Below are 57,671 nucleotides of genomic sequence, written 5' to 3' on the forward strand. Positions count from 1 at the left end.
TGTTGCTCTGCTTAATGAGATGGATATGGAACGGATTAACCCGACTAGTCTATCTTTGTCTGCCGGCGGAATCTCCAGCAGCAAGGTGACGCTCAGCAGGTCATCCAGCAGATTTTGCAAGTTACCTGCCAGATTAATCAAAGCAACAGGAACAACCTCAGAAGAGGCAATGGTCAGCTCTAGTACAGCTTGAAGCTCCGCTTTCACACCCGCTCGGAACTCAGATTGATTCACAAATGTAAGTAATTGACGGAGCCCATTCTGTAATGCAAGTATATTAGCCGCGGTAGGCTGACTAACTGTAGCTGGAATCGTCACGGCAAGAGAACGAAGAATAGATTCATATTGCTCAAGTTCACTCGCATTTATTGGAATAAACGGTGATCCCGCTCGAAATGATCTGCCTTCCAAAAATGCTTTGATGTTTACTCTTTTTCGTCCATCGGACATGTTTGATTCAATCCTCCTTTAGCATGTTGTTTTTCAAGCTTATGAAGGAGATGTACAAAAATTATCTTGGACATTTTTTTCACAGCAAAAAAATAATGTTATCTTTGTTCCACGATGAACAAGATTAAACGGAAGACTTCAACAAAAAACACCCTCCATCAGAGGGTGTTTCGGCATTTTTTGTTTGCTATTTCGAAGAATCCAGAGGAAATTGTAAAATAAACTCTGTGCCTTCACCAAGTACACTATTGACTTGAATCGTACCTTGATGAGCGTCTACAATATTTTTTACGATAGCGAGGCCCAGACCGGTTCCTACGCTTTCTCCCCGGACGCGAGCTTTGTCTGCCTTGTAAAAACGCTCAAATATAAACGGTACGTCTGATGAGGGAATACCCACACCCTGATCCTTTACACACACTCTGACGAAAGGAGCACGCATATGTGTGACCAGTTCAGCAGAAATCACTACACTTTTACCCTCAGGCGTGTGCCTGAACGCATTATCCAGTAAATTCGTAAACACCTGCTCAAGCCGATCCTCATCAGCCTGCTGAAGAGAAATCTCCTGCTTGCATTCATACTGAAGCTGAATTCCCTGCTCCTTCGAGCGTACCATAAATTTTCGATAAATGCGTTCGAGCAATTCCCCGAGTTCAACTTCCCTCATGTTCATATCTGTATGTCCTGCATCCATACGTGCAAGATCTAACAAATCTTTCACCAGCCTGCCCATCCGCAGCGATTCATCATGAATGACCTGAATCAGTTCTTCACTCTCTTCCGGCGATGTTGCCATTCCGTCCAGGAGCGCTTCGCTGTATCCCTGCATCATAGACAAGGGAGTGCGAATCTCATGAGATACGTTGGCCACGAAATCACGGCGCATTTTTTCCATTTTCACTTCTTCCGTAACATCCCGCAAGACAGCAACCGCTCCGCGGACAACACTATCCGCATACAGAGGAGCCATCTGAACAGACCAGACCCCCTGCTGCACATGCACGTTGGAACTCTGATCCCCGCCCTGCTCCATCACCAATCTGAATAACGGAACAAGCGGCTCCGGTACATCCCGCGACGGCTTGACAGCAGAATGACCATCCAGACCTTCATGCTCCTGAGCCCAGTCAAGGGCACACCATGCCTGCATGATTTTCTCCCCAGGCGGATTCGTCAGAATCACCTTGCCTTCACCATCAAACGTAATCACGGCATCGGTCATACTCCGAAGCACACTTGCCAAATGCTCCTTCTCATGATTCAAATTCCGGATTGTATCCTCCAGTTGTATAGCCATGTGATTAAACGTGTTCGCCAATTCACCAATTTCGTCATTGGTTCGAAGTGAAAGCCGGGTACCGTAATTGCCTTTACGGATCGCATTGGCAGCCTGAATCAACTGCTGCATAGGCTGCGTAATTTTGGTGAACAGAAACAATGCAAAAAAGGTCGTTAAACTAAAACCGACGATACATATATACGTAAACAGCCTCTTGATGTCTCTGGACTCCGTCTCGGCAAAGTTGGTATCAATATAGGGCAACAGAAATAAACCCAGCGCTATAAGTACACAACCCACAAGGCATATAATTGTAATCCATAACTTTCCAACCAGTGATCTCCAGAAAGCAAAACTATTTCGGTACTTCCAGTTTATAACCGACACCCCACACGGTTGTAATCATCGCTGCCGATTCAGGAGATACCTTGTTCAGCTTCTCGCGAAGACGCTTCACATGGGTATCCACGGTACGAAGATCACCGAAAAATTCGTAATTCCATACATCTTTAAGCAGTTCTTCTCTGGAGAAAACTTTGTCCGGTGACGTTGCCAAATAATGCAACAATTCATACTCTTTCGGAGTTAAGCTGATCTCTTCGCCGCCCGCAGTCACCCGGTGTGCATCATGCTCAATGACCAGATGGGGAAATACAATATTGTTGCTTGAATTGCTCTCTTTAGACAAATATGCAGTTGCCGAAGAGCGGCGCAGAATCGCTTTCACACGATAAATAACCTCACGCGGACTAAACGGTTTCACGACGTAGTCATCCGCGCCGACCTCAAACCCTTGTACTCGGTTAATCTCTTCCCCTTTTGCAGTAAGCATCAAAACAGGGGTTGATTTGACTTGACGCAGCCGAGTGCACACTTCAACACCATCCATGCCTGGAAGCATAACATCCAGCAGAATAAGGCCGTAATCACCTGCGGTTGCTTTGCGAAGTGCTGTTTCTCCATCCTCCGCTTCGTCAATTTCATAGCCTTCTTTTTCAAGATACATTTTTAAGAGTCTGCGGATTCTTTCTTCATCATCCACGACCAGTATACGATTCTCATGTTCCGACATGCCACTCCAGCCCCTTTGCAATAACTCCTCAATCACTTCTATTATGTTCGATCCTGCGAACAATATTTGAACACCCTGTTTAACCCACAGGGTACATCATGAAATTTACCGTTGGTATGTCCCTCATGTAACAGACTCTATTAGTCTGCTCCAGCATAGGAATGCAATCCCGCGATAATCAGATTTACGCCAACCAGCGTAAACATCACGACCAGAAAACCGAGCACGGCAAGCCAAGCAGACTTCTGCCCCTGCCATCCTTTGGATAAACGCAAATGCAGATACACACTATAATACAGCCACGTAATTAATGCCCACACTTCTTTCGGGTCCCAGCCCCAGAAGCGGCTCCAGGCAATCTGTGCCCAGATCATGGCAAATATTAAAGCTCCCAGAGTAAAAATCGGGAATCCGATGGCTATGGCACGATAACTGATCTCATCAAGGTCATCAGCATCAATTCCATTCATCATGGGTTGCAGCGCTTGTCCAAGTGGTCTGCGTACAATTAAACGAATAATACCATATAGAATCAAACCTACAACAATAGACCAGACCACCGTGTTCAGCTTACGTCCTGCATTAACTCCATTCATCCAGGAAGGCGTTTCAAGTAATGGCTTCTTCATCCCGAGAAACGGTTCCATGCTCTCCACTTCGCTATTATATGGAGCAAAAACAGGAGGCATGCGATAAATCACTTTCTCTATTGTACTATTTCCCTCTACCTCTGTGTCAATGCCGACTGTTTTTTGCACAAAAACAGCCTCATATCCAGCTGAGCGGAAGGCAAACACTGTCCCGATAAATCCAATAACAACAACAATTGTAATCAGCGTAAACTCCACCCAGCCGCGTTGACGGCGGGAGGTCTTGTCCTTCCCGCTAAAATCAACCGTACGAAGCAGATACATAAAGCCGGCGGCAAAACCCACTGCGAAAAACGCCTCACCAAGCGCTGCAAGCGTAACATGTATTTTCAGCCAGATGGACTGTAATGCCGGGATCAAGGGCTGAACTTCCTGTGGAAATACAGCGGCATAGGCCATTATAATAATCGTCAGCGGAAGTGCAAACAAACCCAGCAAAGACTTGCGATAAATAGCGTAGACCACGATAAAAGCAACCATAATCATCATGGATAAAAAGGACATAAATTCGTACATATTACTTACCGGTATGTGACCTGCTCCAATCCAACGGGTTACGAAGAAAACAAGATGTGCTGTCAACGCTACCGTCGATGCAATAAATGCACGTTTGCCCCAGCGATTCATATGAGCCAGCGGATCACGATTACTCCATTTCTTGCCCATGACCGCAACGGCATACAACAAAAATGCAGCACAATATAGGAAAAAAGATACGATAAATGCGTCGCTGCTGAAATCCAGTATACTCATGCTTGGTTCCCCCCGTTATCCAACGACTTCTCATCCACTTCCAGCTTCATTTGTTTCAAAATCCCGGCAACTTCCCGCCGGAACCCAAACCAGTTCTTGTTGGTATGTCCGCCAAGCGTAATCCGCTCATCATCAAATCGAATCCATATCCGGCGATGATGCCAGTAAAAGCCCATTACAAGCCCCAGCATGACTATACCTGCGCCCACCCAAACAAACGGCATCGCTTTATCTACACGTATATTCAGGTAACTTACCGATTGGATAAGATCCACCTTATCCATGCTGTCTACCTCCAGCTCCAATGGAAGCTCGCCCCCTACAAGCTGACGATTGATTGCATCCTGCTGGAAGCGCTGCTTGTCGATTTGTTTGACAAAATACAAGTATTGCATGCCCTTCTCTGGCAAATCCGGCCCTTCAATGTGGAAAAGAAATGCAGGTGCGTTTGGAGAAGGAGACTTGGATTTGGGCACACCTTTATCGTCCAGTGCAAAATCCATATATTTCTCTTTAACCGTCAAAGTATAAGGTCCGACCTCGAAATTACGCTGTGTATCCGTCATATCAACCTTTAAAGAGCCGTATACCTCACCGGTTTTGGTATTAACCAGATCGGGCGTGACCGAGCGTATCGTTGGCGTCAGATCATAATCAAACTGGTACGCCTTCAGGCCATGGTAATTGAGTGGATGATTGACACGTACATCGTGCCTTGCAACCTCAGCGAGCTGAGGTTTTTTGGACGGATCAGAGCAATCTGCTGTACATTCATACAAAACGACCTTCGTTTCAAACAATTTGGGGACCGTTTTATTCAAATTTTTGAACTGCTCCGGCACCTCATCATCACTATAAAATTCCACATTAAACTTCTCATTTTTCAGATACATCGAAGTATTTGGAATCTTTTTGATCTCCCCTTCCGGAAAAGCCACATGCTCATCCAGATTCAGGCCAGGAAGCCCGCGTGCGAGTACAGCTAGCAGGAAGATGATAAGTCCGATATGGATAACATATGGACCCCAGCGACTGAAACGCTGCTTCTCCGCAAGCAATGCGTCTCCCTGAGTGTGCACACGATATCCTTTCTTGCGCAGCGGAGTAACCGCTTTCTTAATCCACTCTTCAGGGGCCTCTTCAACAGAACCTTGGTACACCAGTCGCTGTCTTGTCAGAAATTGCAGATGCTTGCGAATTCGCTGCTTGTTCAGCGCTTTGTATAGTGGAAGTACACGATCCAGGCTGCAGATGACAAGCGAAGCTCCGATCATAACCAGCAGTAAAATAAACCACCAGGATTCATATGTATGAGACAAGCCCAGCAGATAATAAATATGACCTAACTGACCATAGGTCTCTTTGTAATAAACTGAAGGGTCCATGTTCAGAAACGTGCTCTCCTGCGGATAGATTGTGCCCAGCATGGAGCCAACCAGTGTGAGAACGATCATATACACTGCAATTTTAACGGATGAAAAAAAGTTCCATATGCGATCGATAATATTGGGATTACTGCGCTGTGAACGCCGTGCCATCCCGTCATAACGCATCTCCAGCACTTCATTGGTTTGGGCTTCAGCCTCCAGCAGCGGTTTGCCACAGGCTTCACATAGTACTGTGCCTACCGGATTCTGATGTCCACACTCACATTTCGTATTTTGGAACACGAATAGACCTCCTGTCAGGGCTGCTTCGCCAGTTGTGAAATTTGAGCGTCAAGTGTACCCAGGTCCAATTGTCCGATGTGAATAGTGGAGATTTTGCCCGTTTCAGATACAAAAAACGTTGTCGGCATGGGAGAAATTCCGAAATCCCGAACTGAATTTTTGTCCCGGTCCAGCATAATCGGGAAATCCACACCCACCTGCTGCACAAAATTTTCTACAGTCATCTGATCTTCTCCAACGTTGATTCCGACAAATTGCACACCTTTATCTTTCCACTTGTCGGCCTGAGCTTGCAGCGCAGGCATCTCCTTCACACAAGGCTCACACCATGTGCCCCAGAAATTGATGACCATCGCTTTCCCTTGATATTCATCAGACGTATGAACTTGACCATCCAGGCCCAGCAGTTCAAAAGAAGGGGCTTGATCCCCTTCTTTTGGCTTGCCGTTCGAGCCAGATACCGATGTCGTAATCGCGTACCCGCCCAACACCAGGATCAAGCACAAAATAACGATTTGCACCGTTCTTCTTGATTTCCCCATGTGCTGACTCCCCTTTTTAATGACGATTTCATTCGCTCGTCTGTTTCGCACAGACAACTGTGAACATCCTATGAACAATTATAGCGAATTTCGTCACAAAACTGCGGCGGTTTTATGAAAATTATGTGTCCTCACATTACCTTTTTTTCATTTTTTTGGCGGGTTCGGACTTGGCGAGCGTAATCAAGTTGTTAACTTCCTCTTTCGTCAGCTTACGTGTCAGCCCGCGTTTCAGATTTTGCAGCAGAATACCACCAAAGGAAATCCGTTTCAGACGAATGACCGGATGGTTGATGGCCTCAAACATGCGTCTAACCTGACGATTTCGTCCTTCATAGATCGTAATGGAGATGACAGCCTCATTCGCCGCCGTATCTACATCCTTGTATTCTACTTCCGCTGGCGCTGTCATGCCATCCTCCAGCATAATTCCGTTTTTGAGCTTGTCCAGCGCAGAACCATGCGGTACACCTTTAACCGTTGCGAGATAAGTTTTGGGCACGTGATGTTTCGGGTGGGTCAGCAGATGTGCAAATTCTCCATCATTCGTAAGAATAAGCAGCCCTTCCGTGTCATAATCCAGACGACCTACCGGATAGACACGCTCCTTAACCCCTTTCAGATAGTCAGATACAATTTTACGTCCTTCCGGATCTGATGCACTTGTAATGACACCCTTCGGTTTGTTCAGCATCAAATATACTTTGTTCTCACTGCGGATCGGCTTGCCATTAACCGTAATCATATCCTCTTCGGGGTTCGCTTTCGTACCCAGCTCGGTTACGACCTCCCCGTTAACTTCCACTTTGCCGGACAGGATCAGTTCCTCACTCTTGCGGCGGGATGCAATGCCTGCCTGTGCAATAATTTTTTGTAATCTTTCCATGTTTGTCATGTCACCTCACACTAATGATACCCATCCAACCGGGAAATCACAAGGATTATCGTTTGCACACAAAAAAAGCCTACCTTCGCTCGACCGCTTTCGCTGCATCACGCAAAGGTAAACCTCCTTCATATTCAATCCTTACGAACCTGAAACTTTACCTGCAGCCACTACAGGATTTTTGGCCGGAGCCGCAGCTTCTTTAATAAACGACTGTAGTGTCTTTGAGGTGATAAAATATGTCCGACCGCCATAAACAAATGCCATCATGCCAATAACCTGATTATTCTGGTTCAGCACCGGCCCACCGGAATTACCTTGGGCCATCGCTTTAACGATGCTGCCAATGCCTGCTTTTCCTGGCACATCGGTCGCCTGCGAGCTGAACACTCGACTTTTGGCAATCGTGTTGTAGGTCTTAGGGAACTCATCATCGAGGAGCACTAGATCACCAGCAGCATTTTTAGGGAAACCGATGGTATACACCAGTTGATTGTCTTTGGCACTCGCAAACGTTACGGGTTCAGCATCAATTTCTTTATCCAGCTTGAGCAGAGCCATATCTGTTACGGGATCGGTTTTTATAATTTTTGCATGAACAGACTGATTCAGCGCACCCGGACTCGCTACAGTCAGCGTTCCCTCATCTCCAGCGGATAGCTCGGCATAGTCCTGCACAACATGGTAATTGGTCAGCACAACGTCTTTGGATATCAGAATTGAGGTGCCTACATCGTAATAAACCATGTCGGGCTCATCTGCTTTAATCAAGCGAACATTCACCACCGGAAAAGAATCGGCAGTTATAGCCATTTTAGCTCGCAATGATTTGTCGAAGTAACCGTTAAATTGTATCGTTTGCTCGGCTTGGGCAGCCGCTAGTCCTGCGGGACCTGCAAACAAACCTATGGCGAGCATACTGGTCATCCCTATATGAAGCATTCTTTTCCAACTCTTCTGCATGTCTCACTCTCCTCCGTTATCATTCTAGCATAACTAGTATATCGGAAGGAAAGGAGCGCTAGATTAACCAAAAACGATTAAACATATGACAAGAGCTGCAATAAATCCAACAACGTCCGAAAACAATCCAACTTTAAGTGCGTAACGGCCGTTCCGTATGCCCACCGCTCCGAAATAAACCGTCAATACATACAATGTCGTATCTGTACTGCCTTGAATGGTGGATGCCATCCGGCCAATCATGGAGTCAGGTCCATACGTTTTGATCAGATCGGTTGTAAAAGCCAGTGAGCCTGTCCCGGTTAGCGGTCGTAATATGCCGAGAGGTAACACTTCGCCGGGCACACCCATCCAGGACACAAGTGGTGTAAACAGACTAATGACATAATCGAGTGCCCCCGAGGCCCGGAAGACACTGATCGCTATCATCATGCCTACCAGATGAGGAATGATGCTGATCGCCGTCGAGAAGCCATCCTTGGCCCCATCAACAAAGGATTCGTAAACCGGGACCTTTTTGGTAAACGCATATAATGGAACAAACGCGATAATAACCGGAATGGCCCAGACGGAAATCCAGTTAATGAAGGTCAACAAGGCTGCTCATCCTTTCATGCCGGGATTACCGCTTGAAGTTACACGCGGCGGTCTGCGCAACGTCCTGTTTCGATACCAGCGGTCAGCCATTATGGCAGCCAGCGTGGCAATGATCGTAGCCATCAAGGTCGTGCCTACAATCTCTGTTGCATTGGCTGAATGATAGTTCAGCCGAATCGCAATCAAGGTCGTCGGTATGATCGTAATACTCGCTGTATTCAGAGCCAGAAGTGTACACATGGCCGGGGAAGCCGTTTGTTTGTCTGGATTAAGTTCCTGAAGCTGCTGCATGGCCTTGATGCCCATCGGTGTAGCTGCATTGCCAAGTCCGAGCAGATTGGCGCTCATGTTGGATAAGATGTAACCCATTGCCGGGTGGTCTTTCGGAACATCAGGAAACAGAAATCGAACAGCAGGTCCAAGCAGCTTCGCGATTCGATCAAGAAGACCGGCATCCTCTGCCATTTTCATCATACCCATCCAGAATACGAGCACACTGATCAGGCCGAAACATACGGTGACTCCTGTTGCCGCACCATCGAATGCTGCCTGAGTGACAACCTCGATCTTCCCGTTTACGGCTGCAAAAACAAAACCGATTAATATCATCATAAGCCAGATCAGATTAATCACTGCATCATGCCTCCCCTTCACAGCAAACTGCAAGCTATCCTTTAGGTTTTATTTTTATCAAGGCGATAACAACCTGCCCAGCACGGCTTTCCATGCAGATAACCATGTTGTGACATCCATGGCACTGCCGAGTGCCGCATCTTCCACTTTGGGCTCTGGCGGGATGTAGCTGCCTTTGCGATAAACCGGGATGGAGCCGATAACTTCACCATGCAGCTGCATGTCGATCCGCCCCGCCAATCCAAAGGAAGGACCGGTTGTTGAATTGCTCCCGGCTGTCTCAGCCTGTGAACGTTGATCAAGCAAAACCAGCTTTTTGGTTAATGCCTCCTGTTCTCCTTCAGCCAGCGGATATTTAAAGCCGCGTCCCGTGACAAGCTCCATATTTTGCACCGGCTGCTCATGCTTTGCGATTTCAACGAGCGGAAAATGTTCGAAACCAAAGTCCAGCATCTTGGCATGGTCATTCCAGTCGTCTCCATCGTTCAGCGTAACTGCGGCAAGCTGTTGTCCATCCCGAGTAGCCGAGCTGACCAGACAGCGGAATGCTTTTTTGGTATACCCTGTTTTCACCCCGTCGGCACCGTCATACAAACGAAGCATTTTGTTTTTGTTATGCCAGGAATATTCCCAGCTTTCATTCGGATTTGGCGCGGATTTGTTCTCTGTTGCCACGATGCGCTTGAACACCGGGTTATGTAGCGCATAAGCCGTTAATCTGGCCAGATCATTCGCTGTAGAATAGTGTCCCTCTGCATCAAGTCCATGCGGATTCATAAAATGAGAATGGGTTAGTCCGATTTGCTCTGCCTTTTTGTTCATCAGCAGTACAAAACCTTCCTCCGACCCACCCACATGTTCTGCAATCGCAGAAGCCGCGTCATTCCCAGACCGAAGCATGAGACCATATAACATGTTCTCGAGTGTCATCTCCTCGCCAAGCTTGAGGAAGAGCGAGGAGCCTTCCTTGGCAAAGGCGGAGGGCGAAACCTTAACCTTGTCATCCAGCTTTCCTTCTTCAATCGCAACGATGGCCGTCATAATTTTGGTCAAACTGGCAATACGAAGTTCCTTGTCCCCATCCTTGCTGTACAGAATCCGTCCAGAGGTGACATCAATCAGCGCTGCACTCTGCGCGTGGGTTGAGGGGGGAGTAACCATGGCCTGTACTGGCGATGCTCCTATCGTTGAAAACAGCAACACAGGCATTAGCATACCGACAACAGCCTTCATTAATTTTCGCATCCACATTCCTCCGGGTCGCTTGGAATCTTGTACTATCCTATGTTCGGACAACCTGGAGTATGTCCCGAACAGATGAAATCAGCAAAAATCCCTCTTCCACCAAGGGGGAGAGGGAACGGAGAGGCACTTCAGCATCTACAATGCAAAATCTATATTCAAATGTATTTTAAATCTGCTTTTTATCCGACTGATTCAGCATTTTGGCTACTTTTCTCATAATTCTGGACACTTTCATCTGACTGATGTCTTCCATATCAGCCGTTTGTGTCTGGTTAAATCCATCTACACGGTGCTTCAATACCGCTGCCTCTTGCTCACTTAATTTACGTTTCACTGATTCGAGCACAGCATCAACATACATTTTATCCAAAATATCTTCTTCAATATTTTCTCCACTATAGATCGTATCCATCAAAGTAACGGATTGAGGATGCTGATCATCTGCTCCCACAGGTTCATCCAGATATTTGACACCCTTGCCTATCTGGAGCGCCTTGTTCACTTTTTCTTCTTCTTCATCGAGCAAAATAGCAATTTCATGTGCTGCTGGAAGATACCCCATATCATGCTCCAGACGATTAATCCGATGAATTAATTCAGTGGCTGTGCGTGTCGGACGAATGATATTGGCGCTATCCCTCAGAAAACAACGAATTTCTCTGACGATAGCGGTAACTGCAAATGAACTGAATTTTACACCACGAGAGGTATCAAAAGCTTTGACAGCTTTCAAAAATCCCAAACGACCCAGCTGAAGAATGTCATCCTTTTCGACACAATGATTTTTAGTTAATATTTCGGGCTTGCCTATGTATTTATGAACGGAGTGCCAGATTAAGTTTTCATTAACGACGACGCAATCTCCAAGAAAGTGTTCGTCGGCTTGACAGCGTTCAATATTATGTATTTCGTCCATACTGTAATATTTCTTATTTCTTTCAAGATTACTATGAATATGTTCAGCATATTTCCCCATGTGGATCTCCCTATTACAAATCTATAAATTTAAAATTCACTATCTTTTCAGCTTTTTATATGGATTAGCTATCTAGGCTCCTCAAGCAGCTTTTTCATTTTTGAATAGTGCTTATTAACCTGATTATAATACCAACTGCGTGCTTTACCCCGGTCCACATTACCTTCACCCTGATTGTAAGCTATGGTAGCCTTTCGAAGATTACCGTTGTATTTATTCATCAGGTATTGCATGTAACGCAAGCCGGTTTTAATGTTCGTTTCCGGCTCATATAATGCGCTCTTGCTGACTCCAAGCCATTTGGCTGTACTCGGTATAATTTGGAGCAAACCAATTGCCCCGTCAGAAGATACACTGTTTTCAATCATACGACTCTCTTGCCACATCATAGCGATTATCCATAATGGTTCTATTTTAGAATCTTTCGTATACTGATCTATCCAATTCACATAACGCTTCAAATCAGCTTCGCTGATCGTTTTCTCATGATGTGCTTTTATGTATTCTTGTATCATCTGAAGGAGATCTGACTGTGTATCTTTTACAGCTCCTATATCTGAAGAACGATTAGAATGATTGGTATTCTTATTCTCTGCGACGTTAACCATATTCAGTGGCTTTGCTTGTATTTGTTGGTTTAACTTGTCTGGCATCGGTTGCTGGTATCGTTCAACCATGCTTAGCATTTTTACGTTTTCCTCGGTCGGCGGCTGATCCTGCCATATCATATAACATATTAATAAGCCCCATACACTAATAACTCTGTTCCAACTAAGCAAAGGAAGGTCCACCTCCTTTCTGAACACTACAGGATAGTGTTAATTGCATGTGTTGCATTACCTCTCTGCATTTTGTTCACTTGGTTGATAAACAATGATGGCGGTATATCGAAACTCATTAGTGCCTGGATGAATACCAGTGCTCATTTCAACCCCGGCTACAAACATCAACGGGTAAGTGTTTAACCATGTATTCATTAACTGTTCCAGATCAGTCGATGTAGCGGACTCAAACAGCTTTACAGCCAAATCTGAAGCATAGTTGTTTACATGCATGTCATGTCATCCAGTTTGGTAAGTCCGACTGCGTCTGCATCATCTGATAAAGGTAATTCTCTTGCTTCTCCATTATTGTCTGCAACCAATGCCTCTTCTTCCTTCTTCTCTTCAATGAGCTTGTTAAATTCTTCTTTGCTTAATTCAAGTATTTCCAGTTCAAATGCAGTTGTAAGAATATAACCCATACCATCGGTTAAATGAACATTATAGAACGTTTGTGGTTGTTCACTAAACTCTCCTTCTTCATAGTTGAAGCCAATGACGGCTTTTTCATAGCCGGCTACAATGCCTGCAAACCAAACATTAGCTTTGGTCGTTGCTCCAGTAGGTGTTTGAACCTCGTGAATATTCGTAGGTGCATGAACGTACTTGCCAATCATACTTGCCACAATATCTTCAGTTAATGGTTCTGATTTTGCTTTAATCATCTGTGTCATGAGTACATTCCTCTCTTATCTTATTGGCGGTTCTGTGGATTATAAGCTCTATACGTGGTATTTCTAACAAGGTTAAGGGCGGAACTAGTGACTGAGACTGAATCTGAATCTAGCTCTGACTGATCAGCTTATAATGTGTCTGCATATGCTCAACGGCGATATTCAATTCTTGTATTTGATGCGAAATAAACGATTCCATTAATGGTTCACATGCTTGAATTCCCACACCCAGAATGAATTTTTGTTGTTTAAATGCTTGATGCATCAAAACCACATCAGTACAAGAGAATCCAGGCCGCTGAAGATTAACCAGGATAACATCCGCCTGATCGACCATCTTATCGATAATTAAGGCATGCTCCCGGCCACTCAAGCCTGAAGAAGCTGAAGTATCAGGAATTGCCCAAGCAATATCGGGAATATTTACAACGTCTTCCATCTGAAAACCCAATACAATAACACTAAGCATGCTCTATCACTCCAATCTTTGCACAATGATAAGTCCTCTATACGAATAAAAAAACACCCTGTTAAGGGTGCTGCTTGCTCATTTGAAATATATGTAAGTGTTCAATCTAAGGTTATCATTCCGTAACGCTATAATATCTAGGCTATAAATTGCCACTATGTAATTAAAGTGCTTCGTATTTGACCCGGATGCCCTTCCATATTTGTGATATTCTTGCCTTGGATACCCCCATGATTGCTGCAATTTCTACAAATTCATAGCCTGACGTTCGAAGTTTGAAAATTTCTTTTTCCCGATCATTCATGCCCATATTTTCCATGATATCGGTAAGAAACTCAAAGTTCTCATAAGCAAATCCGGTATGCCCCAGCACCAAGGACATATCTCCCCCATCACCTTCATCCCCGCCATGATCCGTAGTTATAATCTGTGCTGCATTAACAACACTGAGGTTTTTCTCAGATGTACATTTACGATACATATCCTTGATTTTATTATCAATTAAATGATCTACAAATGTTGACATTTTCGCTTTATCCGCATCATACTTCTCTAACGAATTCACCAGTTTGATCAAAATTTCTTGAGTGACATCTTCTTTCTCCATTCCAGCGAACGTTTTCCCTCGCAGCTTGTGACGACATTTCTCCTGTGCTTTGTTCAGGAACATATCAATATCTCCGATTTCAAATAAAGCATCAAAACCCATAGCAGTTGTAGCTGACATTATATTTTCTCCTCCAGTAACAAAATAATGATCAGGATATAAACTCATTTTTAAATTTTCCTTTGGCAACCTAAAAAAGATCATTTCTACTTCTTCTAAACATATGTAGTTATTTGGATTCCTTAAAGCCAGGCTATATCTACTTGCATACACCTTTGTTTGATCCGCCTCCCTCTTCCATTAGATTACATTAAGGATATCAAATACGAACTAATGTTCGCAACCTATTTTTAACTTGTTCATCTCTCTGTCTCTTTTACACTCTATATACGAAATATGACGTGTATGGTAAAGAGCTTTAAAATAAAACTAAAAAGACCAACACAGAGCGCACCACTGGAAAATACCAAAATGGTGGAATGTGTCGGTCTTGGTCTGACTTCATATTTCGTTCCAATTACCGAGAGTATGGTCTTCGTAGCATAAAATGAATATAGGCTTCATCAAGATTATTAATCTATCCAATCGCCATAAGGGTAGTATAAGGAAATATGTAGGATAATGTCAACAAAAAAATGGTTCCCTAGTACCTGACAGTGGTTATTTGAGCAACCTTGTAGTTCTCAAGGCATGTTTATCTCATCGTTTTTCAGCAAAACCTCAATATCCTTATTCATTTTGAAAACCGTCACTTGCTCCGTAAACTCATGACCAAAGAAGGTCGTTTCAACATCCTCAATGTTCAATCCCATATGAATATAGGAAAAGACAGGATTGAAATTTTCCTTCATCATGAGTGCAAGCTTCAATTTATAATCAGCAAAAACTTGGCTTTCATGTGAATGCATATGCTCCAGCATGAAGGCCTCAGGCTTGGTGAATTTTGCTGTAAACTTTAAGACGATAAAATGATTCATGATGGAAACCCTGGTGTCTACCGGCCCGCGTTCTGTAATGTTTTTTCTAACTCTTGATGCCACTTTTGCGAGCTCTCTTTCCAAGTCCTTTATCTCAATGTTTCCATCCCCCCCTTGCCTCAACTCCCGGCCTTGTCCTGCCCCGAATACATGAATTCAACCTAATTTAATCAAAAGTCGTTATACAAGACAAGTTTCCTGCGAATCATAGAGCCATAGACCGCTCATCTTTAGATGAAAAAGGAATAGACCCCAGATCCAGGCTGAGTCCTATCCCTTCTAAATATGATTATTGTGTTATACGTCTCCTGAATCTTCCAGTTTCAATAAACTGAATGCTACCAGATGGAGAGCAGCCTGAGGACCATATTCCTGTTCAATCTGTTCGAAAGCTTCTTCCGTTGCTCCCACCAGATCCTCTTTATCCGAAATCATTTCGGTGGTCACAATCTGCTCTTTATTCAGTGCAAAGGTCAGTCTGTACAGCATCTGCTTCTACCTCCCTGGAGGTCAGTTCAATATTCCGAATATCCGTCAAATCAATGACATGTACCATTTTTGTGGTATCTTCAAGCGTAATCGACTTTCCTTCATTTTTATGTTTAGTAAACAGTCGGCGATATTCCTGCTTTACTTCGTCTGCGGTTAATGGAATTTCGCGAATGACCTTATCCGAATCCTTTTCTTTCTGCTGCAATCTTGGATTATCCTCAATCCACATAATCGTTTTCTTTTTCCCACTGCCTTTAAAATAGAAGTGTGCCGTCAGTTCAATATTCATTTTGTAATTCCTCCTCTTCACTAATCTCTCTATACGAAACGATGCGAACAAGGTTAACGAAAAAAGGATAGCCTAGACTATCCTTGATATTTTTTCACAGCTATGCGATTGCCAAATGAGTCGTACACATACCTATAATTCGTCTGAATCGGCGTAGCTCCCATAGAGGTTATTGACTTGGCAATCATTCTGCCCTCAGCATCATATTCATAGATAACATCAAGCAGCCCGGCTAACGGAACAAACGCCTTTCCATCGAATCGGTAAACCTCGCCCACAGAGATAACCATAAATGAATCGTTCTCTGAATAATGATCTATGGATGGCGGCAAAGCCCAGAGCGGCTCCCGAACTGACTGCTCCGTGTAGTTGTCCGTAACCACCTGTCTAATAATTCTACCCTGCTCATCAAAAGCAAAATAGGTAACAACGTCTGTATAATTCATTGCATCGCTATAAATTTCCCACGGGTCTATCGAGCGAAGTTTGTTACGCTCTGCCTTGGTCATGCTCACATGTGTCTCACCATCAACGATGATATCGGCACTGTGGGTGTCTGGATGTATGTAGTGATTGGCGTTAGCTTCTATAGTTAACAATTTATTACGCTCTTCTCGGGTCATAACCACATGAATCTTACCATCGGTCAACATATCAGCATCATGCGAGTCTGGATGAGTATAAATTACTGTTTTGGTTCCGTTCAGATTAATGGCTCCATTATCTTTATGACTGGATAATCGATCTCCACCAATCTTGACATAGGTGAGCCCATTGTATGTGTATATCGTTGGTTCATTTTGGTTTACGGTGTCTTGTTGTACCATGTATATTCGCCCAGTATCACCTTCGGTTGGAAGCTCAGACTTTAATCTGACCGAAACTACATTACCGATAGAAAGGGCATCCATTCTGCTATCCAAAGTAACATAAGAATCTCTGGCTTCTCTGACTTCACGCTCTACTTTTGCTGCTTTGCTGTACGAAACAATATCCACGGGATTCCTCCTTTCTACCTTGTCGTCAAACCAGTGACCTCTATATCGAAATGCGACACATCTGTTCCCAGATTTTTCAACGACAGGTGAAGTGTTGAGGTTTCGTCTATATCTACGTATGGAAGATCAATCATGTCATAGATACCCTCTATGAAATTTCCCGTAGAGTATTGAGCATTGTTAAAATAAAGGACATCGGGGCTCGGTCCAGCACTGTTCAAAACCTGGACTTCTACATTCGTTTCCCTGGTTGGAACGACCCTGATCGTTTTAATCATAAATCGCGGGTGTTCCATAGGGATATGGATAAAAGCCTCTGCTCCTCCATCAACTTGCTCTACTCTTTGTACAAATGATACAGGTAGCAGCACTTTTCTCATCTCCTCCATTAGCTCCCAGCTTCGATTCAAGTTCCTTCCCTCCTAACAGGAATATGTGTATCCGGATAACGGCGCGGACGCAGATGCTTCATTGATCCGATCCCGCTACCATCATAGGACCAATCCCCCCATGTTTTGCCCTGCAATGCCACTTGCCTAACAGGTATTTTGACTTTAATGCACCAGTCCATGCCTGGATCATTCTGCTTCACTTTTACACCTTTTATCGCATTTCTAATTACGCCTGTACCACTCGATTTAGTCGGTATTCTTTCGAGTAATATTTTGTTATTCTCGATAGCGCTTCCCGTCACTGTTCTCATGCCGTGTGCATACTGATCAGAAACGTATCCAATTAACGGGTCCTCATGTGTGTCCATCACTCTCCATGTGCCCCACCGATAGTTATCTGAGGATATAGCTTTGGTGAACAGATTGCCTACAGAAGTTATGATCTCTTTGCCCTCATAAGCCGATGGAGCAGATTCCAGATCGTAACCGTTCTGGTACAAGTCCTCTGACTTACTTAGTGTGAATAGAGTACCACTTGCGGCAGGACCTGCGATTTTCCCCTCAAGCACACTCATGTCCATTCACCGCCTAATCCATTAGAACTGAAACAGTGGCACCTGATAAGAAACTTTGACCACCAATAGACAGAGAATATACTTTATAGGTTTTAGTCCCTACCTTTATCTCATCCCCATGCGATACTCCCGCTGAAGGAACAGTAAAAATATCAATAAGCTCGCCCCTAGGACCTTCAACACCATTACACATAATCACTGGAGCCATATGATAGAGTGAACCCCAACCCGGGTTGACCGGCAGCATTACAGAATATGCATCATAGATGTTGTTCACCATTCGTTTATCTTTATCTCTTAACGTCTGTATGCCATTGTCACCGTTATAACTTAGCCCTACCCCTAGACTGGAGGAATCACTTTCTGCTGCATAACGATTCAGAATACCAAAATATCCAAGATTAGAAATACCAGTAACCGAGTTCACATCCCCCTGCAAATAGATAATGATACGATTCGGTTGCACTGAGACGTGATAATCAATTAAGAGATTTGTATCCACGACACTGGTATGACATAGAAAATCCTTTTTAATCTCTGATTTCCCAGCTGGAACACTGCCATCTGCTGCCATAACATCCTCTAACACGCTGACAGACAATTTATTACCTGTCGTTTCTTTCGTATTTCCAACTTCAAGTCTAAAGAATAACTTATCTGAACCGCTTGTTCCAACGGATTTCAAAATGATTGCACTAGCCCTTTCATAGTAAACAGACCACGGTGAGCCCGTAATCGTTTTAAAGCCTTGAACAATATTTGCAAATAACTCATTCATTTTTACCTTGCCCGCAAAATTCGCCATTTGTCTCAACACCTCCTATATTTGAAAAAGCAATGCTCTCTGTCCTCCACCAAGCAGCTTGGCGCCATGGAAAAACTTAGGTCTCCCATAGACCGGTACCTGGTTCGTATTGTAATAATATCGACCGGTATCTGCATTGGGGTAGTCCTGATCCATAACATGGAATACATAATATTTCCCGTCTTGTCCCAAATCGAGAATAGATCCGTCCGGGTGCTGCACACTGTTTTTAAATACAATAGAACGTATGCCTTTGAGTTCTCCTCTTGCACCCTCTAATGGATGATAGACCATAAACGGCGTGACATAATACCTGGAACCAACACCTGGAGAAGGAATAGATTCTGTGCCAAAATTGTAAAGTGTGTATTCTGTACCATTCCGCGAGGCCATCACTACACCTCTTGGTGTATCATATTGATCGGCAGCGTTGTTATCTGAATAGGCAAAAGGCATATGTGGGAATACACCGTAAAATTTACTCGCAATAGCCGGATCCTCCTTTTCTATCGCTTCGCATTTGCCCAGGAAAATCCGAACGGGATACGCTCTTTCAGGATAATTCAAGCTCTCCCCATGAATGAACACCATATCCTCATTTGTAATGACGGACCACTTGTAATTCACGTTGTACTGACCATTGTGGCACATGAAGGGCGTTTCCAATAAAAATTTATCGATATCCGCAGGAGGATTTATAAATAGATCAGGCAAAGCAACACTGCCCCCTTGATTTTTCAGTCCCCAACGAATATTCACACCTCTGGCGTGAGCCACTACACACATCGTAAACCGCATATACGAACTTTTCGTATTCGTTAATAGAACGTTTCCCCAATTCGCATAAGTCGTTTCGGCTGTATATAAAGTTTCCCAATACGGATCCAGTGCATTTTTAAGTGTGCTGGCTAGTGTCGTCGCAAAAACGCTCAAGGTGCAAGTAAACTCGTATCTTCTGATCATCGTCATCGATCACACCTCCTTCTCTATTTCGAATAGCAGCACTCTTTGCCCACCACCGAGAAGAAGGGGAGAATCAAAGAAGTAAGGTTGGCCAGCGTATGCCGTACCATTCGTTGCATAGAATTGCTGATTAGCAGCAGGATGTGCTTGATTCAATGCATGAAAAATATAATATCTTTCATCTCCCAGATCTAATATCGACCCATCGGGATATTTGCTGGCATCACGGAGAACTGCAGTTCGTATACCGTGAAATTCCCCTCTTGCCCCCTCTGTCTCATGCCATACGTAAAATGGTGAGATAAAGAATCGGCCACCCACACCTGGTGAAGGAACCTGCGAACTTGTGGCAAAATGATATAACGCATTAGGTGTCCCATTTCGAGACGAACGCATGTATCCTCGTCCTGTCCGGAACTTTAACTCATCATCATTGTCAATCATGCCATGGGGAAAGTGTGAAAAAATCCCTACACTATCATCTGCAATCAACGGATCTTCTTCTTCAAATGCCTTAATCTTTCCTAAATACATTCGGAAGGGATAGGCCACATTCAGGTTGGTCTGAGGTTCACCGTAGATAAAGATATAATTCTCGGAGATAAACAAATTCCATTTCCAATAGACATTTACTGCTGTATGTACGCGTTGATAGTCTCCAGAATAAACAGAATTATAGTCCATAGTGTGAAATGGGACTTCAGATATTGCACCAAGTTCCTTGTACAAATCAGGTATTATTGTTACTCCATTATTTTTTAGCCCTGTTCTTAAAACATAATTTTTTGAATATGCTCCCCGACTATTATCAGATGCATAAGTATAACTAGATGAATTCATAGAAATTGTGAAAAACAAATTAGAATCTCTTAAGTTTTTCGCGGTGATAGTTCCTTGATTAGCTATGCTGTTCAATCCAGTATTCCAAGATTTGGGCTGAGCATATGTATTAGTTGTACTATAAGTCCATTCCCAATGGATATCTCCATACAAATCCTGTGTTACTGTATCATAGAATGTCTTGATAAACGTCGAACAATAGGAGTAAAACTCGTAACGACGCAAAGCGCCCAAAAGTATATTTTCAGCCATACCCAGTCCCCCTATGCACCAAATCTCATTCTCATATCATTTAAAATATGTTCCTTGATTGCCGAGAGTAGAATAGCTTTGGTCATCTCACTTCTCTCAACTAATTCATGATTTATCTCTTTTTTTTCCTCGTTGCCTAAGAATGTATCAACTGCTTGATCAGTCTCTGCGATTTCCTGAATCTCATGTAATCCTTTTAATGAAGGCAAAAACTTATGCGCAACACTATCAAAAAGAATATGGCTTTCAAAAGCAAAAATCAGAGTCTCGATCTCTTCCGTGCTAAATGGCTCTTCATGATTACCCACTAACTTATCCATAATGGCATGAAGTGCAAATTTTACATCCTGCACTGTTCTCGTCATATTAGATCACAACCTTTCTGATTTTTACATGTTTAATATTACCGCTGCCGTCATACTCAAAAATTTTCTGGACACCCTGACCGTCATAGATCACCGTCTCAGTTTTCACTGTGCCGTCGGCATTATAAGTAAAAAGGTTTTTTTTCAACAGCTGCGGTGTTTCTTCGGCAGTGAATATTTCCTCCGACTCGACATCCCCATTCGGAAAATAACGATACACAACATCCAACTCTAGCCCTGTGCCTTCCAAAAAAGTTAGTCTTCGCCGCAGATCGGTATCATCAAACGTTGCGCCTCCTTGAAGTACATAATAATCAGCACCATTGTTAACTTCACGAAGTACTTTTCCGGCAACATCCCGTTGATATTCAATCGTTTTAACCTGCCCGCTACTTTCAGTAATTTCTTGCTTTTCAAGGAGACCCTCTGGAGTATAAAAGTGCTCAATTTTTCGATTGATCCCTCCATGAATCTGCTCCAGGTGTACCTTTCCGTCCGGATAATAAGTGTAGTCTGTTGTCGATGTCGTATTAATAATAGAACCTCTGCTAATGACAGTGACCCTTGCTTCCTTAGGCACATCGAAAGTAAATCGAATCACTGTATCACTGTACTCAATGTAGTCGTCTCCCACATCCATACGGATACCATCCAGAAAAACTTCGGTTGAATTCGCACCGATCACATATCGGGGAATCTGAAAATCTCTAACCATCGACAACCTGCTGTTAGGAGAAGAAGTGTAATGGAAAACAGATTGATGTTCTATCGTTCCGCGACTCTCAGCGAGTTCAAGACGACTTTGCATGTTATCCAGCCGATCCTTCAGAGCATCATAAACGACTCCGTTTTTATCTTGGCGTGATTGATTGACCTCTTCCGAAAACTTCTCCAGCTTTGGTTTCATTTCGTTAATTTCAGTTTCATGTTTAGCCACATCGGAAACCTGATCAGCAACAGTCGTTTCAAGTTCTGACACTCGCCCTCCAAGCTCAGAAATATCCTGCTCGACCGAACCTTTGGTTAAAAAGTACCTGAAATCAAGAGTAGTAAGAGAGGTTGTAGGCGAAAGACCAATATCAAGCCCGCCGATAATAATCGCATCCAGAGGTTCCTTCTGATCTGTGCTATGCGAGAATGTTCCATTTTCATGCAAAAAAATATAATACGTTGTGTTCTCTGAAATATCGGAGATTATATAAGTTTGCGAGAACTGATCTACAATAATTTTGTTAATACTGGCTCGCCCTGCATGAATGGTTACCTGTACACTATTGCTGCTACTAAGATAAACCGGATGAGATACACTCAGATCCTGAATAGATTGCTTGCCAGATAATTCAACTGAATTCTCCAAGGTATCTAAACGATCATGGAGAGAAGCCTCTACTCCCCGGGCCTCATCTATCTCTGTTTCAACCAGAGTTAATCTCTTCTCCTGATCCTTGTGATACTGGGCAAGTATGTTAATATCTGATCTTGCCATGAGAACATCCTGTTGAGCATCCTCCAGCCTTGTAGCATGGGATTTAACCTGGATTTCAACATCATGCAAACGCTGATCATGATTCGTTATCATCAACTGGTTCTCATTCGCAGATTTTTCTATAACACTAATTCGCTCGCCAATATCTACTGCTGAGCCTCTGGCTTTATCTAATTCTGCAAGATAAGAGTCAATCTCATCATGAGTTCGAATCCCAATATCCACTAACTCCTTATGGCTCTTCGCAGATGATGTACGAGACTGGTTAATCCTTACTGACATTTGACCACCTCCATTCTTGCCTTATTGTATCTATACGTTATTCAATAATGAAAATTAAACATATGTTGAGTACATCTGAAGGGAAAATTTAACCTGGGAAGTATATCTGTCCTGGGATTCTTCACGTTCCATCCGCAACCAAAACGAATATAACTCTCCCGGTAAAATCTTAAACGCAGTTACAGAATAGCTGAATGCTCCAGGCATTCCATCGACATCGGGTGCAATCTGTACCTTGTCCATCCCATTCGTAAGCTTAAACGTTACGTCTCTAAACTCTCCAGAGGCCATCGGGTTTCTCGCATACATCCGCACTTCCTGTACTCTGGAACCCCCTGTTGTTAAATAACCAAGAAAACGATCGGTGTTGGGATACAGAAGCACATCAAATTCTTCACCCGTTTCCGCGTTAATTTCCTTATAATACATGTCTGGTGTAACCTCAAATAACATTAGATCACCCTTGTAAAGCTTCATGGAACCCTGTGCCAGATATTGATTTCCGTCGACGAGTTTAACTCTGAAACTGCCATCAAAGGGATAAGGATAAGTATCCATATTAAACTGTACTTCCGTCGCACTGGATCGACATACTCTGCTTTCCAATACAATACCATTCGAATCAAGTAACTCCACTTGGGTACCACTGGTCAAATTATCCAAATACACCGATGTGCTTCTATTAATTCGAACCTGTTCCACAATCATGGGATGGTCACCTTCACCTTTTAAGTAAAGACCAATCTTGGGAGCACCTGCTAGCTCGACAGAACCTATGATATGCCATACTAGACCATCATCTGACCAGTATGCAGAATAATAGTTATACTCTCGCATTAAGCGAATCCAGGGATAGCTCTTCAAGAGCGGTGTTGGTAGAGATGTATCCAAAAATTCTTCAATCTCCATGAAATTATGCTCATCGATGAAAACAACAACACCACCGTAGCAGCCTTCCGTTTCGGGGTTATAATTGTTTTTGACATCCATTACAAATTGTTTTAATACAGTCAATGGCTTGTAAAACATATATATCGGATCACTACCATGTTTAAGTGTTAGATGACCCTGCCCCGTTTCGTATCGACTGTCATCGCCAGGTAACACTTCCCAGTTCGCATCCAGACTATGACTTGTAAAAGAATCTTCGTATATTTTTCCAGATTCCTTTAGTCTCGCGACTCCCATGCTTATCCTCCTCTCATTACGTAAACAGCCATATCCGCTTGCCGATTACACACATTTTAGGTCTTGATTTCCACACTTCGAGTAAACACTTAATCAACGCTTCTACGCACTGATCTCCACCGCCACCTTCACAATAGGGAATAATGTATACGTCATCACATATCCAGTTGGTCAGCTCCATCCAGTCCAGATTCGCATATTCGTAACTCCGCGTCCCTGCTTCCTGCATGGAAGTAAACACCCATTTGAACTCATGTTTTCCTTTGGGTACCGGATGTGAAAATGTATAGTAACCACCCTCTTTGGTGAAGGTTTGGATTAAGGTATTGTCTATGAAGAAATCAAGCTGACAATCAAAAGGCACAGGAACCCATACCCACCGTTCATACGCTTTGAAGTCCTGCAGCCGGAAGGTTGTCAGATATGGCTTGCCAGTCACTTCGCTAATCTTTCCTTGCTGATCCGTAGTGATCTCTACTTTATATTTACTATACGGTTTGGGTGATAGATCGTTTATTTCAAAACCACGAAAACCATGGCCATAATACTTTTCATCTAAAAACACTTTTCCATCTTCTCGGATGATTTTCACATGCATATTGCTATTATCGCAGCCCCCCATCCAGATCGGTTTGTTATTCCAGACCTCAAAGTGAGTTACTTCAGCCCAAGAAGGTGCAATTTTGATGATGTCCTCAATATGTAGTTTTCCTCCCCAGATCATGGCACCATCTCCCGGGCATCCTTGTACAAAGCGAACTTGAACTTCATACTTTCGCTTCTCATCTGAGGTATTTTCCACTTCGATTGTAATCATCTGGTCCTCTTGATTCGTCACATCTCGAGAGTGTAGCAATCGCCCTTCTTCATAGGTATCAATAACTATCTTCGTTCCTGAACATGCCCTGTTTGTATTCTTATATAATCGAATAACGTCGAGCCAAGCATGACTTCCACCATCTGGTGCTGTTGTGTCTGGTGGCGTCCAAGGCTCTGGCCCCGGGTGAGGGGAATTGCCTTCCGGGAACATGTTTCCATTAGCATCAGTACAGTAATTAGGCCAGCTCTCGTAAAAACTCCCCTCACTCAATGTAAAACCACCTGCACCAAGACCAGTCGCGCTTGTTGAGGTTTTATCTTTATGGAGTGTGTACACTACTTTATATTTGTGCTCCGGGATTAATGAAGAAGGACTGCTAATATATTCGCTAACTTTTTGACCATTTTTAACTTTTATTTGTATGGGATCGAACTTTCTGTTTGCTGTTAAATCATACCACTGCACATTCACATAAGTCGTTTGATCAGAAGAAACTGGGTTAAGAAGCTTATTTTGATTGACACCATCCGGATCATCCGTCTTTACCGTAAGGCCTTTGACGGCTGCATAATAGTAATTACTTTTTTTCCCCCGTTCATATCCATTAATAGTATCAGTAAGACCTATAATCAATGTGTATTGCCCTGGTTTATCTACTGTTATTGTTTTAGAATACTTTTCTGCTTTAGTCCAATGTGTTGTACCAAGTTGCTTGCTGTTATACCCTTCGTTGTCTCCAACATTTATGGTCCGATCAAGAAATGTTACTGCTTTATCAGTATTATTTTTAGGGTGATATGCTATTCTAAATCTTCCAGCAAGTGTACCTTCAGTCAAATGACATAAGTATTTAAGATCAATATCGAATGATTCAACACAATAGAAATCAAAAATTATCTTTTTGGTATCTGAGCCAAACAAACTATATTCAGGACTTTGAGGGTTGTTTCCAGAAACATCCAAAGAATAATAGTCTAATGTACCATTTGATTTGGAAATAGTCTCAGCGCCTATATATTGAGCACTTTTATTATTTAGCGTCCTCTTTACAAGCACCCTCTTTTTGGTCACTGGATAGACTGTCAACAACTCAGAATAATGTAAATCTCCAATTTTAGGGGCTGTAAATGTACGAACAATTGTCGAGCTTTGCTTTGTAGTACCCACTTCGTCCGAAGAAATAAAATCACCTTTATTGGTTGCATCAAACTTAGCAGCTCGTGGCGAATGTCCACCATATAATTTTTGTGCGTATTGGATGTTATCTGTTTTTGACCCCCAGGTATAACACTTCACTCTGTATGGATCTGTCGTTGCCCCACCTTGCTGATCACTTCCCGTACCTGTTCCACTGGAAGTTCCCGAACCGTTTCCAGAACCACCCTCTTCGTTATCTGGCGTATATTTTTTACCATCCCGGTATCTCCAGCGAAATTGATGGTTACCTGGTGGGAGAGGATACATACAATTGGTCCCTTCCAAGTCATTTGACTGGCTTCCAGTCCAAACCGAGATACCATCGATTTGAAGTTCAAGTTTTTCCCCTGGATCAAATTGCCCTCCATATTGCCAACAGATGTAACCCGAATTGACCAAGTGAGCTTCGAAATCACATATAAAATCCTGATCATGTCCCTGTGCCCACATGACTCCATCACCGTTCACAATTTTTTTCCAAACCCAATTTCCAGAGAATCTTAATGATTCATGATATTGCCCTTCATCATTAAACAATTCTTCAAAAACCTTAAAATCTCTTGTGACTCCTGTGACCGGATTGTACGATGAATCCATCGCTGGGTAGATACGCATATGTTCTTGAATGCTAAATTTAGCACCGGGATTTAATTCTGCATTATATCGAATCGTATCCCCATTTCTTTCAGTTCTAGCACCTGCATCTGTTACATCCCATCCGCGTGTCACATCAACGTACGAACCTAACCTTGTTGTGGAACGATATGTATTTCCTGTATTGTTTCCATAGGTAAATAGTTTTTCCAAATTATCAATAAAAGGCTGTTCAGTGTAATAATCTCGAATATAAAATTGGATGATATTTAAACCTTCCTCTAAAGGAATTCGTATCTGCTCCCCCTGGCTATGCATCGTTGAATAGTATTCAAGCATGCCATTTACAGTCACCTCGAACGATTCCGTAGCTCGTAATTGATGAGAATAACTAAACAAAAACCAACCCTCATCTTGCAAGTTCACTTCAGTTTGAGCAATCATATCCCCTTCTAGAGGTTCATCCAGCCTTAATACATTCCCTGATTTTACCCATGATGGACTGCCTGACATCTGCCATTGATAATTCCCAAGGCCCCGGCCATGGAGAGATTCTTTCCAATGATCAATCTCGTACGATGGACATACAACTTCAACTACTCCTTTTAGATCCACAGTGGTATCAGGGCCCGCTACAATTTCATATTCAATTTTGGCTTGATTGGTAGTTGTTTCGGAATATTCCTCATTGAGATTCCACTCTACACCGTGAACAGACTGAGCCTGACTATTATGACTGCTTTCTCCATGTTGAGTTCTGGATTTAAAAATATCATCAAAGAACAAATCATAATCTTTAATTGGATAAGATTCTTTGTCTATTCCCATGTAGTAAGCAAAAGAAACTGTAGCATCACATTCATTATCCAAATTCATTTTCATCGTCTTACTTCGCTCTTCATCTGTAATGAACTGAGCTTGAAAGTGGGCTTGTGCAATACTTTGTGATGATTTTACAACCCAATCACTGTCCCACTGCTCGCCATCCAGATCACGATCCAAAGGAGCAGGCGGCTTACGTGTATCCACAATTTCAACCACTTCAATATCCTTAATATAAATCCCATTGTTCTGCCACACTTCAGGCCGCATTTTGCGAATTAACCAGTCGAATTTGTACATTTGCCCCGGCTGTAATGTGAACGCTGCTTCCTGCCAGCTCGTATTTTCGCTCCATTCGCCGCCTACCTGTTGGCCGTTAATATAGAACAACATGCCATTACCACGTTTAGCACTGACCATGTATTTAAACCGAATCTGACCATACCGTTTTACACGCCAGTTAAATGTGATCTTCGATGAATTGCCAATCTGCAGCAGGCCCAGATTAAGCTTCAATATCATTTCTGATCCAGACTGTTCATTTTTGCCTACAGAGTGCACAGTGACCCATTCCTGATCCTCGGTCGATGAAACATATCTGAAGAAATCCGGAAATTTATTTGAAAATGGAACATCCTTTTTCATGGAGAACAAAGGAATTTCGTACACTTTGGCATCAAAATGATTGAAATAATTACCGCTAAAATGATGATAATACGGCGCAGGGCAGACTGGTAATGAAACCCCATGATGGCTGCCACCCGGCTTCTGGGCATTTTCCAAAATCTTGTGAATACAGTCTTTAATCATCTGCAACACACGCTGATACTGTGTTTTATCGGGCGGATGCTGCTGTTCTACCCACCACTCGATTCGCCGATACATATTCCATAACGCCTCACGACATCGTACACTTGCATACCATGTTTTATCCTTTAAATACTGCTCAATCATCTGATCAATGCTGTTCTCCAGTGCATCCAGCTGAACCGTCTGCCAACGCCCAATCTGGCCGTAGCCTGGGTCTCCTAAAATGGGATTATTTTCTTCTCCATATCGATCCGTTTCACTTCTGGGTGCATTGGGACTCTGTGGCAGATGAGCAGGATGATTAGGATTACCCGGACTCTTATCCGCAACCTTTGCTCGCATATTAGCAAATAGTACACCTTTTTGTGATTTGGAGAACAAACCAAATGTATGTCCCACTCCAATCACCTCCCAATTACGCTATACGAAAAAAGGAGCACCGAGTTAATCGGTGCCCGTTAAATCATATTGTAATTTTGAATCCGTATAAATTTGCAGCCGGTTCTCCATTACTGATACCGATAACATATACCACTTCCCTTTTTCCCATTTAAAGGGCTGCATCGGAGATCCTACAGGCCGCACATTCCCTGCAACAACTTGATATAATTGCATGGGCGACCTCATATCCAAGTTATTCTCGCGATCTCCTCCATGTATCATAAACATCCAGTAGTTCTGATCATCAAGATATTTGAATAAGATACCAGCACCCTTGTCATCTGCATCGGAATCTACTTTGAAATTGACTGAGAATTTATAAGTGTCAGCCAGAAAATTGTTGCGATACCATCCACTCATTTCCGCTGTCTCATTCTTAGAGTAAAATTTCCCGAGAAGTTCATCTCGATCCCATATTCCTTTGCCAAATGATTTCCACTCATCGGTTTGAGATAGTTCCAAGGCATCCATATCTCTGGAGTATGGATAGTATACATTAAAGGGATCATGTGGATCATACTCTTCAGGTACACCCATGCCCCCTTCCCAATCCTCAGGATTCATTCCTCGCTCAAGCAGATCATCCGAATAATCAAACATGAGTCCTTGTGCCATCGTATCCATTATAGGGAGATATGCATCCTCTGATTCCTGATGAGCAAATAAATGTTCTGTCACCTTAAAGCTATCATTCGGCTCCGTTTTTGCAAGATGATAATATTCCATGAGATGCGCTGTTCTTTCCGGAAGAAATGCGTACAGCTCCTGCAGATATTCTGATCTTTTTTCTGGCCTCTCGGCAAAAATGAAACCGGTAATAATCTGGGCGCACCGTTCTTCGAATGAAGCCACCAATGATTCTGGCTCTTCAATCTCGGATAGTCTTGCATTAGCTAGACCGAAACGCGTTTCTTGTTCGATACTAGACACGCGTTCTTCGGTTATCGCTTCACTCGTCATTTCATGAAGTCTACCCGAATCTGACAATTTACTGCCAAATGTCTCTCCATCTTTAACAATATAACTTTGGTATGGAGCATTATCGGCGTAACTTGTTACTTCATCAGAAGAGTCGGATAACCTTTCACTTCTCATTGCAAATAATCCATCGTATCCTTGACTTCTGCGCTCTACTCCCTCTCCGTTGAAGAGCTTATGTGAATATGCATAACGATCCATTTTCCCTGCAATGATCTGTTCCAGTTCTAAGGTCACTTTTCTAGGTGCAGCCACTCCCTCGTGCAGTTGATGATTATCCGCATAATAACTCATTCTTGAACCCGTAACCAAGTTGCGATCAAGATGAGCTTCACGCTTCTCATTATCGCCAGTCACAATATGTATCACGTCGAATTGTTTGTACTGGAATCCAACAAGATCCGTACTCACTCTTGAGCCCTTACTTTCCTTATAGCTATCTAAAATAATGTTAATACTTTCTCCTTCAAGGAGCTTCATAGAGCCGCTGGTCATCTCGTGGGTATGAGCACTTCTCACACTTTTACTTGCGTAAAGTTTATCCATGAGATCCATCGACTTGAGCTCTTTGCTCAGATCCAGTATTTCAGTTATAACGGAACCTTTATTATTTTTTAAGCCAGCAAGATTTTCTTCCCAATAACCATATTGCGGTTTGTCAGCGAACCAGATTTCTTCCACTTTACCCTCTTGGGGCTTTTCCGAAAATAAAACTTCCTGCGTTTTTCCGTATTTCAGGTTAGTACCACCGACAAGTTCGATGGGTATATCTCCGTAATGAAGTCCAGTACCACCAATAGATTCAACTGGAATGTCACCATATTTCAGGTTAGTTCCACCGAGGGGCAGAATTAGATCAAGATTACCGTATTGAGGTTTGTCAGCAAGAAGTTGTTCCTCGAGTTGAACCGTTTTCTCCTTATCACTCTCTGTCGTCTCTTCATTGAATGCTGTTCTTGTTTCTTTAGACCCTGTAAGTAACGATTCTTCCAACTCTACTTCCTTGTTATTTTTCATTGCATTTTCAATGGGTTCAACGAAATGAGTTTCTCTAATTTCATGATCTGCTAACCCGTATTCTTCATGCATCTGACCAAGGCGAAGCTTCACAACCTCCGTCTCCATTTCGTGTATCCAAGCCTCTTTGCTTACTTTTATGAAAAGAAGCTCTTCAGACAGATCAGACGATAACTCCATGTTCTTCGCGATGAACTGACTGTTCATTTCCCCATCATATGAGCTTGGCAGCGCTACTAACATCTCCATCATATTTGCATGTTGCAGAAATAATGCCCCAGCACTAAACTCATCTTGTAACAAACCTACCTCGCTATGCTTCACTGTTTCGAATAACGAGATACCCATATCAGATTGCAGTACTTGTCGTTCTCCCGTTTCAAATGTAATATCAAATAAGGCATCTTTTGATTCATTAAAACTTAGGAAATATTCCACATCAGAGATGCCTTCTCTTGAAATAGAGTTACCTATAGAGTAATCATAATCGAGAACTGACGATCTCCATATCTCCGTACCTAACGGTTGTTCTAAAATCATAATACCTTGCTCATGTTGAAGTGTACCTGCTGTATAGACATCGTTAAGGTACAACTGTCTAATGTTTGCTGCACCTGTAGCGTATTCCCGATAAATTACAGTTTCTCGGTCCTGATTCGAACCCAGCCAGTCCGTATTCTGCAAATATGCTTCAGAAAGGTTGGATTCTCCTGTTAGAGAATCTTCATGGAGCATCATCTGTCGCAATTCCAAACGACCTGGATTGTGTGCTTCAAGTACAATCCCAGATCGATCACGATCCACTTTACCCATGTTCAACTCAATCATACGATCACTATTACGGCTTCGAACATTCCCTGCGATTTCTTCACTAAGTCGTTCTCCATTATGATCGAATCGCTGACCCGCAATTAATTCAGGCTCAGGTAAACCTTTCCTCTGAACATGACCTGTCTCATACGCAGGGTCATCCGGGAACTGGCCCACACCCGGAATCAAATATCCAAGCGGATCATCTGTCTCAATGGTAATCGGTCGTGTATTGTAATCTGCTCCATACGTGACCTCAGTAATTTCACCGTCCAGATTTTCTTTTACTTTAGTTCCTTCGAAATGATCTGTCTCCTTGGTAGCTCGATACTTCTCTACTTCTGCATAGGCGCTACTACTCTCATGGGACGAATCAGACATTTTTTGGGATGCCTCAGAGGTTACAGTATCTATATGGCTTTGATACGTATTTTTCATGCCCTCCAAATTAAAGGAAAGTAGTTCTGACTGATGATCACTTTTGTTAGCAATTAGAAAGCCACACTCTATCAGCGCATCGATACGCTGCTGAATATCTGCCAGGTATTGCTCATTAACATACAGAGCATGATGTGGATCATGAACAGCCTCTAATAGCATTTCCAGCAATACCGCTGGAGTATTGTTCATAATCTCTCCTACAATGAGCTCTTCATCAAGATATCCCGGATACGTTTTATTCCCCAGCCAACCTCCTCCAATGAACTTATCGAGAAGCTCGTCTCTAATTATTGCCGTACGTGCCTGCCCACGTATGGATTGAAGGACGGATTCCCTATTCATTTTCATAGTAGTTCGACTAAATTTAACCGGTTGATCAGTAAGAAACATATTCTTTTGTTGATTATTTTTATTATAACTGTTTAATATTTGGATCAAGGTATGTCTGGTTTGTTCTTTGTTGCCCGTAACTGCCACAGCCTCAGGCAGCCACAGTTCTTGCAAAGATTTACGTTCAGCTTCTGTGACTTCAAGCAACTGACTCTCAAATGATTTTTTTCGCTCTGCCTTTTCCTCGGATTCAGGAAGATAAAGCTCCCTGCCGCCTGTCTGTCCAATATAAAATTTTTCATTAACATAAGTGTCAAACTCACTTTTTCTTTCGCCTTTAGCGCTATCGCGAAGTAACTCCAGAGCCTTCGAAACCAAACGGTTTCCTATTTCAGCATCTCTTCTTACATCTGCTTCCCTTTTATATACACGTTTACTTTCGTGCAAGTTTCTAAATACAAATCCATACTCTATATGCTCACGGTAGGCCTGTTCCACTTGATCATCAATTAAACTGTGAACTACAAAAATACGTTTAGCTTCCAGTGGTTCATCATTCACGTGCAGCTGCTCCATAAAAATTCGCTGAGCTGTGGTTAAACCATTCACATTGACCATATCGGCTGTTTGACTGCGAACAGATCCAAAAAAATGACGTTCCACTTCCGTTATTACTGATATCTCTCTCGAGGTATCAATAATTCCTGATTGCGTTAATGTGGGATGATTGTCTGTAATTCTGTTAGCTTGGTGCCAAGACGTTTCACTGGCATAAAAGACCGAACCATTTCGCCCGTAGTCCCTGCTGCTTTTTCTTAAATTATGGCTTAAATAAGTGTTCGTCATGACTTCCCGTTTCCCCCGAAAATCGGCATGAAGAACCGTCGGGTACTGACGATCTTTTAATTTGGCTAGCACATTCTCATGCAGTACTGCTCCCTGCTCAATAGAACGTTTAGCTTGATTCAGATGTGAAAAAAATATATTCTCGTTGATTTCTCTCATAGCTTGCGAAACATGGGGACTGGTTGTCGCATGAAATGTTTTTTCCCGTATGCTAGAGCCTAACGTTTGCAAGAGTTCAACCTGCGCTGCCTCATATTCTCGATGTGCTGAGGGCAACGTCGAATCAATGTGAAGATATTTAATTTCCTGAAAGCGACGATTCACTGCTATGGATACATCAGGTGGAATAACGATTTCCTTGTCTGAATTCACCCTTTTAGCGTTGATTATATTGCTATGCGTGTATGTATCTTTTTCTTGCTCCCTGAAACCTAGTAAGTTCTCATATATGAGCTTTACCTCTTGTTGACTTATCTTCTGAGACTGAACACTCTGCACTAGTTCTGTGTCTCTGAATTGATTTTGGATTGCCTCGAGTAAATATGGATTCTCCGTCTGGCGTCCTATTATTTTGTTTACAGTATGGTAAACCTCTGTTACTTCCATATCGGGATAAGCTTGCCGGACAGCATCTATCCATTGCTCGATTATCAGTTCAGATTGGATATCATGCTCTGCGCCAATCGCATAATCAGCAATCATGCCGAATTCACTAACTTTGAAGCTGATCTTACTAGGCTCCAATTTATCCAGATTGTTTACAAAGTTGCGAGTCAGTCCTAATTTCCTAAAAATTCTCAGTTCTTTATCGTTATCTACTCGCCAGCCTTCCGTCATCTCATCGTGGACAATGGAGTCTTTCCGTTCGTTAAACCGGTCACCTTGAGATGGATTATCCATCTCCAGTGCTTTAATTAAAGCAGAACGCTCCATATCCAACGAAAAATCCATAACGGTACCTTGCTTGATAGCCGAGTTTGATCCCTCCAATGAATGGTTCACGATCTCTGCTTTATCAGAATGTGATTCGCCCAAAACGATAAAACGTTCTTCACCTTCGAGATCTTTCCGGACAGCCTCCACCAAATGCTGATTATATCCGTGTGAGATAGAACGAGCCATATAAAAATCTAGCATAAGCACACTCGGATAACGGCTATAGGGCATATATATAAATCGATAATCCTGAGGTCTGCTACCTGTAGTCCCAACAGTGAACAAGTAACCGAACTGAGTGGTCGTATAATCGATGACAGTAAAATTGAATTGGTTGACTACTTGACTCATGTCACGGCCTCCTTCCAATAAAAAAGGGAACCCCTGAGTGGAGTCTCAGAAAGTTCCCTCTTGCTGAATCTATACGACTCAGCTTACATTCAGTTTAACTTAGGCGGTATAGCGGACTTCCTTCAGGATTGCCACGCCCATACGCTGGTTAGCAGATAGATTCATAAAATTTTGAGCCGTATCTGTGTCAAAATAACGATATACCTCTTGATTCCAGGTTTTCCCTTCAACATCAATAATCAACTCATCGAGATGCAGGATATTATGTTTGGTAACCGCAATGCAGTTATCAAATTGACCGCGATACCCTTCATATGGATGAACAACATAAATTGGAGACAAATGATATTTCGAAGTCCATTTTGATGCCTGAAAGCCCTGTGGTTCCAATTCGAGACCAGTATCCCCTAATTCCGGATCTTGATAAGCTTTCCCTTTCGGTGGAGCCTGTGTAATAAAAGAAGGATAATGCTGCTGAAACTCAATGCCCGACTTGGTTTTTAACATCTGAAGTGTGTTGTTACCAGCAGAAGTATATTGCCCGTAATAATATGTGCCTGTCGACGCAATCTTAGAGATATCAGGCTCATCAATAACCGCACCAGCAGTCAGCATCACATTTCCATCCACATCATTCAGATTATATTTAAACGGTTTAAGGGCACCGACGTACAGGAACGATTTTTTGTAATCCAGGAAGTTTACAGCCGGGTCGGCCACAAGAACCATTGCCAATCGGTTGTTCATTACATTTACATACATATATACGGGCTTTTCTTTATTTCGATCTGTCGGCGTATAATTTTCCAGCGCCCATTGGTACAGTACAGGGTGACCTGTCAATTTGAACGTTGGACGAGTAGTAACAGGTAGCGTTGCTGGTTCACTGCCCTCCAAATCTTCAAGCAACTGAACAGTTAATGTACTATGTTCCTCGTAAGCTGGTACGGGAGCAACCTCACGTGGTACAAGCGCATGATTAATAAAGCTTACATAAAAATGTTTTGTAATTGGGGTTGTCTGCGTTCCAATCGTCATAATGCCCCGCAAAATTAATTCCTGGATGCGATTGTTACTGTCCTTCTCTTCGTAGAAGACTTTCCATTGATTTTGCTCTTGAGCTTCACCTGCAGTTGATTCGTAAGGATAATTTTCAAAGCCAGTAACTTCTTCCTTCAATTTAGTCAACAAGTCCTGAGAAGTAGTAATTGTTTCTACATATTTAAAATTTGTCATTTGTATATTTCCTCCTATTTTATCTCTTTTAAGAATGCAATGGTGATGACATCTGGTGAAGGAGAATGCTTGAACAGATTAAGCGGGCTTTTAATGCTGAAAAATTTGTACACTTCTGTCCATGTTCCCAGCGACGGTTTGGAAGGGTCCTTCTGAATCTCGGTATCTACAATCAATTCATCGCGATTCACCAGATTATGGTCATAGATCGCAACGACACCGTCCATATACCCCCGATAACCTTCTGCCTGATGAACCAGATAGATTGGACTTGCATGATACTTTCCAGTCCACAGTGACTTTTGGAAGCCAGCCGAATCTACAATTAACTTGGACAGACCTGAAGGAAGTTTTCCTACAGAAGGATAATTCGGCAGATGAGAGATAAATGCCGGATAATAGCGCTGGAACAACACGTTGCTTCTTGTTTTCAACATAGACATGGAATCCATGCCATTAGAGGTATACTCCCCATATTGAGCATAAACGTCCGGGTTAAGATCCGTAAGAATATCATTTTTGGTATATCCGGTCATATCTGTGCGAAGGTCACCCATACCTACGGTTACGCCAAAGTTCCCGCCATGATCAAACTCATTAAATGGCACAATTTTACCTATGTATCCAAAACTTCGATAATAGCTATGAATATTAGGGGAAGGATCCCCTTCAAGCACTAGGACAACGCGATCGTTATTCACCGAAAGAGTATACGATACCAAATAATCCGGTCTTCTTTTTTTGTTAGGAAGCCACGATGTTGTAGAATTACGACCATGGAAAAAACGTGCAGCCGGGCTAACAATTTCTGTTTTCTCGTCATAATCCAGTTTCCACTTTGTGGATGGTGGGACAAACGGTTTAAGTGCCATGGGATCATTCCAGGTCAGATACATATAATGCGCTTTTAGCTGGTCAATGACAGTTGGTGATTTCCCCAATGTAATGCTATCCGGATCACAGATCCCGTCATACGTTTTACTTTCACTGCCTTGCGCATTTTTGCCTTCAAAACCTTCTCCATAGTAAACATTAATATAATTCCAATCATTAGCAGGCTGCTCAAGCATGACATAATAATCACGACTCTGGATGCCCGAAGGAACCGTAGGTGTTGCTTTGACAACCGTTTGGGCAGTTACATAATTCAGAACATCAGCTGTGTAGTAGAGTTCATCAAATTTGTAGGTTTGTTTAACAGGTTCGTAATAACTATCAACAATACTGGCCCAATCCCAGTAAGGGGATGAAGATTGTGATACTACTCTTCTGGTTAAGTTATACTGGTACTTCCCCTTTGGAGTAAGCTTGATTGCATAAGCCCAATCCGTAGGCATCTCTGTAACGATCTCAAATTGATTCCATTCCGTAGAAGGTTTTGTTGTTCCATCCAGATTGCCAATAACCTGGCGTACAAGATACGCTCGATACCCTTCAGAAACCGAACTATCTGGAACTACTGTTACTAGACAGCCAGGAACATCCACATATACTGTTTCTTTCGTAAGATTATCCTGATAGCTGAATTGAACAACCTGAATTTTTTTTCCTGTCTTATAGTTTCCATAAGTTACACCAACATTGGACGAGTTTGGACTAGGTTTACCTTCAATTTTCTCATCGTAGTAAATCGACCTTACTTCCCAAAGACAACCGTCTGCATCCAGGGCTGAATCCCCCGTATGACTTTTAGCCTCTGTCCAATCCGGAATTTTATAAACTTCGTATTGCTTTCCATCCGAATGAGCATACGTACCAACAATACCCTTGTGATAACTTTTACTGTAGGTGACCCATTTCGCTCCATCAGACTCATAAACCTTCTCCCAGCGATTGGCGTCAAGTCCGCCTTCAGCTCTGGGGATATCTGCATTCACAATCTCATCCGCCAAAGTATTAATCAGTTTTTGTGCTTCCGATTCTCCGTCCAGATATGCGGCAAAATTCGTTAGCGGTTTTTGCAGTGCCATCGTCACCCTCCTTATTTCAAAAATTTGATGTTGTACCAGACCGTTTTGGCTTCAGGCACTACGCTTACGAAGTCGAACTTGATTGTGGTTCCAGCCGGGATCGGGTAAACAATACCGAAGCTGTTCCCCATCGATACCGATTCGGGAAGTTCCTTCGTATAAATCGTATTGCAAATTCTCTCTTTTCCGATGGTCAGTTCCCAATAATCCCCCACGCAGTATTGACTTGCTGCAAACGCAATACTAAGGAACTCCGTATCATACGCCAAAGTAAACGTATCCGACTTGGTGATCTTCGCCGCCGGAATATCCAACATCTGTCCCCGAATGAACGGGATTGTTTTTTTGCTGAAGTGTGGGTACGGCAGCTCGCGCACTTTGTCGATGACGCCACCCGCGATATAGGAAACATTAAATGCCATGAAACCACCTCCTGTAGGTTATATACGATTTACATTTGTACCAGTTAAGCGACCTTCGTCATCATAAATAAGAACAATACTATAGGTAAACACGGCTTCCCCTTCCGCATCAAACGTGCGAGCCGTAACCTGGGTCAATCGGTAGTACCTGTAAAATTCATAATCTGGATGGTCATAGCCTACCGTCGAAGGAAAATCATCCTCATCTTCTGACCCGAATTGGAGCCAGATGGACACCTTCCATTGAGATTCATAGATGAGATCTGCCCCAGTCACACGGTCCGGGTCCTGTATATGCTCTCGATACAAGGTTACAGAAGGCTCGCCTTCCAGCGGTGAAACGCTAGATGAATTTGTACTGCTGAATTTTCGAAGCTCTCGGTGAATCAAATCCAGCACGGGAAATACGATATTTTCGTTGACAATGCCCGCCATTACACCATCACTCCCTTTCTAGCCCACATCAAATCAATAACTTGAAGCATGCCGCGATCCACCGTATAAGTGGTCTTGATGCTCTTAATCGTATAGATGGAGCGTGTCGTCGTTGTTTTATCTGTCACGATGACATTATCCAGCAGATCAAGCGCCGGATTGGCAGGTATGGATACCTGCAATGTACGGCACATGCGCTTCATATCAAAAAAAGCTCGCTCCGCCACTTGTCTTTTGGCTTCTACCGTTTTCGCCCACGGCACATTAAGCACCATGGTTCGAATTTCCCCTTTGAGTTCCAGCAGAATCTCCTTGTCAACAAAGCTACTCTGTCCCTGATTTGCATCTACAACGACAATGTGACTCCGCCCTCTGGACCAATCGGTTGATTTGGTAATGGAAATCAGATTGTCATATTCAGAAAATTCGGCAACAACAGGTTTGTCGTAATTCAACCGTTCCAGGCGATAGGTTCCATAACGATCACAGTAACTGCGATAAGGAATTTCCGAGATCACTTCTTGGACCGCTTCTGTCACTTTGGTGGACCATTGTTCAAATGTTCTCCCATATTCCTCAGTGAACGGATTTAACCACCCGTTTGGAGTCAGAATGGTGCTTGCATCCTTCACTTCAAATTCGCCTTCCTGACCAGGTACAGGAACAATAACCCTGCCTGTTTTCTGGTTAACCTCGATCAGGTACGTCTCATCAATAACGTAATCGGGATAAGAACGATCTTCACTGGTTGCTCTCCAGCCCACCAGACCTGCATGCTTGATGAGATCAAGCACAACCGTTGACTTCACCCAGGCTACCTTCTCGAATTCAACAGGCTGGGAAGCTGCAGGCGCAGTACTTGCAGCAGTAGGAGCTGTGACAGTCCAGCTTCCCGGGTCTGCCAGCATCTCCTGATAATACATCCACACTTTATCCACCCAGTTCGTCTCATCCTCACTCCAAACCATAGGCGCGATATCTCCACCCCTGTGGAAATAAAGGACATCCGCCTTGGAGGTTACTTTTTTGCCCTTGGATGCCAGAGCTCTGGACATGCGTTCTGCACCACGTTTCATCTGCTCCTGAATGCCACTATACTTCTTGTCAGGGATGCCATATCCGAGAATGAAACTGCCACTGGCTTCTCTGCCTCTGCCCTGCGTACCCATGACCGTCTCGTGTCTGCAGATGGCCAGCAGGAACTTGTGATCCGGGACACCGTAAGCTGCAGCTTGTACTTGTGCGGCTTGAATGATGGTTGAAGTCCTGTCCGTCTGAACAGCCGATGCCGGAACCGGATCGGGAACGTTATCTATATCATCAACTTCAGGATAAGCCTTCTTCTCTGAAATGACTTTTTCAATAACTCGTTTGTACATATCCCTCGCCGTAATCTCAAGTGTGGAATCCTCACCATTAATATCTACCTTATCAATTAATCCTGTAAAAACGCGCATCATATGTTGACCATATCCCATATAGATGCGTATCGGTGTATTCTCACTCAGGACACCTACATGAAAACCGTTGGCAAAATACGACCAGGGTGAAGGTGTTCCTTCCAGTTCGGGAAAATAAGCTGGATTGTAATCCGGGGAAAAGAAACCTCTGGGATTAGAAATCGTCAGCCTTGCTTCCCTGGCTTCAGCATCAAAAACATCATCAATCTCTGCTGAAATAATATTAGGAAGCACCTGAGTATCCATATAAACAAAAGATCCAACCTGGATCACATCCGTTTCTTGCCGGTTATTCATCACAAAGCTCTCATAGCTGTTCGTCTGGTAGTAACCCTCAGAAGGGTCAAGCCCTTCCTCCGCCTTCTGATTTTTTAAAGGAGCTGGCAGCAGTTCCTGGATGCGAATATAATCGATGGCAAGCTTCTTGAATTTATTGTTTGTTTTGCCTGCTGAACCGGATGAAGCAGTCGAATTGACTTTCCCGCCGTAGGTGACTTTAATCTGAATACGTTTGGACTTGGCTGGAATCACGATATTTTTTAATTCTGTAAGTTTTGTCAGATCATAATCTGCGGAAAATGAGTTTATGTGCGCATACGTCTTTCCGTCAATGACGACCGTAAAAGAGTCACCTTCTGAACCACTAAAATTAGTACCTAATCCAATACTAAGCAGCCCTATTGTAGGCATGCTGAGCTTGGTAACATCGATCTCAAATTCTACTACCACAGCTTCGCCGCCAAAAGTATACAGCAGCTTGCCACCGGAATCAGCCAGAGTCCAGCCGGATTCAATCTTGGCGTAATCGCCAAATTTCAGTCCAGTCTTGTATACACTTTTCTCGTACCAGTTGCGTTTGTCAAACTTCTCATTCAGCTTGATCTCACCGGGATAACCTCCAACATCTACTGGTTTAACGTCACGAAATGAGGTCTCTGCATTGCCATGCAACTTTCGCTTGCCGTCCAGATACAGTTTGGGATTAACCGCCTTCCCTCCTTCTCCGGTTTTGGTCGTTGGATTAACTCCCTCCCATATTTCAAAGTGCAAATGTCGCCCTTTGCCAGCTGCTCGCTCGGCAGCAGATACTTTATGCCCGTTTGTGTACACGCCGCCCGTATTTCCCAGCGTTCCAATAACATCGCCTTGTGCTACTTCATCATCGACAGAGCAAAGAATATCCTTGAGATGAAAATATTTAGTGATTATGCCGCCAGCATGCCTTATATTCACGGCATTTCCTGCACCTTCTGTCTTATTCCTCGTGATACGCACCACTTTTCCCGACCAGGCAGCTAAGATCGGCGTCCCAATATCATCCGCAAGATCAATCCCTCGGTGTGACCGGCCTTTATCTCTGGGAGCACCGAATTTATCAGAAATTACAATCGTGTTTATCGTTTTGCCCTTCACCGGAAAACAAATGTCCTGCGCGTTTGCTTTGGTTGAACCGTCATATATACCATTGGCCGTTTCATCTACCCATACGGATTGTGTATTCATGACCGGTACTGCCTCGGAAACCATATGTCTGAACTCCTCGGTTCGCCCCGGAATAAAAGCCAGCCTGTCCACTTCGACCCGGATATTGGGAAGAGCGTGTTCACCAAGCTTTAATCGCTCAGATAGCACACGTAGAACTTCATCTGAAATTGGAATCATATGCACTCGCCTCCTCTACTTGAATCGTTCAATCGTCCATTTCATGAAACGGTCCAGAAAAGCTGCTGCCTCGGCACGTGTCATCGCTGAATTGCCCAAAAACCAAATTTCTTCTGGATCTGTCCCGTTAACAGGCCGCCCCATATCGGTCACAACTGCCGCGCCATCTAACTTTTTTTTCACGGGAATGCCCATAATCAAGGGATCATTGTTGGAAAATGTCTCATCCTCCATCTCGGAAACAGCCACCTTCCAGAATGAATCCTTGGTCTGCTCTACACGTTCACCCTTGTTTTGATAATATATAGCAGACTCCTTACCGACATCCGCAAATCTTTCACTTACACCTTTCTCATAAAAGAAATGAACCTCATCTCCTTCCGATAATGGGCCATTAAAGACAACCGTATGATTATCGATCTCGGTGTAACCTGGAATCGTATCTTTTTTATTTTTCAACTCCACAGTCACTTTCAGCTTCTTCGCCCCATATGGGTAGTTCCCATTCAACCTGAAGACTCGTTGGCCCTGAAAAGCTGTAATTTTCTGATCAATGCCCTTTGTAGGTGCTTCCATATCTGTGAATCGGGCATAAAACACTTTTCTCAACTTGTTGATCAGATGAAATGCTTCTCCACGCTGAATGATCGCATTGGGGAAAAAGCAATTGTTATAGGATGGATTATCTGATTTTGCTTTGATCTCCTCACTCCTGAACTTCACAGCCCCGCCACTCGTTTTGGTCCAATAATTAAACTTGCAAGTAACGCCATTGAGATTAAAAGGCAGAAACACTGATCCTCCCGGGCTTACACAATATACGTCTGTACGATACCCGATCGCCTTGGTAGCTATTTTGGTTACTTCGGCTGCATCTCCCATGCTATCTGCCCAGATTTCAGAAGGAATACTGAGTCTGCGAAGCGGCTGTCCGCCTGCATACATATACTCCTGATGACTGCGGCTAAATGGATCATAGAAGTACGTTGTTGCAGCACCCAAAATAGCTCTCGGCAGACTGCCAGTCCAGGAAACGGGCGGTCTTTTCCATTTTTCATCCAGCAGTGGTTCTCCGTAGCTGCAAAAGGATACAACCTGCCCTGCTTTTACACCTGTGTATAGCTCAATATCCGTTACATTTTTGTCGTTCTTCTCTGCTGATTTGTAGATCGTCTGCACACCGTCAATGAAAACATAAAGCGGATTATCATCGGTCGGCTCAATCAGGACTGGTAAACTAAACGAAGCTTGTCCCGATGTTGCCTTAATCTCCTCATAAACAAATGGTTTTCCCTCCTTAAACTTGTTATAATTGATCCCGGCCACAAATACTTCACCGTCTTCGAGCACCATATTGGTTGCTTCCATAACGTCGTTATAGAACCAGTCACCTTCATTAACATCCACCCATTTGCGCATGACATACACCTCCTGTACTTAGAATAGACAGAAAAAAGAGTAGGTCACCCTACTCTCGAATCGTTCGCTCCAACAGACGTTTGGTGCGCATTAGAAACGTAACAAATTCTGCCCTGGTAATGTAATCCTCCGGACGAAAGTACAAAATGGGCGTGCCATCTAGTTGTGTGACCACGGTCAAACCCAGATCACCCAGACGTTCAATGGAATCCCTAGCCCAATGATCTTTACCTTCCGTGGTTTGCAAGTCCTGAAACTGCACCGTACTTTTGCGATCATACCCATCCTTTTTGATCAATGTCATGGTCAATTCGACCTTATATCCCTTTTGGTCTTTGTCCATCGTATCCTGATGATAGAAGATTGGATCAACCTTAATGGACTCGACTACACCCACATAGATATTTCCTTTTTCATCATAGAATTTATGTGTCCAGCCCACGTACATCACATAATCATGATAAGACTTTTTATCTTTAAACAGTACATTGATAATTGCTTTATAGGAGGACACACCCATCTGATGGAAATGAGAGGGAGCATTAATCATTTTAATCTCTCTTACTTGTGGATTCGGTGAAGGGGACGAATATGGATCGATTATTCGCCCCGCCACGGGCTCAAATTTCATGCCCGTATCTACAAAGAGAGCTCTTTTATATCGGTCATTCACCAGACCGAACGGGTCCCGTTGTGGCATAACTTAATCCCTCCTTTTTAATCTCAATTTGTTATCTTGGACCATACATGCTTCCCATTCCTGCACCGACATTACCTGCCATCCGATTGGAAATCCCTGGGTTATTTTGTCTCAATGTTTTGTCCAACGCGGATGTGAGTTTCTCTACATCTTTGGTACTGCCTGTCATATTATCAATATTGACGTGAACAGTAACGTCTCCCGACCCGACCATTACACTTTTATGGGTATTGCCGGCAGTCATGTAGTCAAAGTAGTCCATCACTTTAAGTCCTGCAGGCAGATTAAACGTGGAGATAGGCTTGTCCATTTTTTTACTGATTTCAGCCAGATTTTTGGACTGTTCGACTCCGATGGAGCTTAACTCCTTGAGAATGGTCATATATTCGTCGGAGTTGACATTGAATCCCCCGTTTTTCAGCAGTTCGTTCCATTGCTGTTTGTATAGATCCATCTTGAGATTCATATCTCTAGCCCGAGCCTTGTTCAAGGCAATCACTTCGGATGAATCTTCCTTGCCGCCATTAGCCGCTAATAGATCATACATGCGTTTGTCATAATCCATCTGGGTCAATTCCAGTTGATCACTCATCTTGCGTTTTAACTCGTCGATTTTGCTATTTTTAACACTATTTAATTCCAGCTCGGATTGTGCCTTTTGTTGTTTCTTCTCATTAATCTCCATGCCTAAATCTTCTTTTTCTTTACCCTCGGCTAACTTGTCATACGTTTTCTGCAAGCTTGCAATGGCTTTATCAAAAAATTTGATGTTTTCTTGCAAGTATTTTTCCATTAGCGCACGCATCTGACCAGAGTCTTCACGGACACCACTAATGAGCAACCGGGAACGTGTTACCTGGTAATTTGTTTCATTTTTACTTGCGGAAATGCTAAGCTGCCGATTAATTTTGTCAATCATTTCTTCGATGCCATTGCCCTTGGGTTGGGGCACCGCTCCATTAGCAATAGCACCTATTGCTCCAGCTGCGGGAACATCCTGCATCGGTGCCGGTATGTATTGTACCTGTGGCTGGATATTCTGGACCTGTGGCTGATTCTCATTTGCTGGAGATTTTCCGGCCTCTTTATCCATCTGAAGCTGAGATTCCTTTTTCTCCTGCTCGTAGTTGTATTCCTTCGCCAATTTCTTATCTACTGCTGCCCCGTCCTTTTCGGTCCATAACGCCTTAAACCCCTCTGCATAATCTCCGAACTTGTTATTGGTAGCACTGTTGCCAAAAATAGAACTCATGGTTCCGGATACCAAGGCATCCATACCCAGATTAAAACCCTTCCATACCTTCCCCACAAAAGAGGAATCCTTCATGTCTTTAAAATCTTTCGCTAACTCTTCCTTATTTGTAGCCCGAATATTTTGCTTCTCCGCTTCCGATTTCCCCATATTGCTTAGCGGGTCCACCAGACCTGAGATGACATCCATAGCAAGCATTGCGCCACCTAGAGCAGGGACTGCCTTCAACGGTCTTACCAATCGGGAACCAAATTTAACGAGTTTGGATAGTTTCCCCGGGACTTTGATACCTCTGGCAGCACGTTCTGCATTAATGGCATGCTCTGTAATCACATTGCCGTTTCTGTCTTTTAAAATGTTTCCACTTGGATCCCGCATAGGTGCATGGTTGTTAAAAAAGGCTTTGCGATTTCCCGTTTCTTTCATATCCTTGAACCGCGAGACGAGGCCTCTCTTTTTAACTTTGTTATCCTTCTTCCCACCGTAATCTACCCCATCCATAATGGCATCCTTCATGACATCCTTGATCAGGTCTTCATGACGGGCTACAAAGGTTTTGTTTTCTGACTCTTTCTTCTCCTCTTTGGCCGGAGAAGCCCCAGTGCCAGTTCCGGGTACAACGACCAGCCCTCCTCCCGAGCCATTCATCATCAGTCCAAGCTGAACCTGTTCCAGTTCCTTAAGTTTAGCTATGTACGCAGACGCATCCGTTAATCCCTTTTTAAAAGAAGCATTTAACTCATTCACTTCACTTCTCAACTTGGTCAGAGCATCATTTAATTTGCCAGACTCTCTGCGGAGCTTTTCCACATCCGATTCATAACGTTGAATATCTGTTGCTCCATACTGAAGCTCCGTGTTCAGATAATACAACTTGTTTCGGAGATCTACGGTCTCCAAGTCCATGTCATTCATCGCCATCAGCCATCTTCTGGATTGATGTTCAAGCTGCATGATCGATTTTCCCGTATCATCAACTTCACGACTTAGAAACTGGAGATTTCGCTTCGTCTTGGCGATCTGAGTATCCAAAGCGTACATCTCTTCTCGGAGTAAAAAGAGCTCCCTGGCATAGGTTCTGACCTTTCTCTCTGCCTCTTGCTGTTCTGTGGCATACAAGGCTGCTGCCACAGCATCCCCCTGCTGCAGTGCAAAATTACGCTTTTCGTTATTGGCGTCTCGAGTTTGCTTGGCCTTCGTAAGATCCGTTTGTTTCCCCAACGTTTTGTCTGTCAGTTCTGCTTTTTGCTGTTGGAAATGCTGCAAACGATGCTGCTGCTGCTTCATCTCCTGAACCGCCCCTGCACGCTGAATTTCAACTCCCTGAATGTGATTCATTGAACCCGTATCCAGGTTTTCGGAATCCTGGCTATTGGGTCGCACCGGACCATATCGTTTCTGATCGGCTTGATCCATGAACTGGCCTACCTTCTCCCAGTCCACCTGAACACCCACATCGTCCATAATACGGTTGAGAAGCTCCATATGGTCAACTACTCCACCAGATTGATTTTCGATCAATCGCAGCATCCCGACCAGAACGTTTCCGAAGGCAGCAAAATCTTCGTTTAGACTTTGCATCACACGGTGCGTGGAAATCTGAAAGATCGTCTCCCATTTCTTTTGCTGCATAACGATATGATCTTTAGTCTCCATTTGCGTTAAGCTAGGTTCTGTTTCAACGGAGGCTTTCAACTGCTCCGCCAAAAGATCCGCCTGAACTCGATTGGACGAGCTTGTCTGATATTGTGCCAAGCTTGAATCGGTTTGAATAGATAATGCTGCCTGACTGATCCAGCTCGCCATGCGTTCCTCCCGACTGAGACCGGATTCCGGTTTAGTCGGCTGTATGTCTGTTTGTTGCAGCTTGCTCATAAGCTCCTGCACACTTACATGAAGCATCGATGAAGCATGAATGATCATGTCTGTCATTTTGGAAAGTTCTGAAATATGGGCTGACCACAAGGACGAGATTGCTTCAAGACCTGTCGCCGTTTGCTCCACATCACCGGATCCGGATGCTTGTATCTTGGCCGTTTCTGCGGCAAAATGTACTGCTTCGGATGAACTGTCGTATTTCCTTGAACCGACACGATAGGCCAGTCCCACATCTTCCTGATTTATACCATGCTGCATCGCAATATTTTGCAGTTGATTAACCTTATCTCGTTTGGAGGATCTCGGTTCGGACAGATTACGCAGCCCGGTGGATTTGATTTCAAAATTTTGTTCTGCTTTTGCAACCTGTTCCTCCAGCTGACGCGAGGAATCAAGCGAGCGCTTAAGCCTCTCTGGTGATAAGCCCTTCACTTTCCCCATCGACAAATACTTCATCATGTTGGCTACGGCTTCGACCCGTTCGCCCGATTGGTTTGCAGAAAGGGCATTCATTTCGCGAAATGCGCCCCGGTAGAACTGTTCCAAATCCATCGTCAAGGACTCAATCCATTGCTCCTGCATGGCGTCCCTCACCGTTTGCACTTGCTTGATCAACGTACCGATACCGGAAGCCTGCTGATGTTTTTGCGCATCGCTGTCACCAGCATTTGAGTTGAGTTCGTTAACTATTTCTTGCTTCAAAGAATACGTATTCTTTTTTTGTTCGTCCAAAATCTTCACCGCCTTTTATGCATAAATCCCGTTCCACCTTCGTATAGGCAAAACGGGAAATTCGTTGTTTATCCTCCAAGCGCTTGCGCGAGCAGACCGATATCCTCCTCCGAAATTTCAGTATACTCCTCATCTTCAAAAGTTCGGGTACGTTTAACCGTTCCATCGTTTTTGCCTTCCTCACCTCCACCACTACCGAACATGCGAAGAGGTGCCGTCATCAGTTCAACCTCAAACTGAATATATTTCTCGGCTGACTTACATAAGGCTGCAACCTGAGGGAGGGTGTACTCCCAAATCTCCCACTTGTTCAATCCACAATGCTTATGGAGGGTGAAAAAGATTTCTCCCCAGTGCACGGGTTCCTGTGTTTCCGTATCACGGATTTCGGTTCCCTCCAAAGGCTCTCCCTCGGCGCGTTCTACTTTTTTAGACCGTTGAGTCCAATCATTAAATCAATGACTTTTCGAGCTGTATTGAGATCCAGATACTCATCCAAATAGTCCCGATTAATGATGTATTCGCCTTGGTTATCTTTCGTCACAATATGAGGATAGTTTTTAAAAGCAATCCCGAGTACATCAAACAAATCCTGCTGTCGTCGTTGATCCAATTCGTCATTATCCGTCGGGATAAAATTCAGAATAATGGCATCGATATTCACCGTTTTCAGCAATTGCATTAGACGCCTGGCATCCTTCAGATTGCAAGGGGGAATTCTGTATTTACGACGATCCCTCAGAGTCACAATCTCATCATCTTCAAAAAAAGCTCTCTCTGCTGCCTCAATTTCTTCAGGTGTCGCCTTTTTATTCTCAGAATCATGCTTGATTCTGCTAGCCGCCTCTTCATTTAGACGTTCCGCAAGCTCACGCTCGGCCCGTTCTTGATCTGTCTCCATCGGTTACTCACTCCCTCAGTTCATTCGTATCCCCGAAAAGTAAAAATGCCTGACAAGGCAAGGCGCTGTGAAGGGGAGAACACAGCCACCATTGAAATACCTTGCCAGGAGCAATCAACATCATTCTGGATTAGATTTTGCTTTTGGCGCTGAAGCGTTTAATGCTTCCGATTTTTCCATCCGGGCGTTCCGGATCGAGGATTTGCAAGGAGATTGCAGAAGCAGATGCCGCTGCACGTTGAGCATTAATGCTAAACGTTCCTTTGGCACGGCACATATACAGCTCGGTTTCAACACCTGCAAATGTTCCATCTTTTTGCTGGAATGTACCGTGATGAATGACAGAGATCGGGAATGGTACTTCATCCACCAGAAGATCAACCATGTCTACAACTTCATCACGTTTGTAATTAAGTACGATTTCTTTGTCGATATGTACAGCATTAAGAACTACCAGGCCGTTTACTTCGTCATAGAAGAACTCATCCGGTTTTACAGCAGATCCCTTGGTAGGAAGCTGTTTCAGCAATGTATTGGATTCTTTCAGGCGAACAGCAAGGCCGGCATCTTTTTCGTAAATGTCGCTTGCATAAGCCGGCTTCACTTCGGCGAAACCGGAGTTGGCAGTGCCTGTTGCTGCAATAGTCTGCTCATTCAGAACCCATACGTAGGATTTAACTTGCTCCTGTACGGTTGAACCCATCATCAGTTGAATTGCATCCAGATCAAATTTGGCATCGGTAGCCGATACCTCAATGGATTTGGATTTCACAAGTACATCAATGGCGAACAAACCATCACCGCCAAAAATATCCTCCAGCTCCACGTTCAGATCAATTTTCAGATCCTGAAGTGTCCCCAAAGTAACGACCTCGATCGCTCCCATTGGATCTGTAGGATAACGTTTAGCCATGAATGTGCCTACACCTTTAATAATCATTTTTTTTGCCATGAATTTGTCCACTCCTTCAATTGATCTAGAATTTATGATTACGGAGATATGAATAGCTGTTGCCAAGCTGCAATGTAGCGGTCGGGAGATCCTGAATGCAACCTGGCAAGTTACTTATCCTCTCTGTTTTCTTAGTCTAGAACCAGATCATCATTCCCTAACACATATATATAAAAATGATCCCTCCATTACATCAGAGGGACCGGTCTATTCGGTAATTGATCAATAATGCCCGCAATTTGTTCTGCGCGCTCGTGTAGCTCATATTCCTCAGCAGTTATTAGATGAACTTGCGAACAATATCGACCATGCTCGTAGATTCGTTCCGGCGTTATAAAGACCACATCAGCTACAGCTTCCATCGCATGTTTTTGCTTTTCATACTGATCCGGATCTGTCAAGGAATCATAAACGACAAGATCAGGATACGCGGCCTCCACCGAGCTTGCTAAGCGACTATCATTTACCCAGTATACAATCCGGTTATGTCCAAATAAGGTGCGTACGTTCTGACCTGCCCGGGCGACGACAAAATGCGGAAGGCCTTCATACGGATATTCCAGATCATCAACCTGATAATATTCATCATTCGAGTTAATATATATAACGTGATATCCAATTTCAGCAAGTGCCTTTAATAACCTCTGTGAACGTTTTGCAAATCGCTCACTATGAAAATCTATGGCTGGCAAATAAATAATCGTTGTATTCTTATCAGGCACATTTGATTGGGAAAGATCATTTTCCGGCTTAACCGATTGTTGTTGCACCTCCTCTGCTGGAGAGATCTCCCTTGTGCCAAACAATTGTCTAAACATTTTTTTCATCGTCCATTATCCCCCATCACCTGATTAATCATCTTTAGTGCATCCATCGCTCTCGCATCCCAACTATTGGCTCTGGCTACCTGTGTACGGGTCCTCATTTTGGCCAGATCATTCTCATTAATCGCTTTCTCCAACATTTTGCCGCAATTATACCGATCCATAAAGTAAGTCACATGGCCATATTTATGTACAATTTCTTCCATGCGCGTGGTCAGAACAGGTTTTCCCGCTGCTAAATATTCGTAGTATTTGATCGGATCACAACCTCGAATCATCTCTGTAAGCTTGAAGGGCACGATACACACATCAAATTGAGCAATATATGCAGGCAGCACCCTGTAATCCTTATGTGGTAAACATGTAATATTGGGATGCAGAATTCTTTTTTGATACAGCGCATTGTTACCAATCAGAACAACCTGATAACCCAGATCTGCAATTTGAGTAATAAGTGAATAATCTACCCAGGAAGCCATCGCTCCGTGGAACCCCACCACTCGTTGTCCTTCAGGTATTTTAGGAAAATCTGAAGGTCGAGTAAGCGTAGTCTGCGCTTTCTCAAAGTGTTCATAATCCGCACCATTCGGACACATAAAGATTGGCTTTCCTTCCTTTTGATGCGCTTCATACATAATCCTCGCGGTAGTTGAGATCAAGTCCGCCCGTTTAAAACATTTAGGAATATAATCCTTCCAAACGGCAAATTCATCTGCTGAATTATCGAGATAATCAAAAACTGTAAAATCAAATGGCTTCCCTTCCGAATAGTCATATTGTGCAGGGCTGGAAAACCAGAGTACCTTTTTACCTTTGATCAAATGATCATAATGGATTCCTCGTCTCACCAGAAACAAATCATCATTCAGCTTCTCGATTGGACGTTCCTGTACACGATACGTTTCCTGATTAATGAAAATAGCCCTTACGCCGGGAATTTTGGAGAACGCCGTCATTAACTGTTGCGGACGCTGAAATAACAGATTCCAATCCAGGGCTGGGGGATAAATTATGGTCATTTCAATACTTTGAAATACCTGATCCGCTTTTGCTTTAGCCTTCTTCTTAGGACGCAGCCAATTGAGCAACGAGTTCAACTCCTTCCGCATAAACATGAACAGGCCGCAGTCGCGTGTCCACAAACAAGTTAAAACCAAGTACTTTGGCATGCTCACAGAACGCCGCATCTTCACCTGAAGCATGATTGGCATATCGAACCCCAGCTTCAATAACCTGACGTTTGATGAGATACACTGCGCCTGTGCATTCTACGGGGATCAAACCTTTACTGAATTCCGGAACATGTCGTCCATGAATGAGTGCATTATGCGCTTTGATCTGCGGATGATTTCGAATCAACATGGCACAGATATCCTTATCGTTATAGATAAGTTGTTGCAGGCTGTGTGGTGGAATTATGATGTCTGTATCTACAGAGAACAAGTACTCGCAATCAGACTTTAAAAACTCTTCCAATAGCCGATTTCTAAGCTTTGCCAAATGTGCGTAGGAATATTGTCCTCGCAAGTGTCCATAGGCTTTTCCCATATTATGAGTTTCATAAGGAATATGATGATTCTGCAGGATGATTTCGGTCTGGTCCTCACTATCGTTCAAAATATATTTGAACTGTTTCTGAATCGCCTGCTGCTGAAGGGAGTGCAGATGTCGTTCAAGCACCCAAGCACGATTTCTAACAGGACTGCCAATGAATACGTTATTCACAGTTCATCCCCTCTCTCTTTTTTACTTAGTGTAGACCGAATCTTTATTATCTCTACAGCTTGATTATCAAATCTCTTTTGCGATATTTAGAGAGAGAAGAGCACATTCCTCCTATTCTAGGGTTAAGAAGAGTGAACAGGACTCATAGTTCCTGCTTGGTCTTATAACTTGGGAAAAGAGGTGAAAGCTGTGCTAGGAAGCATAGAACTGATTCGTAGTTGGCATCAGAAAGCCATTGATGGAGAGGCACATGCCACCATTCGGTTCGGGGATGCGTCCAATACGATTTTGGCTCATGACGCCGTGCTGACGATGGACTTTATTAAATCTCATTATGGCTGGTTAAATGATCCCACATATTGTGGAATTACGTTACCCCACGCAAATGCGCGGGAGACCCTCGTTCATTGCTTGAGACAGGCCGATTACGTAGGACATTTAACACAGACGGAGCATTGGTATTTCAAGCCGCTTTTTGACATGTGTCTGGCATATTACAAGGTCGAGCCCGTTGAAACGTTTTATGCTTTTGAGAATAACTATATTGCCCGTTATCCGTTATTTTACGAGCTGTTCAGGACCATTCCCGTTCTAATCTGCGGAGCGAAAGCTGATGTATACAGAGAGGTATTAGAGCGGAGATATGGTTGGAAACATATCGTAGGAACAGTTGATTGTCCCTCTTGGTCTCAGGTTGAATCAGCCACTGTAGAGATGGAGCAGCTTTATCAGCAATCTCCTTGGAAGCTCGCACTTGTGTGCGCAGGTGCTCCCGGCAAAGTGCTCACGGTCAAAGCTAAGGAGCTGCATACCGTTGGTGTGGATTTTGGCTCTGGTGCAGATGTTGCTATTCAGGCTGACAAGGAAAATCTGAACGCATGGGAATATGATGGCTTTCCTGATTATTGGGAGGGACGTCCTCAGAAATGACCCTGATCAGGGTCTTTTTTCTGTCTTTTTCAAGCTAAGGCACACCTGTCTCTTCTGACTCGACGCTGTTGATAAAATAAACTATCTGCCTTATTATTGATAAGATAACTCCTGAACTAACCTGATATATACATTCATCCTGAGGAGCTCTGCTAAGATATTCGAACTGTTGGAGGGAAATAGAATGACGTACTCGAAGTCAAAAACCGAAACCGTAGCAAATCATTTAAGGACACGATTTATGGAAGGGCATGTAGAGGGACACGAGATCGTCGTTGCTTTGATTAGCATGGTAAAAGCTGAAAAAATTCAATTGCACGAAGTTGCTCCGATCCTTCGTACCGTTTTTTTTGATCAACCGCAAGGCATGTGGGTAGCTCTCGAAAAGGCAAACACACTGATGGATGACCAATTAATTGATTCCATCCTTCAGGAAGTTAATGAGCAGGTTTAATTCTACATACTCCATTTTAAATTAGCGAAAGATTCACGTTCTACACCGATACATTCATCAAAGAATAGCACCCCCAGCAACAACAGCATGTTAGTTTTATTTCTCTCCGGCTTACTCTAAGTATATGCGAAGCATAATTGACGCTGCGTATGAATTGAACACAGGGGAGGAGAAACCTATCGAGCCCGTTAACAAAGCTATCCTATACTTAACCGTCATAGAAACGATGTTCGAAATACTTCAATACAATGAAGTAGATCAATCAGAGCTTATCGATGCTCTGGTTATGTTAGGATTTGATCCTATGGAGATTCTTTATGAGACCAATACGATCAGATCGTTCCAGAAGATATGTAAAGCCTTTGCCGAACTACATCTTACAGATGAAGAACTTACTACGTTTATTCAATCGTAAGCCGTCAATCCTTAGCTAGAACATACGCTATCTTTAAAAAAGCAGCAGCAGAACCCTATGTCTAACGACGTAGGGTTCTGCTTTTATTATTTATCGGCTTAACATTGTACAGACAAATTCGTATAACGTTTAAGAGCTTCTCTCTGGATAAAATATTCAAAAACATTTGATAAAATAGCTTCGTAATGAACAGAAAGGTTGACTTGTGATCATGGATTTTATCTCTCGAGATGAAGAAGCGCAATTGAATTCACTTCCGTTAGTTGGTTTGCTGGATTCTTCATCCGTACATTACCAATATGAGATAGAGCATCCCGAGAGGATCATTATTATTCAGAACTGTTTTTTTCTGAAAGATGCTTCTCACTTCAACTCCTGGTTAACAAACCAGGTTGAACCTGCCAGAGTCAAGTGTTAATCCCTTTGACTCTGCATCCCCTTGCGTCTTCGTTCATCAATGATAACTTTTAACATCAGTAACTCCCCGTAAGTTAATGCTCTTTTCCGTGCTTTTTCCACCCATGCCTGCTCATGGATGATCTGATCCTTATACGCATCGCCAATATATTGGTCTAGTTCTCTCCATGCCCATTCTGCATAATTCAATACTTGATTCATTTCGTCATCCTCCATTGCCGCGGGCTCCACCAGCGAATTCAATTTTCTATGTACGGCCTGCTTGAATCTTTCATATTGGTCTGGTTGCTTGATCCATGGCAATGGACAGTCCTTCCAGCCAACAACCTCCTTATGAGTGAAGAAAACCTCTGGAAAACCTCGTTGCTGTATGAGATATACAGCCAAGTCAACCACTCGATTAAACGTCTCCTCATGAATGCTTCCATCCTTTTCAATACACATCTCAATACCTACAGTGCTGTTGTTGGGATATGATCCCAACTTCTTCAGAGCTTCTTGGGTGTATGTCTTGCTTCCGCAATGATAAGCCATCTCGTCATCGGGGAGGCTGCAATAAATAGATGTGCGATCAACTGAAAAGTGGGCACTTGCATAACGACCTTTCGAACCTTTGCTCACCATTTGCTGTGCAAGACTGGCAAAATATTTGCTTATATTGCTAGCTGATGCCCCTGGAGAAGCTGTGTAGTGCATCACAATTCCTCGTTTGGCTTTTAGCTTCAGACCAGGCCTGCTATAGATATTTACCGGGATATAGTCTTCAATTACCTGAATCATCAGGTATTCCCCCGATCGTCACTTTGCTGATCATTACCACGAAGCTTGAATAATGCCGAAGTAATAAATTTAGGCACGGGAAGTCCCATTTTCCCCATATTCTCCAGTATGCTGATCCCTTCGGTGCCGATAATAAACATTAGCATTGCATCACGCATAAAATCATTTGAATTACCTGCAACAATATCGAGTTGATGAGCAATGATCACAAACACAAATGTTAAGGTTTTACGCGCAAGCCCCCACCAGCCTACCCTGCTGGACAGTTCTTTTTTGTACCAAGCAGCCAAAACTCCTGTAACATAGTCGAGTCCCACAAAAATCGTCACTGCAATTAATAGATGATTGATTCCTCCTACCAAATAAACTACAGCAGATAATGCCCATCCAAACATAACCATAAATACAGTATCTCTCTGCATTGCCTTTCCCCCTTCATATCTATTTCATGTCTAGGTTAGGCGGTTCATGGACTTCTGTCTCATTCTCAAAAGAAACGTACTAAAAAACAATAATCTTTCGCAAAGCAAACAACAAAAAATCCCTCCTGCACCCGGAGGGTGGGAGGGAATTTACAGATGCCTGTTTAACTGTAAGTCGAATTGTCGTTAGGTGTCACCGGGATGCCTGTTTCCGTTGTTGTATGGTTCCGATTGCGAAACATTTCCTGGATACGGTCAAGGACATACGGGGTAGAATCAATCAATTTTTCGAACAAGTGCGTCGAATTATCAAGTGGTACGATGTGCACGCCCTGCTTGCCTACGACCAGGAAAGCGATCGGACGGATGGATACACCGCCGCCGCTGCCGCCGCCGAACGGAGAAGCAACCTTGGCTGAGTGCGCATGCTCTGTCGTGCTGGACGTACTGTTTCCTTTCCCGTCGTTTACGTTAAAATCACTGCCGCCTGCAGCAAAACCAAAGCCCACTTTACTGATCGGCAGAATAACCGTGCCATCCGGTGTCTCTACAGCATCGCCAACGATTGTATTGACATCCACCATGGCCTTGATATTTTCCATAGCAGTTTCCATTAAGCCTTGAATTGGATGATCTGACATTTCATATTCCCTCCAGTTTCAATGTAAACTATACAAGCTGAACTCAAGAAGAAATGTAAAGCATTCGTTCAACTTGCAGGTTTTTGATCTAACCATATCATCCCCAAACTTCGGGGACTTATGTAACAAATCCAGAGGAACACACCTTATGTGACCAGCCCTACTACCAAGCCATGTTCGCTGACCCTCTACGTTTCGGAGGAATGGGGTTCTTTATCCACAATATGCTTGCGCTTTTTCTTTTCCTTGGACTTGCGGCGCTGCTCTTGAATAAGCTTGATCCACATTCGCCAGCCGCCTTCAACCTGAAGCACACGTGTCATTAACCTCAAGCCTGCTGACAATAGTGAAGCAACCCGCATGCGCAGCTTGAAGTCCAGTTCTGTTCGAAACTCCATTTCCTCCGACCAAACCGGAAGAACTTCAAGGTCAGGCACCGTTCTGAACCGCATCTGATACGTTAAAAAACCGACAATCATCGACTTCACGCTCCACAACCAGCCTGACAGCATCGCCGTATATGCAGCATCGCCGACCCCGACTGCAGTAGACCAGAACAGATTGGTTATATACACATGCTGAAGGGTCTGTTTAACCCACAGCTTTAAGGCCTCGGTTGCACGCAGCATGACCTTGACATCTTTGGCCCAATTTTTCACTTTTCGTTTGTTCACTTGCTGACTTCCCAGCACTTCTCCTCTGGAATGATTCATGGACTGCTCTGTTTTGAGCAGGAAACCCTCTTTCATATTTCGGAAAACAATGCTCGGAATCTCGTAATTCATACGTACGATGCCGTACAACAGCCGAATATTAATATTAGCGTAGTCATCGCTCTTATGTTTGCGAAACACAACATGTACATGAACATTTGAGATGAGGACTGCGGCAATCAGCAGTGCGATGAACAAACCGATTCCTCCAAGCCAGATCCACACAGGCCTTACCTCCAAGCCCTCAATTCTTTTCATGTCTAGTATGGCATTTCTCACTGGAAAAAATTCACGATTCTTTTGAAAATTCCAACTTTATCCCACACTCGCTTGCTCTTGGCAGAGGATCACCAGCCCGAAATCATAAAAAAGACGAAGCAGGATCTATGTCCACTTCGCCTTGGCAGTTCTTTTAATAAAATGTCCTATAACTACTTGGATGAGTTCCAAGGGTCTTCGTCTTCTGTATGTCCAGCAAAATCCTGATCAGTAGATGACCCTTCATTTTCTTCAAAATCAAACGCATTATTCACATCAGGCTCTTGAGCATCTGGCTGCTGCATGTCCAGCTTGTTGAACAACAGCTGTGTTTCCTCCTCCAGATTTTCAGAGTCTTCAAACAGGCCCGGTTCTGGAAGATCTTTAATCGAGGCAAGTCCGAAATAATCGAGAAACGACTTCGTCGTTCCATACAAAATCGGGCGTCCGATCGCTTCCGCTCTCCCCACTTCAACAATTAAATCC

The 57,671-nt window shown here is 43.4% G+C and carries 53 protein-coding genes (2 of these 53 only partly in view); 3 read left to right on the plus strand and 50 right to left on the minus strand.

Going from position 1 to position 57,671, the window contains the following annotated elements; translation table 11 throughout:
- The 45 genes from ACQSGY_RS11490 to ACQSGY_RS11710 form a co-directional block, all read right to left on the minus strand.
- Positions 1-450, minus strand: partial view of a BclA C-terminal domain-containing protein gene (locus tag ACQSGY_RS11490; RefSeq protein WP_427051978.1) — the 5' end (the start) only. 4,245 nt of this gene lie to the left of the window's left edge; 450 of the gene's 4,695 nt are visible here — the first part of the coding sequence; its start codon is at positions 448-450; its stop codon lies beyond the left edge, outside the window.
- Positions 451-637: 187 nt separating this feature from the next.
- Positions 638-2,032, minus strand: a complete 1,395-nt coding sequence (locus tag ACQSGY_RS11495; RefSeq protein WP_427051979.1) for an ATP-binding protein — start codon at positions 2,030-2,032, stop codon at positions 638-640.
- A 55-nt stretch (positions 2,033-2,087) separates the two neighbouring features.
- Positions 2,088-2,804, minus strand: a complete 717-nt coding sequence (locus ACQSGY_RS11500; protein WP_110894386.1) for a response regulator transcription factor — start codon at positions 2,802-2,804, stop codon at positions 2,088-2,090.
- Positions 2,805-2,944: 140 nt separating this feature from the next.
- Complete coding sequence (gene ccsA / locus ACQSGY_RS11505) at positions 2,945-4,207, minus strand: cytochrome c biogenesis protein CcsA (RefSeq protein ID WP_111269587.1); 1,263 nt, start codon at positions 4,205-4,207, stop codon at positions 2,945-2,947.
- Entirely contained in the window at positions 4,204-5,877 is a 1,674-nt protein-coding gene (resB, locus tag ACQSGY_RS11510; RefSeq protein ID WP_427051980.1) for a cytochrome c biogenesis protein ResB, read from the minus strand. Before resB ends, ccsA begins: the two co-directional genes overlap by 4 nt.
- Positions 5,878-5,891: 14 nt before the next feature.
- Positions 5,892-6,419: a redoxin family protein gene (locus ACQSGY_RS11515; RefSeq protein WP_289371427.1), complete on the minus strand. Its 528-nt coding sequence runs from the start codon at positions 6,417-6,419 to the stop codon at positions 5,892-5,894.
- A gap of 136 nt (positions 6,420-6,555) precedes the next feature.
- Positions 6,556-7,305, minus strand: coding sequence for a pseudouridine synthase (locus ACQSGY_RS11520; RefSeq protein WP_110894394.1), 750 nt, complete (start codon positions 7,303-7,305; stop codon positions 6,556-6,558).
- A gap of 141 nt (positions 7,306-7,446) precedes the next feature.
- Positions 7,447-8,268 carry a S1 family peptidase gene (locus ACQSGY_RS11525; protein ID WP_427051981.1) on the minus strand — a complete coding sequence of 274 codons (822 nt, stop codon included), beginning with the start codon at positions 8,266-8,268 and terminating at the stop codon, positions 7,447-7,449.
- A gap of 63 nt (positions 8,269-8,331) precedes the next feature.
- On the minus strand, positions 8,332-8,865 hold the full coding sequence (locus ACQSGY_RS11530) for a spore maturation protein (RefSeq protein ID WP_427051982.1): 534 nt from the start codon (positions 8,863-8,865) through the stop codon (positions 8,332-8,334).
- Positions 8,866-8,871: 6 nt separating this feature from the next.
- On the minus strand, positions 8,872-9,498 hold the full coding sequence (locus tag ACQSGY_RS11535) for a nucleoside recognition domain-containing protein (protein WP_145403880.1): 627 nt from the start codon (positions 9,496-9,498) through the stop codon (positions 8,872-8,874).
- 57 nt (positions 9,499-9,555) lie between these two features.
- Positions 9,556-10,743 (minus strand): D-alanyl-D-alanine carboxypeptidase family protein, encoded by a 1,188-nt coding sequence (locus tag ACQSGY_RS11540; protein ID WP_427051983.1) that lies wholly within the window; start codon positions 10,741-10,743, stop codon positions 9,556-9,558.
- Between the two features lie 166 nt (positions 10,744-10,909).
- On the minus strand, positions 10,910-11,659 hold the full coding sequence (locus ACQSGY_RS11545; RefSeq protein WP_427051984.1) for a sigma-70 family RNA polymerase sigma factor: 750 nt from the start codon (positions 11,657-11,659) through the stop codon (positions 10,910-10,912).
- Between the two features lie 128 nt (positions 11,660-11,787).
- Entirely contained in the window at positions 11,788-12,498 is a 711-nt protein-coding gene (locus tag ACQSGY_RS11550; protein WP_427051985.1) for a lytic transglycosylase domain-containing protein, read from the minus strand.
- Positions 12,499-12,555: 57 nt separating this feature from the next.
- Complete coding sequence (locus tag ACQSGY_RS11555; RefSeq protein WP_427051986.1) at positions 12,556-12,774, minus strand: hypothetical protein; 219 nt, start codon at positions 12,772-12,774, stop codon at positions 12,556-12,558.
- Positions 12,765-13,214: a hypothetical protein gene (locus ACQSGY_RS11560; protein ID WP_427051987.1), complete on the minus strand. Its 450-nt coding sequence runs from the start codon at positions 13,212-13,214 to the stop codon at positions 12,765-12,767. The genes ACQSGY_RS11555 and ACQSGY_RS11560 overlap by 10 nt, the downstream gene beginning before the upstream one ends.
- Positions 13,215-13,323: 109 nt before the next feature.
- Positions 13,324-13,653 (minus strand): hypothetical protein, encoded by a 330-nt coding sequence (locus tag ACQSGY_RS11565; protein ID WP_427051988.1) that lies wholly within the window; start codon positions 13,651-13,653, stop codon positions 13,324-13,326.
- A 193-nt stretch (positions 13,654-13,846) separates the two neighbouring features.
- Entirely contained in the window at positions 13,847-14,563 is a 717-nt protein-coding gene (locus ACQSGY_RS11570) for a sigma-70 family RNA polymerase sigma factor (protein WP_427051989.1), read from the minus strand.
- 410 nt (positions 14,564-14,973) lie between these two features.
- Positions 14,974-15,351: a Na-translocating system protein MpsC family protein gene (locus ACQSGY_RS11575; RefSeq protein WP_427051990.1), complete on the minus strand. Its 378-nt coding sequence runs from the start codon at positions 15,349-15,351 to the stop codon at positions 14,974-14,976.
- Between the two features lie 213 nt (positions 15,352-15,564).
- Positions 15,565-15,756: a hypothetical protein gene (locus ACQSGY_RS11580; RefSeq protein WP_427051991.1), complete on the minus strand. Its 192-nt coding sequence runs from the start codon at positions 15,754-15,756 to the stop codon at positions 15,565-15,567.
- Positions 15,725-16,048, minus strand: coding sequence for a hypothetical protein (locus tag ACQSGY_RS11585; RefSeq protein ID WP_427051992.1), 324 nt, complete (start codon positions 16,046-16,048; stop codon positions 15,725-15,727). Before ACQSGY_RS11585 ends, ACQSGY_RS11580 begins: the two co-directional genes overlap by 32 nt.
- 77 nt (positions 16,049-16,125) lie before the next feature.
- Positions 16,126-17,046 carry a hypothetical protein gene (locus ACQSGY_RS11590; RefSeq protein WP_427051993.1) on the minus strand — a complete coding sequence of 307 codons (921 nt, stop codon included), beginning with the start codon at positions 17,044-17,046 and terminating at the stop codon, positions 16,126-16,128.
- A gap of 14 nt (positions 17,047-17,060) precedes the next feature.
- Positions 17,061-17,456 (minus strand): hypothetical protein, encoded by a 396-nt coding sequence (locus ACQSGY_RS11595; RefSeq protein ID WP_427051994.1) that lies wholly within the window; start codon positions 17,454-17,456, stop codon positions 17,061-17,063.
- Positions 17,453-18,013, minus strand: a complete 561-nt coding sequence (locus ACQSGY_RS11600; RefSeq protein WP_110894426.1) for a hypothetical protein — start codon at positions 18,011-18,013, stop codon at positions 17,453-17,455. Before ACQSGY_RS11600 ends, ACQSGY_RS11595 begins: the two co-directional genes overlap by 4 nt.
- Before the next feature lie 13 nt (positions 18,014-18,026).
- Positions 18,027-18,818 (minus strand): hypothetical protein, encoded by a 792-nt coding sequence (locus ACQSGY_RS11605; RefSeq protein ID WP_427051995.1) that lies wholly within the window; start codon positions 18,816-18,818, stop codon positions 18,027-18,029.
- A gap of 15 nt (positions 18,819-18,833) precedes the next feature.
- On the minus strand, positions 18,834-19,787 hold the full coding sequence (locus tag ACQSGY_RS11610; protein ID WP_427051996.1) for a hypothetical protein: 954 nt from the start codon (positions 19,785-19,787) through the stop codon (positions 18,834-18,836).
- A gap of 3 nt (positions 19,788-19,790) precedes the next feature.
- The gene (locus ACQSGY_RS11615) at positions 19,791-20,873 is read right to left on the minus strand and encodes a hypothetical protein (protein ID WP_110894431.1); all 1,083 of its coding nucleotides are present in this window, start codon (positions 20,871-20,873) and stop codon (positions 19,791-19,793) included.
- Between the two features lie 11 nt (positions 20,874-20,884).
- Positions 20,885-21,193, minus strand: coding sequence for a hypothetical protein (locus tag ACQSGY_RS11620; RefSeq protein WP_427051997.1), 309 nt, complete (start codon positions 21,191-21,193; stop codon positions 20,885-20,887).
- Between the two features lie 46 nt (positions 21,194-21,239).
- Positions 21,240-23,006, minus strand: a complete 1,767-nt coding sequence (locus ACQSGY_RS11625; RefSeq protein ID WP_427051998.1) for a hypothetical protein — start codon at positions 23,004-23,006, stop codon at positions 21,240-21,242.
- 54 nt (positions 23,007-23,060) lie between these two features.
- Positions 23,061-24,194, minus strand: a complete 1,134-nt coding sequence (locus tag ACQSGY_RS11630) for a hypothetical protein (RefSeq protein WP_427051999.1) — start codon at positions 24,192-24,194, stop codon at positions 23,061-23,063.
- A 16-nt stretch (positions 24,195-24,210) separates the two neighbouring features.
- The gene (locus ACQSGY_RS11635; protein ID WP_427052000.1) at positions 24,211-28,836 is read right to left on the minus strand and encodes a hypothetical protein; all 4,626 of its coding nucleotides are present in this window, start codon (positions 28,834-28,836) and stop codon (positions 24,211-24,213) included.
- A gap of 45 nt (positions 28,837-28,881) precedes the next feature.
- Entirely contained in the window at positions 28,882-34,587 is a 5,706-nt protein-coding gene (locus tag ACQSGY_RS11640) for a hypothetical protein (protein ID WP_427052001.1), read from the minus strand.
- 99 nt (positions 34,588-34,686) lie between these two features.
- Positions 34,687-35,823: a hypothetical protein gene (locus tag ACQSGY_RS11645; RefSeq protein ID WP_427052002.1), complete on the minus strand. Its 1,137-nt coding sequence runs from the start codon at positions 35,821-35,823 to the stop codon at positions 34,687-34,689.
- Between the two features lie 14 nt (positions 35,824-35,837).
- On the minus strand, positions 35,838-37,793 hold the full coding sequence (locus ACQSGY_RS11650) for a hypothetical protein (RefSeq protein ID WP_427052003.1): 1,956 nt from the start codon (positions 37,791-37,793) through the stop codon (positions 35,838-35,840).
- A gap of 11 nt (positions 37,794-37,804) precedes the next feature.
- A complete protein-coding gene (locus ACQSGY_RS11655) occupies positions 37,805-38,215 on the minus strand; it encodes a hypothetical protein (protein ID WP_427052004.1) in 411 nt (136 codons plus the stop codon).
- Positions 38,216-38,233: 18 nt separating this feature from the next.
- The gene (locus tag ACQSGY_RS11660) at positions 38,234-38,650 is read right to left on the minus strand and encodes a hypothetical protein (RefSeq protein WP_427052005.1); all 417 of its coding nucleotides are present in this window, start codon (positions 38,648-38,650) and stop codon (positions 38,234-38,236) included.
- Positions 38,650-41,772, minus strand: a complete 3,123-nt coding sequence (locus ACQSGY_RS11665; RefSeq protein ID WP_427052006.1) for a M23 family metallopeptidase — start codon at positions 41,770-41,772, stop codon at positions 38,650-38,652. The genes ACQSGY_RS11660 and ACQSGY_RS11665 overlap by 1 nt, the downstream gene beginning before the upstream one ends.
- A 15-nt stretch (positions 41,773-41,787) precedes the next feature.
- The gene (locus tag ACQSGY_RS11670) at positions 41,788-43,191 is read right to left on the minus strand and encodes a hypothetical protein (protein ID WP_427052007.1); all 1,404 of its coding nucleotides are present in this window, start codon (positions 43,189-43,191) and stop codon (positions 41,788-41,790) included.
- 49 nt (positions 43,192-43,240) lie between these two features.
- Entirely contained in the window at positions 43,241-43,891 is a 651-nt protein-coding gene (locus ACQSGY_RS11675; RefSeq protein ID WP_427052008.1) for an S-layer homology domain-containing protein, read from the minus strand.
- 31 nt (positions 43,892-43,922) lie between these two features.
- Positions 43,923-47,753, minus strand: a complete 3,831-nt coding sequence (locus ACQSGY_RS11680; RefSeq protein ID WP_427052009.1) for a hypothetical protein — start codon at positions 47,751-47,753, stop codon at positions 43,923-43,925.
- Between the two features lie 68 nt (positions 47,754-47,821).
- Positions 47,822-48,154, minus strand: coding sequence for a hypothetical protein (locus tag ACQSGY_RS11685; protein WP_427052010.1), 333 nt, complete (start codon positions 48,152-48,154; stop codon positions 47,822-47,824).
- A gap of 20 nt (positions 48,155-48,174) precedes the next feature.
- Entirely contained in the window at positions 48,175-48,654 is a 480-nt protein-coding gene (locus ACQSGY_RS11690; RefSeq protein WP_427052011.1) for a hypothetical protein, read from the minus strand.
- Positions 48,655-48,784: 130 nt separating this feature from the next.
- Complete coding sequence (locus ACQSGY_RS11695) at positions 48,785-49,606, minus strand: hypothetical protein (protein ID WP_427052012.1); 822 nt, start codon at positions 49,604-49,606, stop codon at positions 48,785-48,787.
- A 188-nt stretch (positions 49,607-49,794) separates the two neighbouring features.
- A complete protein-coding gene (locus ACQSGY_RS11700; protein ID WP_427052013.1) occupies positions 49,795-50,433 on the minus strand; it encodes a hypothetical protein in 639 nt (212 codons plus the stop codon).
- Positions 50,430-51,518: a glycosyltransferase gene (locus ACQSGY_RS11705; RefSeq protein WP_427052014.1), complete on the minus strand. Its 1,089-nt coding sequence runs from the start codon at positions 51,516-51,518 to the stop codon at positions 50,430-50,432. The genes ACQSGY_RS11700 and ACQSGY_RS11705 overlap by 4 nt, the downstream gene beginning before the upstream one ends.
- Positions 51,496-52,155, minus strand: coding sequence for a glycosyltransferase family 2 protein (locus tag ACQSGY_RS11710; protein WP_427052015.1), 660 nt, complete (start codon positions 52,153-52,155; stop codon positions 51,496-51,498). The genes ACQSGY_RS11705 and ACQSGY_RS11710 overlap by 23 nt, the downstream gene beginning before the upstream one ends.
- Before the next feature lie 189 nt (positions 52,156-52,344).
- On the opposite strand from ACQSGY_RS11710, the gene ACQSGY_RS11715 reads away from it, so the two are divergent.
- From ACQSGY_RS11715 to ACQSGY_RS11725, 3 genes are all read left to right on the plus strand, one after another.
- Entirely contained in the window at positions 52,345-53,085 is a 741-nt protein-coding gene (locus ACQSGY_RS11715; protein ID WP_427052016.1) for a GT-D fold domain-containing glycosyltransferase, read from the plus strand.
- 184 nt (positions 53,086-53,269) lie between these two features.
- Positions 53,270-53,539, plus strand: coding sequence for a hypothetical protein (locus tag ACQSGY_RS11720; RefSeq protein WP_427052017.1), 270 nt, complete (start codon positions 53,270-53,272; stop codon positions 53,537-53,539).
- A 226-nt stretch (positions 53,540-53,765) separates the two neighbouring features.
- Entirely contained in the window at positions 53,766-53,954 is a 189-nt protein-coding gene (locus ACQSGY_RS11725; RefSeq protein WP_427052018.1) for a hypothetical protein, read from the plus strand.
- Between the two features lie 414 nt (positions 53,955-54,368).
- On the opposite strand, the gene ACQSGY_RS11730 is transcribed toward ACQSGY_RS11725, so the two are convergent.
- The 5 genes from ACQSGY_RS11730 to scpB form a co-directional block, all read right to left on the minus strand.
- Entirely contained in the window at positions 54,369-55,151 is a 783-nt protein-coding gene (locus ACQSGY_RS11730; protein WP_427052019.1) for a peptidoglycan recognition protein family protein, read from the minus strand.
- Positions 55,151-55,573 carry a phage holin family protein gene (locus ACQSGY_RS11735; protein WP_427052020.1) on the minus strand — a complete coding sequence of 141 codons (423 nt, stop codon included), beginning with the start codon at positions 55,571-55,573 and terminating at the stop codon, positions 55,151-55,153. Before ACQSGY_RS11735 ends, ACQSGY_RS11730 begins: the two co-directional genes overlap by 1 nt.
- 164 nt (positions 55,574-55,737) lie before the next feature.
- Positions 55,738-56,214 carry a GerW family sporulation protein gene (gene ytfJ / locus ACQSGY_RS11740; RefSeq protein WP_427052021.1) on the minus strand — a complete coding sequence of 159 codons (477 nt, stop codon included), beginning with the start codon at positions 56,212-56,214 and terminating at the stop codon, positions 55,738-55,740.
- A gap of 188 nt (positions 56,215-56,402) precedes the next feature.
- Positions 56,403-57,185, minus strand: coding sequence for a DUF2953 domain-containing protein (locus ACQSGY_RS11745; RefSeq protein WP_427052022.1), 783 nt, complete (start codon positions 57,183-57,185; stop codon positions 56,403-56,405).
- A gap of 173 nt (positions 57,186-57,358) precedes the next feature.
- On the minus strand, positions 57,359-57,671 hold the final stretch of the coding sequence (gene scpB, locus ACQSGY_RS11750; RefSeq protein WP_427052023.1) for an SMC-Scp complex subunit ScpB. It continues 386 nt past the right edge of the window; 313 of the gene's 699 nt are visible here — the last part of the coding sequence; its start codon lies off the right edge, out of view; the stop codon is at positions 57,359-57,361.

The organism is Paenibacillus sp. TC-CSREp1 (assembly GCF_050171015.1).
Classification (GTDB): Bacteria; Bacillota; Bacilli; order Paenibacillales; family Paenibacillaceae; genus Paenibacillus; species Paenibacillus silvae.

Bases quoted from the DNA above. Each gene is read 5' to 3' on its own strand.
- ACQSGY_RS11500 (WP_110894386.1), bottom strand. From the start codon at position 2,804: ATGTCGGAACATGAGAATCGTATACTGGTCGTGGATGATGAAGAAAGA.
- ccsA (WP_111269587.1), bottom strand. From the start codon at position 4,207: ATGAGTATACTGGATTTCAGCAGCGACGCATTTATCGTATCTTTTTTC.
- ACQSGY_RS11515 (WP_289371427.1), bottom strand. From the start codon at position 6,419: ATGGGGAAATCAAGAAGAACGGTGCAAATCGTTATTTTGTGCTTGATC.
- ACQSGY_RS11520 (WP_110894394.1), bottom strand. From the start codon at position 7,305: ATGGAAAGATTACAAAAAATTATTGCACAGGCAGGCATTGCATCCCGC.
- ACQSGY_RS11525 (WP_427051981.1), bottom strand. From the start codon at position 8,268: ATGCAGAAGAGTTGGAAAAGAATGCTTCATATAGGGATGACCAGTATG.
- ACQSGY_RS11540 (WP_427051983.1), bottom strand. From the start codon at position 10,743: ATGCGAAAATTAATGAAGGCTGTTGTCGGTATGCTAATGCCTGTGTTG.
- ACQSGY_RS11545 (WP_427051984.1), bottom strand. From the start codon at position 11,659: ATGGACGAAATACATAATATTGAACGCTGTCAAGCCGACGAACACTTT.
- ACQSGY_RS11555 (WP_427051986.1), bottom strand. From the start codon at position 12,774: ATGCATGTAAACAACTATGCTTCAGATTTGGCTGTAAAGCTGTTTGAG.
- ACQSGY_RS11560 (WP_427051987.1), bottom strand. From the start codon at position 13,214: ATGACACAGATGATTAAAGCAAAATCAGAACCATTAACTGAAGATATT.
- ACQSGY_RS11565 (WP_427051988.1), bottom strand. From the start codon at position 13,653: ATGGAAGACGTTGTAAATATTCCCGATATTGCTTGGGCAATTCCTGAT.
- ACQSGY_RS11580 (WP_427051991.1), bottom strand. From the start codon at position 15,756: ATGCTGTACAGACTGACCTTTGCACTGAATAAAGAGCAGATTGTGACC.
- ACQSGY_RS11585 (WP_427051992.1), bottom strand. From the start codon at position 16,048: ATGAATATTGAACTGACGGCACACTTCTATTTTAAAGGCAGTGGGAAA.
- ACQSGY_RS11600 (WP_110894426.1), bottom strand. From the start codon at position 18,013: ATGAGTGTGCTTGAGGGGAAAATCGCAGGTCCTGCCGCAAGTGGTACT.
- ACQSGY_RS11605 (WP_427051995.1), bottom strand. From the start codon at position 18,818: ATGGCGAATTTTGCGGGCAAGGTAAAAATGAATGAGTTATTTGCAAAT.
- ACQSGY_RS11610 (WP_427051996.1), bottom strand. From the start codon at position 19,787: ATGACGATGATCAGAAGATACGAGTTTACTTGCACCTTGAGCGTTTTT.
- ACQSGY_RS11615 (WP_110894431.1), bottom strand. From the start codon at position 20,873: ATGGCTGAAAATATACTTTTGGGCGCTTTGCGTCGTTACGAGTTTTAC.
- ACQSGY_RS11620 (WP_427051997.1), bottom strand. From the start codon at position 21,193: ATGGATAAGTTAGTGGGTAATCATGAAGAGCCATTTAGCACGGAAGAG.
- ACQSGY_RS11625 (WP_427051998.1), bottom strand. From the start codon at position 23,006: ATGTCAGTAAGGATTAACCAGTCTCGTACATCATCTGCGAAGAGCCAT.
- ACQSGY_RS11630 (WP_427051999.1), bottom strand. From the start codon at position 24,194: ATGGGAGTCGCGAGACTAAAGGAATCTGGAAAAATATACGAAGATTCT.
- ACQSGY_RS11640 (WP_427052001.1), bottom strand. From the start codon at position 34,587: ATGAGTCAAGTAGTCAACCAATTCAATTTTACTGTCATCGATTATACG.
- ACQSGY_RS11645 (WP_427052002.1), bottom strand. From the start codon at position 35,823: ATGACAAATTTTAAATATGTAGAAACAATTACTACTTCTCAGGACTTG.
- ACQSGY_RS11650 (WP_427052003.1), bottom strand. From the start codon at position 37,793: ATGGCACTGCAAAAACCGCTAACGAATTTTGCCGCATATCTGGACGGA.
- ACQSGY_RS11655 (WP_427052004.1), bottom strand. From the start codon at position 38,215: ATGGCATTTAATGTTTCCTATATCGCGGGTGGCGTCATCGACAAAGTG.
- ACQSGY_RS11660 (WP_427052005.1), bottom strand. From the start codon at position 38,650: ATGGCGGGCATTGTCAACGAAAATATCGTATTTCCCGTGCTGGATTTG.
- ACQSGY_RS11665 (WP_427052006.1), bottom strand. From the start codon at position 41,772: ATGATTCCAATTTCAGATGAAGTTCTACGTGTGCTATCTGAGCGATTA.
- ACQSGY_RS11670 (WP_427052007.1), bottom strand. From the start codon at position 43,191: ATGCGCAAATGGGTGGATGTTAATGAAGGTGACTGGTTCTATAACGAC.
- ACQSGY_RS11675 (WP_427052008.1), bottom strand. From the start codon at position 43,891: ATGCCACAACGGGACCCGTTCGGTCTGGTGAATGACCGATATAAAAGA.
- ACQSGY_RS11690 (WP_427052011.1), bottom strand. From the start codon at position 48,654: ATGGAGACAGATCAAGAACGGGCCGAGCGTGAGCTTGCGGAACGTCTA.
- ACQSGY_RS11695 (WP_427052012.1), bottom strand. From the start codon at position 49,606: ATGGCAAAAAAAATGATTATTAAAGGTGTAGGCACATTCATGGCTAAA.
- ACQSGY_RS11700 (WP_427052013.1), bottom strand. From the start codon at position 50,433: ATGAAAAAAATGTTTAGACAATTGTTTGGCACAAGGGAGATCTCTCCA.
- ACQSGY_RS11720 (WP_427052017.1), top strand. From the start codon at position 53,270: ATGACGTACTCGAAGTCAAAAACCGAAACCGTAGCAAATCATTTAAGG.
- ACQSGY_RS11725 (WP_427052018.1), top strand. From the start codon at position 53,766: ATGTTCGAAATACTTCAATACAATGAAGTAGATCAATCAGAGCTTATC.
- ACQSGY_RS11730 (WP_427052019.1), bottom strand. From the start codon at position 55,151: ATGATTCAGGTAATTGAAGACTATATCCCGGTAAATATCTATAGCAGG.
- ACQSGY_RS11735 (WP_427052020.1), bottom strand. From the start codon at position 55,573: ATGCAGAGAGATACTGTATTTATGGTTATGTTTGGATGGGCATTATCT.
- ytfJ (WP_427052021.1), bottom strand. From the start codon at position 56,214: ATGTCAGATCATCCAATTCAAGGCTTAATGGAAACTGCTATGGAAAAT.
- ACQSGY_RS11745 (WP_427052022.1), bottom strand. From the start codon at position 57,185: ATGAAAAGAATTGAGGGCTTGGAGGTAAGGCCTGTGTGGATCTGGCTT.